We start from the raw sequence: 56,268 nt of genomic DNA, 5'->3' as shown, positions 1-56,268 counted from the left end.
CCATGGCGACCATCCGCCGTCCGGACGTGTTCAAGGTCGGTGTCGCGGGTGCACCCCCGGTCGATTTCGCGGATTACGACACGGCCTATACCGAGCGTTACCTCGGCACGCCGCAGGACGATCCGGAAGGTTACCGCAAGAGCAATGTCCTGACCTATGCCGACACGCTGAAACAGCCCTTGCTGCTCATGCACGGCATTACGGATGACAATGTCTATTTCGAGAACACCATGAAACTGACGCAGGCGCTTCTGCATGCCGGAAAGCCTTACGACCTTCTGCTGCTTCCCGGCACGCACATGCTTCCCGATCCGATCATCCGGGCCCGAGTGGCCGAGCGGCGCGCGCAGTTCCTGAGCACGGTCCTTCAGCCGGGAAAATGATCCCCCAGCCTGCGGACATGAAAAAGGGGCCGGATCCTGTGATCCGGCCCCTTTTCTTTGCAGATCGGGTCAGTAATCAGACAGCAATGCCGTCAAACAGACCCACCCGCGAAAGCTCTGCCATGGTCTGGCGATAGGCCTCGACTTCTGGTGGATAAACGACGCCCCCGATCAGCGACATGCTGTGCAGATGCGCAAACAGGTGGATGTCATCCGTGGACAGTTCGCCGTTCACGGCTTCAGGCGTCTGGATCAGCGGTGCCAGTTCCTTCAGCAGCGCGTTCAGCTGCGTCAGTTCATCGGTTTTTTCTTCCAGCAATGCGCTGAACGACCCGACGGACGGTTCCTTGCGACGGATGAACCCGGCACGCGCGGAGGTCGTCTCGAACTCCGGCAGTGGCGCCGCAGCGGCGCGGGGCAGGAACAGGTGATAGAGCGGCTTGCCCGCCTTGTGCAGCCAGTCCGTGATTTCGGGACGTGCCTTACCCGTCAGGACAGGTTTTCCGATCGCGTCGATATGGGCGACGATGTCCATGCTCTCGGCCATGAACTGTCCGTCTTCCTCAAGGATCGGAACAACCTTGCGTCCTACCATGCGGACCGGACCTTCGACGTCATCATTGAGCAGGATCTGCCGCTCATAGGGGATGTCCTTTAAGCCAAAGATCATCCGCGCCTTGGTGCAGAACGGGCAGTGTTCGTAGATGTAGAGGATATAGGGTGCGCTCATGCTGCCTTCCTGTATGTGATGGGAGTATCGGCCTGAAGACTGCTCTGGAGGGAAAGCCTGTTCAGGCTTCCCCGACGGACGCTGAGAGAAGAAGTGGATCGATATCTATGGCCACCAACGCCTGACGCCATTTTTTGGCGTGGTCGGTTCCGAACACGATCTCGTCAGTGGCAGGCGCCACGAACCAGGAACTGTCACGCAGGATTTCCTGTTCAAGCTGCCCGGGCGCCCAGGCAGCATGTCCGAGGGCCATCATGGCTTGTTTTGGCCCATGTCCGGCGGCAAGTTCGCGCAGAATGTCGAGACTTGCGGTCAGGGTGGTGTGGCCATCGACGTCCAGACTCCCCTCCCCGGCCCAGTCGGCCGAGTGAAGCACAAAGCCACGGGAATGTTCGACCGGACCACCCATGCACACACCAATCCGCCGCTCGGGAGGGCTGGGCTCGATTCCAAGCTGTGCAAACAGATCATCCAGCCCCGGCTGGGACAGGCGCCTGTTGACGATCAGTCCCATCGCGCCGTCCTGCTCTGAATGGGCACAGAGATAGATCACCGTCCTCTCGAAAAACGTTTCCGCCAGAGCAGGCGCAGCCACGAGCAGTTTTCCCGTAAGGCCGCGTTCCGGAAAGGCGGGATCTGTCAGGTTGTCATTCTGTCCGTCGAGTGTTTTCTTCATGCCTGCCAACATGGGTGCATCCCTTCCTGTATTGCAAGCGTTTGCCTTCAGGAGTGTTAATGACATCCAATGTCATTGAACTGGGTATCCCGAGCCGCCCCTGCCGGGTGCGGACTGTCCGTCTGGAGATTGTCATGCCTCTCACCGTCCTCGTCACCGGCGCTACCGCAGGCTTCGGTCACGCCATAGCAACGCGCCTCGTGCGCGAAGGTCACCGCGTCATCGCAACCGGCCGCCGCAAGGAACGTCTGGAAGCCCTCAAGGACGAACTGGGCGAGAGCGTTCTGCCCTATACGCTCGACATGACGGACCGCGAGGCCCTGCGCGCCCTGCCGGCAGCACTGCCCGAGGAGTGGCAGGATATCGACGTCCTCGTGAACAACGCCGGTCTCGCACTCGGCATGGAGCCGGCACAGGATGCCGAGCCCGACAACTGGGAATCGATGATTGCCACAAACGTCTCGGGCGTCGTGGAACTGACCCGCGCACTTCTGCCAAGCATGGTCCAGCGCAATACGGGCTACATCATCGCGCTGGGCAGCACGGCCGGGTCCTATCCCTATACAGGCGGCAACGTCTATGGCGCGACCAAGGCCTTCGTGCATCAGTTCACCCAGAACCTGCGCACGGACCTGCTCGGCACCCGCATCCGCGTGACGAATATCGAACCCGGTCTGTGTGGCGGCAGCGAGTTCAGCAATGTGCGTCTGGGTGACGATGCCAAGGCGGCCGCCGTTTACAAGGATACGACGCCTTTGACGCCTGAGGATATTGCCGGAACCGTTTCCTGGCTCATCGGGCTGCCCTGGCACGTGAACGTCAATTATCTGGAGATGATGCCGGTCTGTCAGGCATCGGGTGGGCTTGCGGTGAACCGTCATGTCGGCTGAAACCGGGCTTCCTTCCCAACTTCGCATTACGGACGGGAAAAACTTCCGTCTGTCCTCCATCGCCACGAACGACAAACTCGGGCGCCAGAAGGATACGTCCCGCACCCGGATCCGCGACTGCGTGGACCGGATGTCCGTCCTGCAGCAGCGGCTGGCAGCCTACGCCACCCACGGCATCCTTGTTGTTCTTCAGGGCATGGACACCGCCGGCAAGGATGGCGCGATCCGCCATGCTTTTTCCGGCCTGAATCCGCAGGGCGTGCATGTCACGTCCTTCAAGGCGCCTGTCGGCATTTCGACGCGTCATGATGATCTGTGGCGCATCCATCTTGCCGTGCCGTCGCGCGGTGAGATCGGCATTTTCAACCGCAGCCATTACGAAGATGTCCTCGTGGAGCGCGTGCATCCGGACATGGTGCGCGCCCGCGGCCTCAATCCCGATCTGCCGGGTTTCTGGGATCACCGTCTGGGCGATCTGCGGCATTTCGAGAGCTATCTGCGTCGGCAGAACATCATCGTTCTCAAGCTGTTCCTGCATATTTCACCCGAGGAGCAGCGACAGCGTCTGCTCAAGCGGCTGGACCATCCGGAAAAACGCTGGAAGTTCAGCCCGTCGGATCTGAAGGAGCGCGAGTTCTGGCCGCATTATACCGCAGCCTATGAAGAGGCCATTCGCGCGACCGCAACGCCGGATGCCCCCTGGATCGTTATTCCGGCAGACCATAAATGGCTTGCCCGCGTGCTCGTGGCCGAGGCCTTGCTGGACACGCTGGAAAGCCTGCACCTCAAGGAGCCGGAACAGAAAATGTCCGATGCGCTCAAGGACGCCCAGCAGGCCCTGCTCAAAGGCGCGGCCAAGACCGTCTGATCCTGATCATGCCGCTTCTTTCCCGTCTCAGGCGTCTCTTTTCTCCATCGGCCGGGCCCTCCGGTCTGGCGGAGATCGCGCGCAGCACGACTGTTCTCGAAACCTGTCCCATCCGACCGGTTTCCGCGCCCCGCGCCTCTGCCCTGAGCCATCCGGAACGTAATCCGTTCCGGGACTGGGAGAGCATGCCGGTCACGGTCCGGCAGTACGCCCTGCGTGACGTCGTTCTGGACCAGTCGCTGATGACGTTGCTGCATGCAGGTTATCCGGTCACTGAAACCGCCTATGTCCAGGATCCGGAAGCTGTACGTAACCTGAAGCTGCGTCCTGCGGATCTCATCCGCTGTGCGCCTTTCAAAGGCATAACCGCAAGCTGTGTCGATCACTGGGCCTCAAACTTCTATCACTGGGTTGCCCATACGGTCCCCACCCTGCATGTCCTGTCCCAGGCAGGCAGGCCGGTCCGCCTTGTCCTACCCGAACATATGCATCCGTGGCAGTTCGAGACGCTGGAGCTTTTTGGCCTGAGCGGTGACGCTCATATCCGTCTGCAGCAGGGACGGCAGTACGCCTTCAAAACCCTCGACTACATCACCTTCGTCAATGGCAGCGCCGATTTCGCTGTCTCGGACCTGTCCCGCGCCGCCTATGCCCGGCTGCGTCAGGCCGCAGGCGCCGCGATGAAACCTACCGGACGGCGCCTCTATATCGAGCGTGGCAGCTCGGCCAACCGGCACGTTCCCAATGAAGCCGAACTGGCGGAAGGGCTGGGAAAACTTGGCTTCGAGCGCGTGCACCCCGAAACGCTGTCGCTCTCCGAACAGATCCGCCTGTTCAGCGACGCCGGGATGGTTATGGGAATGCTGGGAGCCGGCATGGCCAATATCGCCTGGTGCCAGCCGGGAACACTCGTTTATGAGCTCGTTCCGTCCCACCACATCAACCCCTGCTTTGCCGCCATGGCGACACAGGGCGGGCTGAAATACTGGGCGGATGTGTTCGAGACAGGGGCCGTGCAGGAAAATCATACGGACGATGCCGCCATCCCGCTTCCGGTCGGGGAAATTCTGGACCGTGTCCGCGAACTGGTAGCCCTCCTGCCCAACGCCTGAAAAAAACAGAACCCCGCCGGAGACCTGCTCCGGCGGGGTTCTGTTTCTCAGATCCTGAAAGACGGATCAGGAACGGCGCTTGCGGCTCGAACCGTCACTGCGCGGACCATCACCGGCTGCGGGCTTCGGGCGACCATAGCCCGAACCGCCGCGGCCCTTGTAACCACCGCCGGCACCACCGCGCGGACCGCCCTTGAAGCCACCGCCCGAACGGCCACCGCCGCCAAAGCGCTTGCCTTCACCCGGGTTGCGACCACGGGGGCCCATGCCACCGGCAGGGGCTTCAGACGGTTCGATCGTCACTTCGTCAGCTTCTGCACCGGCGAGGCAGGACTTGAAGCGGGCCACGCTCTCATCCGCGATCTGGAAATAGGTCTGTTCCTGATCGATGCGGATGCTGCCGATCTCGCGCTTCTGCACGCCGCCCAGACGGCAGATCAGCGGGATCAGCCACTTCGGATCGGCACGCTCGGTGCGACCAACGCCCATCTTGAACCACTCACCGGACATGGTGTGCTCTTCGCGCGGGGCACGCTCGCCACGCTCCGTACGGCGCGGAGCCTCGACGGACATCGGGCGGATCTGCTCGACCTTCGGCAGACGCGCACGATACAGACCGACCAGTGCCGCTGCGAGCTTGGTGGCGTCGTATTTCTCGACCAGCTGGTTGACCAGCTCGTCGGACATGTCGTCCACGGCGTTCGTCAGGATCGGATCGTGCATCAGGCGCGTCTTGTCCTGCTCGGCAATGGCGTCGGCCGTGGGAACGGCTTCCCATTCGGCCTGAATCTTCGCCATCTGAAGCAGACGCTCGGCCCGGCGACGCTGGTTCAGCGGAACCATCAGCACGCTGGTGCCCTTGCGGCCCGCACGACCCGTACGGCCCGAACGATGCAGCAGGGTCTCGGCAGCCGTCGGGATGCTCGCATGGATCACGAGGCTCAGCGCCGGCACGTCAATGCCGCGTGCTGCAACGTCGGTCGCAACGCAGACACGGGCCTGACCGGAACGCAGGCTCTCGATCGCACGGCTGCGCTCGTTCTGGCCCATCTCGCCGGAAATGGCGACGGATGCGAAACCACGCTCCAGAAGAGCAGCCTGGACCTGGTTGACCATCATACGGGTGTTGCAGAACACCATGGCCGTCGGGCTCTCGTAGAACCGGAGCACGTTGACGAGCGAACGCTCGATTTCCTGCGGCTGCGTAATGACGCAGCGATAGGTGATGTCAGAATGCTGCTTGGCACCTGAGACCGTGTCGATGCGCTCGGCATTCTTCTGGTAACGGCGTGCCAGCGAGGCGATCTCACGGGCAATCGTTGCTGAGAACAGCAGCGTGCGGCGCTCGGCCGGGGCGGCATCGAGAAGCTGCTCCAGCTCCTCGCGGAAGCCCATGTCCAGCATCTCATCAGCTTCGTCGAGCACGACGCAGCGCAGGGCAGACAGGTCAAGCGAGCCACGCGACAGGTGATCGCACAGACGGCCGGGGGTTCCGACCACGATATGGGCGCCGCGGTTCAGCTCACGGGCTTCACTGCGGGCATCGGTGCCGCCAATGCAGCTCGCGATGCGGGCGCCGGTTTCGGCATAAAGCCATTTGAGTTCGGACTGGACCTGAAGCGCCAGCTCACGCGTCGGCGCAATCACAAGCGCCATGGGCTGAGGGGACGGCGGAAGGCGATCGGCGTCTCCGAGCAGGGTCGGAGCGATGGCCAGGCCGAAGGCGACGGTCTTGCCCGACCCCGTCTGCGCGGAAACCAGCAGGTCGCGCTCGTCCAGCCCCGGCTGCAGAACTGCTTCCTGAACAGGAGTCAGCTGTTCGTAGCCACGTGCCTCAAGGGCGCGCTTAAGGGCAGGATGGGTATCGGGAAAAGGCATATTTTATGAACACTCGGCAAACGTCACGCCGACGACAGGATGCGGCGGCTGGAATGCCGCTGCATAAAGACTTCCAGCCGAAAATGCCAGAAAGAACGTATGGAAGGCTTTTTCTTGTTCTTCCCGCTCCGTCCGGCACCCGCAACGCAGTCCCTGCCCTGTTCAGTTCCTCGGCTTGCGCCCGATCACCGCATGCACCGTATCGCGCCATGCCGTGAGGTCCTCGGGCGGCACGACCTCGCCCGTATCCAGTTCGGCCAGCCCGGCGCGGGACATCAGCACACTGGCCAGACGCACCCGATCCGCCGGCTCAAGCGCCTGCCAGATCGCCACGGCCTTCGCCGCATGGAACTGGTCGGAAAACGTCAGGATTAGCGGTGCGCCGGGCTTGAGGACACGCACGGCTTCCGTCAGTACGGCCAGCGGCTGCGTCAGATAGGCCAACCCGTCGCACAACGTCACGGCATCGAAGCTGTCATCGTCGAACGGCAGCATCGTGACTTCATTGAGATCCTGCACGACCCGCTCGCCCAGAACGGGATTGGAATCCAGGGCACTTTTGGAGATCCCGAGCCCGACCACACGCTGGAACGTCGCTTCCTGGGGATAATGGCTGAGCGCGCCTGCCATCAGATCCAGCACCGCTCCACCGACCGGCAAGGCCGTCTGATACAGAGCCGTCACGGCTGTCCGCGCGCCCATATCCATCAGCGAATCCGGCACGCGCTGGGCATAGAAAATCGTGTCGGGCTCGCTGTTGGCGCGCGTGAACGCCGCTGCATGCATTCCTTCAAGCTGTTCCGGGCCGCTCATGTCCACTCCTTCTGATCCAGCAGCCGAAATGAGGGCATGTTCCCCGTGCGTCAACCCGCGGGATGCTTTATGAGAGGCGCCATCATGACCCTCTCCTTCACGAAAATGCACGGTCTGGGCAACGATTTCGTCGTGATCGACGGCCGCCAGAACGATCCCGCCCTTGATACTGCGACGATCCGCCATCTGTGCGACCGGCGCTTCGGAATCGGCTGCGACCAGCTTGTCCTGCTGACAGCCCCGACACTGGCAGGGGCAGACGTGCATGTCCGCTTCTTCAATCCGGACGGTTCGGAAGCCGGGGCCTGCGGCAACGCATCGCGCTGCGTGGCGAAGTTCGTCGGCAACGCTCCGACGCTCCAGACGGCGGCCGGCCTTCTCCCCACGGCACAGGATGGCGATCTCTTCACGGTCGATATGGGCACGCCACGACTGGACTGGCAGGACGTGCCGCTGTCCCGCGCCTGTGACACGCTGCATCTGCCACTGCATGATGCGGCTGCCTGCTCGATGGGCAATCCGCACGCCACGCTGTTCGGTGACGCTTTCCGCGCGGAGGCGCTGGGACCGGACCTCGAACGGGACCCGCTGTTCCCGCAACGCGCCAATATCGGTTTCGCGCAGATCCTCTCCCCAACACATATGCGTTTGCGCGTCTGGGAACGCGGCGCAGGACTGACGCTCGCCTGCGGGTCGGGGGCCTGTGCGGCGGTCGTAAATGCCGTCCGCCGCGGCCTGACGGAACGGACCTGCACGGTCACGATGGATGGCGGAGACCTGCGTATTACATGGCGCGAAGACGAACATGTTCTCATGACAGGCCCCGCTGTCACGGTCTTCCACGGGACGACCGCGTGAGCGCCTCGGTCCTGACATTCGGTTGCCGCCTCAACGCCCATGAGAGCGACGGCATGGCCCATCACGCGCGCGGGCAGGACGACACGATCATCGTCAATACCTGCGCCGTGACGACTACGGCCGAGCGACAGGCCCGGCAGGCCATCCGCCGCGCGCATCGCGAGAATCCGGATGCGAAGATCGTCGTGACGGGCTGCGCTTCCGATATCGCCCCTGATCGCTGGACCGCGCTGCCGGGCGTTGTTCGCGTTGTGCCCAACGAAGACAAGCTCAAGCCCGCCATCTGGGGTGACACCAGCGCGGGCCTGCCGCCATCCCGTCATGCCCGCGCCCTCCTTCAGGTCCAGCAGGGCTGCGATCACCGCTGCACTTTCTGCATCATTCCGTATGGCCGCGGAGACTCCCGCTCTACCCCTGTTGAAGACGCCATTGCGCGCGCCGAAGCGCTTGTCGAAGCCGGGCATCAGGAAATCGTCCTGACCGGTGTGGACATCGCCTCATGGCAGGGGGCCGAGGGCAAGGGACTAGGCGCGTTATGTCGTGAACTGCTGCGCCGCGTGGACGGCGTGCGGCGACTGCGCCTGTCTTCCATCGACCCTGTCATTCTCGATGCACAAACCGGGGACGCAGATTTGTGGTGGCTTCTGGAAAACGAGCCCCGCCTGATGCCGCATCTGCACCTCTCCCTTCAGGCCGGATCGGATCTCATTCTCAAGCGCATGAAGCGCCGCCATGATACGACCGGGGTCGCAGCAACACTGCGCCGCGTCCGGTCCATACGCCCGGAGACAGGCGTTGGTGCCGATCTGATCGCGGGCTTTCCCACGGAAACGGATGCCCTGTTCGAGGAAACCCGAGCCTTTATCGAAGAGCAGCAGATCCCCTTCCTGCATGTCTTCCCTTACAGCGAACGCCCCGGAACGCCCGCCGCCCGCATGCCGGCCGTTCCCAATGCCGAACGTCAGAAACGCGCGGCCTGTCTGCGCGACATCGGCGAAGCAAACCGTGACCGTTTCCTGCAGCGTCTGATCGGTACCGAGTTCGATATTCTGGCCGAGACGCCGGATCGCGGCCATTCGCCGGAATTTGCCGCCGTCCGCCTGACCGGAACCTCGCCTGCGCCAATCCGGGGCAGTTTCGTGCCCGTTCGCGCCACGGGACTGGAAAACGGAACACTCCTGGCCGAAATCCGCAGCTGAAACGCGTTCAGATCTTCCTATGCCCTTGACGTTCGGCCCGACCTGTCCGAACTCCCATGCATGGCTGGATTTTTCTCACGACTCAAACAGGGTCTTTCGCGGTCGAGCTCGCGTCTCGGCGCCGTCTTCACGCATCGCAAGCTGGATGAAACAGCTCTTGAAGAGCTCGAGGACGAGCTGATTGCAGCTGACCTCGGGCCGGTCGTGGCCGAGCGCGTCATCGAGAACTTCCGCAGCACGCGCTTTGGCAAGGACGTCACCAGCGACGAAATCCGCGAGACCCTCGCAACCGAAATCGCCCGCGTTCTCGAACCCGTAGCCATTCCCTTCGAGCCCGACCCGAAGAAGAAACCCCATGTCGTTCTGGTTGTCGGCGTCAACGGTGTCGGCAAGACCACCACGATCGGCAAGATGGCCCGCCATTACACGGAAGAAGGCAAATCCGTGATGCTGGTGGCTGGCGACACGTTCCGTGCCGCTGCCGTCGAACAGCTCGAAGTCTGGGGCAAGCGCGCCAACGTACCCGTCATCGCCGGCAAGCATGGTGCTGATGCTGCGGGTCTGGCCTATGACGGCCTCAAGCGCGCCACGGAAGCCGGAACCGATCTGCTCCTGATCGACACCGCCGGACGCCTGCACAACAAGGGCGCGCTGATGGAGGAGCTTGCCAAGATCATCCGCGTCATGCGGAAGTTCGACGAAACAGCACCCCACTCCGTTCTCTTGGTGCTAGACGCAACGACCGGTCAGAACGCTATCGAACAGGTCCGTGTCTTCCGGGAACTGGTTAATGTGACGGGTCTGATCGTGACCAAGCTGGATGGATCTGCGCGCGGCGGTATTGTCGTGGCGCTGGCGGAACAGTTCAAACTGCCTGTCCACATGGTTGGTGTCGGCGAACAGGCCGAGGACCTGCGCCCGTTCTCGGCTCAGGAATATGCAAAGGGTCTGGTCGGGGGGACCAACGACCTTGCATCCAGACTGATGGAAACCTCATCAGAAGACACACCATCGGAATAAAAGTCGCTCTCCTGCCAGTCTGAAAAATCCTCAGCTGGCAGGAGCATCTTCATCTGAAGACATCCATTCTTCCTGAAGATAGGCGATGCGCTTTTCAATGGATTTGCGCTCACGTCTTGCAACATCTGCGTTCCAAAGCCTGCCCCCGATAGCTGAAGCTTCCGCAACCAGCCACGCCGCACCTGCGGCCAGCCAATCGAGTGCGAGAGTAACGGGCTGCGTGATTTGAGCGATGCAGGTTTCCCAGTCACCGTTTGCGGCCCAGGCTTCATGCAGGGGGTGAACCATAGCGGCCCCGACATAAAACAGGACGATCATGATGCGCTGACCATCGGCATTGGGATCAACCAGTTTCAGCGCCACCAATGGCAGGAGCAACACGCCTGCAACCAGCAGGCTTCCTGGAACATAGGAGAGCAGCAGGCCGATGATGATCCCATGCCACCAGCGAAATCCCGGGGCACGAAGAGACCCCTGCTCTGCCTGCCTAACGGATGCCATGGATATTCCTCATCGACAGAATTCCAGCCAGATACTTGCCATCGCGACCGCAATACCTGTCAGGAGTGAGAAAAATTCTCCGGAATTACGCGCTTCACGATCGGCGGCGGCCTTGCGTTCGGGAGCCTCATCCAGAACACGCATGAGATTGCTGATCTCGGCCTCGGCCTCCTGAGCCTGTCGCTGGTCCAGCCGGAGGCCGGTCGGGTCGTTGACGGTGGCGAGGAACTTTCCCAGATTCCCGTCATCCGCTGCCTTACCCAGACGCGCGCGACGCCGGGTTCGGGAGGTCTTGCTCCGCCACTGGCGCAGTTCTGTCTCCAGCAGAGGCAAAGCCCGTTGCGCCAGAAAACTGAGTGGCGCCTTGTCAAACTTTCTCTGTACGGCGGCAAGCAGAGTGAGATCTGCCAGCCAAGGCGGCAATCCGGCTTTCTGCGACTGCGAGAGGGGAATGATTCCCTGCCGGGAGCAGTTTGATTCGAGGAACGCGCGCATCTGCTCGTCAAGAAAGCCGGCTCGTCCGAGCATCTCGTCAGGCAGATCCTCCACTCCGACATGGCGGTTCAGCCACTGTAGCAGTCCTTCGGGGAGGGAAATCCGTTCTTCCAGACATCTTTTCGAAAGGCAGGGAAGAAAGCTGTTCATGTCGTAGGGGAACCGCCTGACCAGTTCACCTCCTTTGCCGCCCATGCGCCGCGCGGCCACGGACAGCGCCGCTATCTGCTGACCCTGCTGCTTGGGCAGATGCCCCCACATGAAGGCATCCGGGTTTCCCGACATGAAGCTGAGGATATTGCGTACCATCCGTTCATCATCCGGGATGACAGGCTGCACCGTTGCCTGGGCCAGCATCTGCGGGAGGGCCTCGGGCCAGAACCACAAGCCACCCCAGAACATCGGCGCTGCTGGATCAAGAACGGAAATCGCATGCGTAATAACCATTGTCGCCGGATCGACCGCCTTGCTTCCGCCTGCAGGAAGGAACGAGGCACTGGCCTGTTCAATCAGGCTCGCCATGACGGAAAGCTCAAGTTCGCGATGCAGCCAGTCGCTGACAATTTTCCTCTGCAAAAGTCCGGAGAACTCTGCAGGATGGCGTCCGGCATACCAGGCAAGAGCCTGCGGGGTATAAACAGCATTCCCCCCGATCATGAGCGGAACACGCGCCGGTATCTCCGGGCGAACCGTAAAGAGCTTGCTGGGTGCAATCGTGACCAAGTCACGTGGAGAAGGTCGGCTGGCCGGATCATCGGACAGCATCGCCGTCAGAACTGAGCGCAGGCCGACGGGAATATTCTGGCCATCCATGTAGGCTGTAGGCGTTCCGACTTCAAAACGCCGTTTGAGAATATCCATGTCGGACAGGCCTTCCAGAGGAAGTTTTCCGATAGCAAGCGCAAGGATGATGACACCCAGGGAGAAGATGTCATCGTCAATTGTCCCCTCCCCCCGGGCGGACGGGCGGCAGACGGCTGAGGACAGAGGCTCGAAAAGAACAGGCTGTTTTGCAGCTGGCGCGCTGACTCCCAGTGGCCCGAGAACGACCTTGTGCAATCCCTGTCCGACAAACAAATTGTCGGGCCGGATACTGCGGCAGGTCAGTCTTGCCGCTTCCAGATTCTGAAGAAGGGAAGCGAGTGGACGGATAACGCCATCAATCAGCTGGCTTTCCGTCCAAAGACCAAGGAATTCCGCAAGCGATGGGCCAGGAGGATGCGGACAGAGCAGCCACAAAGCCCCTTTGGCATATTCATGGGTATGGATCGGGATCACGCTTTCATGGCGAAAGAACATGATCTCCGAAAGACGGGCAGATGGCGCGAAAGGCGCAAGACCGAGATAAGACGTTCCGGCCGCCGTCGTGTCCTGCGCGCTATAGGTCGCGCAACCGCCCAGATCAGGCTGTTTCCGGTCCAGGCTGATCAGATACCGCTCGGCGATGAGCAGTTCCTGGCTATTCTCTGCCTGCGTGTCGGCCATTGAAATCCCGTTGTTTCCCTATCCGGTCTTTTGTGCCGGACAGGGATTGAGACTTCGTTAATGCAACGACCGATTCCAGAAGCGGAAGATCAGTCTTCGAACGGATCGCGCATCAGGATGGTGTCGTCGCGTTCCGGGCTGGTAGACAGCAGCGTCACCGGGGCTTCGATCAGTTCCTCGATACGGCGGACATACTTGATAGCCTGTGCCGGAAGCTCGGCCCAGGAACGGGCACCTGCGGTCGTTTCCTTCCAGCCCGGCATCGTCTCGTAAACCGGCTTGACGCGGGCCTGTGCACCCGGAGCCGACGGGAAGGTCTCGATTTTCTGGCCGTCCAACTCATAACCGACGCAGATGGAGATTTCGTCCAGACCATCGAGAACGTCGAGCTTCGTCAGGGCAATACCGCTGACACCACCGACGCGAACGGCACGACGGATCAGGACCGCATCGAACCAGCCGCAGCGACGCGGACGACCGGTGACGGTGCCGAACTCATGCCCACGCTCACCAAGAGTGCGGCCAGTCTGATCGTGCAGTTCGGTCGGGAACGGCCCCTCACCCACACGGGTCGTGTAGGCCTTGGCAATCCCGAGTACGAAACCAACAGAAGACGGGCTGACGCCACTGCCCGATGCCGCGACGGCCGCAACCGTGTTGGAGCTCGTGACGAACGGATAAGTGCCGTGATCGACGTCCAGCATGACGGCCTGTGCACCTTCGAACAGGATGCGGCGACCGGCACGACGGGCTTCGTCCAGACAATCCCAGACCTGGCAGGAGAACGGTAGCAGACGCGGCGTGATCTCGGCCAGGAAGTCCTTGAGCTGCTCCTTGGTGAACGTCTCGGCACCCAGACCGGCAAGCAGCGTGTTGTGGTGCAGGAGCAGTTCGTCCAGCTTCCAGTCCAGCGTCTCGGGTTCGGCCAGATCGCAGATGCGAATGGCGCGACGAGCCACCTTGTCTTCATAGGCCGGACCGATGCCACGACCGGTCGTGCCAATTTTGTGGTCGCCACGGGCGGCTTCACGGGCCCGGTCGAGCGCACCATGAACCGGCAGGATCAGCGGCGCGTTCTCGGCGATCCACAGCGTCTCGGGCGTGACAACCAGACCCTGCGCCGTCACGCGGTCGATCTCGGTCATCAGGGCCTTCGGGTCTACGACGACGCCATTACCGATCACACCGATCTTGCCGCGAACCAGACCGGACGGCAGCAGGGACAACTTGTAGACCTGATCGCCCACGACCAGCGTGTGACCGGCATTGTGACCACCCTGAAAGCGGACAACGATATCGGCGCGGCTGGCGAGCCAGTCGACGATCTTGCCTTTACCCTCGTCCCCCCACTGGGTTCCGATCACGGTGACGTTGGACATGAGCTGACTTCCTAGAACTGACGAGACTGGGGAAAAACGAAAAGAAACGGTGGGTCAGAGCGGCTGGGCCGCACCATCCTTCCAGACATGGGTGCAGCGCAGATGCCGTGCCTGAGCGGCCGCGTCTTCGTCGTGCGATAAAGCAGAGACCGTGGCGTAACCGGCTTTGTGCAGCCCGGAGAGACTGACCGCATCAAGATCAACCGGAACGTAACAACGCGGACGGGACGCGGAGACCGGAGCTGCGCGCAGAAGGGCCTGCGGACGAAGCGTCAGGCCACAGGCAGGCTCCTGCCCGGCCAGATAGCGGCCTCCCCGTCCCAGTTCCTCACGCGAACTGGTAGAGAACACCGTCACACATAGTCCGGTATGATAGCGCCACCCACGGAAATCGACGGGATCAATCGTCAGACGCAGATCCGGGCTGCGCTCGCGGATTGCTGCCACGGATGCCGCCAGACGCTCGAAATGACCAACGACATCCTTGGGGTAATCCAGCGAAGCCAGCAGATCCAGCGCACGGTCGGCAGGGCCGGCAGCGCGCAGCATGACCGCCAGCATCCCGGCAATCGGACCACCCAACTCTGCCACGGCGCTGGCATCCTTGCGATCCAGCGCATGCAGCAGCGGTTCACGATCGGCTTCGGAAATGACGCCCTCGATCAGGCCCAGAGCCAGTGCGGGCATGGACAGATCGAAGGACACGCCTTCAATTCCAAGTTCCGCGAGAGCCTTCGCACCAAGCGCAATGACTTCCGCATCAGCCTGCGCGCTGTCGGGACCGATCAGTTCGATCCCGGCCTGCGAGACCTGACGGTCTGCTTCGCGGCCCGGCGTTCCGACAACGATGCAGCTTCCTGAATAGGACAGGCGCAACGGGCGCGGCGCGTCCTGAAGGCGGATGCTCGCAATGCGCGCAATCTGTGTCGTCATGTCCGGACGCAGCGCCATCATGCGATGCGAGTTGGGATCCATCAGGCGGAAGGTCTGGGGTGCGAGGGATTCGCCCGATCCGCCAAGAAGCGACGTTTCGAACTCCAGCAGGGGCGGACGGACGCGCTGATAGCCATGACGGGAAAAGGCCTCCATCACGCTGGCGATGCCGCGGGCTTCCGCTTCGGCTTCACCGGGAAGAAGGTCGGCAAAACCAGACGGCAGAAGCGCGGCGCTCGGGGTCTCGGAATACAGGCTCATGCCGAAAACTCCGCACGGGTCTGCTCATGCGCCCAGTCCAGCCAGGGCAGCAGCGCTTCGATATCGGCCGTCTCGACCGTGGCCCCACCCCAGATCCGCAGCCCGGCCGGGGCATCACGATAGGATGCGAGATCGTAACCCGCGCCTTCCTTCGCCACGAGGCCCGTCAGATGCTTGACGGCCTTGCCCTTTGCTTCGGCTGACAGGCTTTCAAACCAGGGGGGCGTGATTTTCAGACAGATGGACGTGCTGGATCGCGTCTCTTCCTTGGCGGACAGGAAGGACACCCAGTCCGCTGTCGCAATCCACTTCGTCACGGCAGCCAGATTCTGCTGCGAACGAGCTTTTAGAGCCGGAAGACCACCAATCTGTTCAGCCCAGCGCAGACCGTCCAGAGCGTCCTCAACGCAGAGCATGGACGGCGTATTGATCGTATCGCCTTCGAAGATGGCTTCGATCACGCCCTTCTTGTTGGCCAGACGGAAAATCTTGGGCAGCGGACGCGGAGACGGCTGGGCCAGACGGGCGGCCGCACGCGGGCTCAGCGCTACCATGCCATGCGCGGCCTCGCCGCCAAGAGCCTTCTGCCAGGACCATGTCACGATATCGAGCCGGTCCCAGGGCAAATCCATCGCAAAGGCCGCAGAGGTTGCATCGCAGATGACCAGACCCTCGTGCTCGGCCGGAATGGCACTGGCATCCGGGATGCAGACACCCGATGTGGTGCCGTTCCATGTCAGGACGACATCGCGGGTCCAGTCCACTTTCGTCAGATCCGGCAGCTCGCCATAGGGCGCGTCCAGAACCCGCAGATCCTCGATTTTCAGGACGTCGCGCAGATCCTGCGCCCAGGTTCCGGAGAAGCTTTCGAAGGACAGGACGTCGATCCCGCGCTCACCGGCCAGTGCCCACAGGATCATTTCCACAGCGCCCGTATCGGAGGCCGGGACAATGCCGACGCGCCAGTCCGACGGAATGCCGAGCAGGTCTTTTGAGCGCGTGATGACCTCTTTAAGGCGCGCGCGACCTTCCGGCGCACGGTGCGAACGGCCCAGCAGCGCCTGGTCCAGACCGGAGAGTGACCATCCGGGACGCTTGGCGCAGGGACCTGAGGAAAAGAACGGGCGGGAGGGTTTGACAGTCGGCTTGGACATGCTCGTTCCGGGCTGATCGGTCCTGAGGCCATTCCGGCAGGAAATGACCGCTCATGGTGCGAGAGAGGGGACTCGAACCCCTATGCCTTTCGGCGGTCGATTTTGAGCCGACTGCGTCTACCGTTCCGCCACTCTCGCGCGGGCGGCCCGAACCCTAATGCATTCCCGGCAAAAGTGCCAGAGTGCAAAATCCGGGCCTTAAAATGCAGGCTTTAAAGCCCCAGCATCAGAAGCAGGTTCTGGATCGCAGCGCCCGAGGCCCCCTTGCCCAGATTGTCCAGCCGCGCGGTCAGAACGACCTGCTCGCCATTATGATGAACGCGCAGTTCCATGTCGTCCGTATTGGCGAGGGTGTCAGCCTCAAGCCGGGTTTCGGCCGGGACAACGCGCACATGGGCGCATCCTTCGTAAGCGTCCTGCAGCACGGCTTCGAGTTCCGCGGCAGAGGGCTGCCCCGGCAGATCCTTCAGGTGCAGCGGGATGGAGACGATCATGCCCTGCGGGAAATGCCCGACCGACGGCACGAACAGCGGCTGGCGCGTCAGGCCCGAATAGTGCCGGATTTCAGGCAAATGCTTGTGCTTGAGGTTCAGCCCATACAGGAAGAAAGCCGGCCCGCCGTTCTTTTCATGCTCCTCGATCGCAACCCGTCCTGCCCCGCTATAGCCGGAGACGGCGTTGATCGAGACGGGGTGATCGGCCGGAAGCAGCCCTGCCCGCACCAGCGGCCGCATCAGGGCAATGGCCCCCGTCGGGTAACAGCCGGGATTGGCGACAAACCGCGCGCTTTTGATGGCAGCTTCCTGTTCCGCGTCCATTTCCGGGAAACCATAGACCCAGCCATCGGCAATCCGGTGCGCCGTGCTGGCATCCAGAATCCTGACATCCAGCCCCTCCGCCAGCGCGACCGTTTCCCGGGCGGCATCATCCGGAAGGCACAGAATGGCGACATCGGCCTGCTCAAGCATGGAGCGGCGCGCTGCCGTATCCTTGCGCAGAGCCGGGTCGATGGACAGGATTTCCAGACCATAAGACACGGGAAGTGCCTCGATCCGCTGGCGGATGCCCAGACCTGTCGTGCCTGCTTCCCCATCAATGAAAATGCGTGCCATGCGCCATCCACCCTGTCTGCAAATCCGTTCCGCCCCGGCAGGTGCCTGAAACGTCCGGCAGTCGTTTTACGTCGGGAATGTCATGCTGTCACCCGCTGCCCCCCTTCCCGGCGCTTTCATCCATGAAGCCACGCGGGTATGAACCTTGCAGCACGATAACAGCAGGATGTTTCCATGACCCAGTCTTCCCCCCGGCAGATCGACCGCCTGCTGGATGTCATGAAGCGCCTGCGCGACCCCGAGAGTGGCTGTCCCTGGGACGTGGAACAGACCCCGGCCACGATTGCCCCGTTCGCAATCGAGGAGGCCTATGAAGTCATGGACGCCATCGCCCGTGACGACCGCGAGGCCATTCCGGACGAACTGGGCGACCTGCTGCTTCAGGTCGTCTTTCAGGCCCAGATGGCCTCGGAAGCCGGGCATTTCGACTTCGAGACCGTCGCAGGCACGATCGCCGACAAGCTTGTGCGCCGTCACCCTCATGTTTTCGGCGATGCTGCGCTGGATGACGACACATGGGAGCGGGAAAAGGAAGCCGAGCGCCAGCGCAAGGCGGAATATGGCACGCTGGCGGGTGTCGCCCTGCCCCTTCCTGCCCTGATGCGCGCCGCCAAGCTGACACGCCGCGCGGCCCGCGTGGGCTTCGACTGGGACGATGCCACCGGCATTCTCGACAAGGTCCATGAAGAGATCGACGAACTGAAAGCCGAAATTGGCGGAGACCATGACCGGATCGAGGACGAACTGGGCGATGTTCTCTTCACGGTCGCAAGCCTTGCCCGCAAACTGGATATCGACCCTGAAGCCGCCCTGCGCCGCAGCAACGACAAGTTCACCCGTCGCTTTGAGGCCATGGAAGCCATGCTCGCCCAGAAGGGACAGACCATGGCCGAACAGGACCTTCCGACGATGGAAGCCCTCTGGCAGGCCGCAAAGAAGCTGCCCGGCATGAAATGAGGCCTCGGATTTTCGGTGCGAGCGTCTATTCTGAATGTAACAGGCGCTCAATCCTCAATGTAACAGCCGCGCGGTTCATGGCCTTATACAATCCGTATCACTCGGTTACATGGTCCCTTATCCTTTATTAACCTTCTGCTCCGAAAATGACTTCGTTCCTATCCCACGGAGTCTTTTTCTCATGACAAGCATTTCCTCCATCGGCTCTTCCGCTATGAGCAGCCTCTACAGCTCCGGCAGCGCGTCGTCTTCCAGTTCGTCCTCGTCGTCGAGCGGAACGTCCTCCACGCAGGAAACCACCACGACCAAGACGAATGCCGATGGCTCCACGACGACCATCGTCGAAGACGCCCAGGGCAACATCATTTCGGAAACAACATCCGGCGGTTCTTCGAACTCCGGTTCCAGCAGCGATACGAGCCATCTGCTCAGCGTTTCCGCATGATTTCAGGCCGCGGGCAGCCGGTCATGTTCAATGCTGCCCAACTGCAGTCCTGCACTTTTATTTTAAAGAAACCCCGTTCTGACGCTGCGCTTTAGATCCTTCAGATCCATTCCGAAGGAAAAACATCCATGGCGTCGTCTCCCGCCCGGCCGTTATTGCAGACCCTGACCGGTATTGGCCTCGCCATACTGGGACTGGCCCTCTTCCTGCCGGGGCTGCGGCTCATCGCACTGGGTGGTTCATTCTATTATGCCGTGGCCGGTCTGCTCATGATCCTGTCCGGTATCATGCTGACCATGGGACGGCGTTCCGGTCTGGCACTCTATGCCGCCCTTCTGGCCTATACCCTGATCTGGGCGCTATGGCGTGTCGGGCTTGATGGCTGGCGGCTCATTCCGCCCCTCGCTCTTCCCACCGGCATCGGTCTGTGGGTGTTCGGCCCCTGGGTCGGCGGACGGATGATGGACAGCCGGAGCCATGTCCGGGTCAATGGAACCGTGCTGGGTGGCATGGGAAGCTGTCTGGCGCTGTTCGTCTTCATGTTCGCCTGCGGCTGGTACATCACGGGCCAGCGCTACCAGCAGTTCAATCCCTTCCCGGGCTCAACGGGAGCCAGCCTGTCCGGAGGTGACCAGATGGCCGCCAATGACTGGCAATTCCATGGCGGCACACCGGCCGGAGACCGTTTTGCAGCCCCGACGCAGATCAACGCACAGAACGCCCATAACCTGAAGGTCGCCTGGGTTTATCACAGCGGGGACCTGCCACGACCCGGCGAGAACTCCCGTGGCCGCGAGTTCAGCTTCGAAGCCACACCCATCAAGATCGGCAACCGTCTGTTCTTCTGCACGCCGCACCGTGACGTCGTGGCGCTGGATGCCACGACCGGCAAGGAGGTCTGGCACTACCGGCCGGGCGGAGAATTCGACGCGAATATCTATCAGGCCTGCCGCGGCGTTTCCTATGCCGATATTCCGGGAGCAACGGACTGCACCCATCGCATCATCTCAACGGATTCCGGCTCCCCGCCGACACTTTTCGCGCTTGATGCCGAGACCGGGCAGCTCTGTCACAGCTTCGGACATGATGGGAAGATCGACCTCCGCGACGGCATGGGCACCATTCCGCCGGGCTTCCATTTCATCACGTCCCCGCCGATGGTCCTGCACAACCGGATCGTCACGAGCGGCTGGGTCTATGATGACCAGTCCGTTGATGAACCCTCCGGTGTCATCCGCGCCTTCGATGCCACGACCGGACAGCTCGCCTGGGCCTGGGACATGGGGCGCGTTCCGGCCAATAGTCCGCTCGGTCCCAATGAGACCTTCACACGCGGAACTCCGAACGGCTGGGGCGTCTATACGGCTGATGCCGGGCTGAACATGGTCTATGTGCCGCTCGGCATTGCCACGCCGGACTATTATGGCGTCAAACGCCGCCCGTTCGATGAGAAATACGACACGTCTCTTGTTGCGCTGGACCTGACGACCGGCGAAGAGCGGTGGCATTTTCAGGCCGTGCATCATGACCTGTGGGATTTCGATCTTCCCGTCGGCCCGTCTCTGGTCGATCTGCCGGATGCCAGCGGTATGCTCACCCCGGCCCTCGTTCAGACCACGAAGCAGGGCGAACTGTTTGTTCTGAATCGGCGGACGGGCCAGCCGTTCTACCGCGTGCAGGAAAAACCTGTTCCGGGCGGCGATATTCCTAACGAACGCTATTCCCCGACCCAGCCCTATTCAGTGGACATGCCGAACCTGCGTCGCCCCGATTTGACAGAAGACGATCTGTGGGGCGCCACACCGTTCGACCAGCTCGCCTGCCGGATTGCCTTTCATTCCATGCGCTTCAAGGGCCTTTACACACCGCCCAGCGAGCAGGGCACGATCGGCTTCCCCGCCTTCGATGGCGTGGCGGACTGGTATGGCGGAACGATCGATCCGACGCATGGCGTCCTGTATATCAATACGACCTTCATTCCCTTCCTCATGACGCTCGTGCCGCATGACAGGGCCGTGCAGGAAGGTCTGTTCAAACCCTGGCATGGCTGGAACCAGCCCTATCCGGAGCCCGTTTTCACCAACAACCCACAGCATGGCCTGCCCTATGCCGCCGTCATCAAGCCCTGGCTTGGACTGTTTGGGGCTCCATGCCTTGCGCCGCCATGGGGCAAGATGCAGGCAATCGATCTTGTTCATCGCCGGCTGATTTGGGAGCGCGCACTCGGCACCACGAAGAATGTCGGACCGACGAACATGCTGCGGATGCCCGTCGGCCTTCCCACCAGCATTTTCTCTATGGGCGGCAGCGTGACGACGCCCAATGGGCTCGTTTTCATGGGCGCGCTGGCAGACCAGAGCTTCCATGTGCTGGATGGTCATGACGGGCATACCCTGTTCAGAACCGAACTTGATGCCGGCGGCAACGCCACGCCCATGACCTATATGGGCGAGGACGGCAGGCAGTATGTCGTGCTGGCCGTGGGCGGACATGGCGGGTTGAAAACGCGGAACAGCGACGAGGTCGTGGCCTTCGCGTTGCCGAAATAAGCCCGAAAAGGCATTTTTCATCCAAAAAGATGCGCCGGGCCTGCGGGTCCGGCGTTTTCATGTGGGCTGAACCTGCTAGAGAGCATCCCCATGACGGATGATCTCGCCCCATTCGACTTCGAACTCCCGCGCGACCACATCGCGACAGAGCCTGCCCGCCCGCGTGACAGTGCAACGCTGCTGCATGTCCGCCCCGGTCTGCCGCCTGATCCGCATGTGATCCGCGACCTGCCGGATTTCCTGCGTGAAGGCGATCTGCTGATTGCCAACAACACGGCGGTCATCCGCGCCCAGCTTGCGGCCACACGCGGCGAGGCAAAGATCGGCCTGACGCTCGACCGTATTCTGGCGGACGGAAGCTGGCATGCCCTGGCGCGCAATTCCCGCAAGCTGAAGCCGCAGGACATCCTGCATTTTGGTGACGATCCGGTCACGGCGACCGTGATCGAGAACGAAGGTGACGGCGCGGTCAGCATCCGCTTCTCGGTTGAGGGAGACGAGTTCGACGCCTTTCTCGAACGGGTTGGCGCGCTGGCTCTGCCCCCTTATATCGAGCGTCCTTTCGGCCCGACGAAGCAGGACGATGCGGATTACCGCACCATTTTTTCGCAGTATCGCGGTGCCGTGGCCGCCCCCACGGCCGGCCTGCATTTCACGCCTGAAGTGCTCGCAGCACTGGATGCAAAGGGCATCCAGCGCCGGACGCTGACGCTGCATGTCGGTGCGGGCACATTCCTGCCTGTCCGCTCCACCATCGCCGAACACAAGATGCACGCGGAATGGGGCGAGATCGACGTGGAAACCGCCGCTGCCATCAACGAGACCCGTGCGCGTGGCGGACGGATCGTGGCCGTTGGCACCACGTCCCTGCGCCTGCTGGAAAGCGCGGCCCGTGAGGACGGGACCGTTGCCCCATGGCGTGGCGAGACCTCCATTTTCATCAAACCCGGATACCGCTTCAAGGCGGTGGACGTGCTGATGACCAACTTCCATCTGCCGCGTTCGACGCTGTTCATGCTCGTCTGCGCGTTCAGCGGCACCGAGACCATGCGTGAGGCCTATGCCTACGCCATCGCCAACGGATTGCGGTTCTATTCGTATGGCGATGCCTGCCTGCTGGAGCGCGCGCCATGAGCGACCACCCGACCGATCACGCCACCAAAATGACCTGGGTGCCCGAAGCAAGCTGCGGCATGGCGCGCGCCGGACATCTGCACACCCGCCACGGCACGGTGCCGACCCCGACCTTCATGCCGGTTGGCACAGTGGGTACGGTCAAGGGCATGACGATGGATGCCGTGCGCTCCACGGGTGCTGGCATCGTTCTGGGCAACACCTACCATCTCATGCTGCGCCCCACGGCGGACCGCGTGCAGAAGCTGGGCGGCCTGCACAGAATGATGGACTGGCCCGGCCCGATCCTGACCGATTCCGGCGGGTTTCAGGTCATGTCCCTTGGTGCGCTGCGCAAGCTCGACGAAGACGGTGTGACGTTCCGTTCGCATATCGACGGCAGCAAGCATCGCCTGACGCCGGAGATCTCAACCGACATCCAGTTCAAGCTCGACGCGACCATCACCATGGCGTTCGACGAATGCCCGGCGCTGCCCGCCACGCCGGAAGTGCTGCGCAAATCCATGGAAATGTCGATGCGCTGGGCCGCCCGCTCCCGCGAGGCTTTCGTAGCGCGCGAAGGATACGGACAGTTCGGGATCGTACAGGGCGGGACCGAGCGGGACTTACGCGAATACTCCACCAAGGCGCTGACCGATATCGGCTTTGAAGGCTATGCGATCGGCGGCCTGGCCGTGGGCGAAGGTCAGGAACTGATGTTTTCAACGCTGGACTTCACCACGCCGATGCTTCCGCAGGACAAGGCACGGTATCTGATGGGTGTCGGCACGCCGGACGATCTGCTGGGCGCGGTCATGCGCGGCGTGGACATGTTCGACTGCGTGATGCCTTCCCGCGCCGGTCGCACAGCCCGCGCCTATACCGAGCGCGGCACGATCAACCTGCGCAACGCCCGTTTCGCCGACGATACCCGCACGCTGACGCCCCATGACGACACCCCCGTCGCCGGGCGCTACAGCCGCGCCTATCTGCACCATCTTTTCCGCGCCAACGAAATGCTCGGCCCGATGCTGCTGACCTGGCACAACCTGGCCTATTACCAACGCCTCATGCGCCAGATCCGCGCCGCCATCGTGGACGGCACGCTCGATACTCTGGCCGTGAAACTGCGCGAAGACTGGGCCAAGGGCGACTGGACCGAAGACGAATGGCCAATGCCGGATCTGGCCCTGTAATCCGGGGCTTTGCCCCAGACCCCACAAAGGGACGCGGTCCCTTTGATCCCGATTCATGAATTGGGGTGAAGGGGTCAAGCCCCCTTCCGGGTGCAGGGCAGAGCCCTGCGTCACTCCAGAAAGACCCTTCCATGCGCCATGTCGTCCCCGCTCTGGTTCTGAGCACCGCTCTCGCAACGGGAACAGCCTGCGCCGCACCGGAGGAAATCCGCGTTCTGATCGTCGCCAATTTCGAAGTCGGACAGGATACAGGCGACACACCCGGCGAATATCAGGACTGGGTGGAGCGGCTGCATCTGGACGAAACCGTTCCCATCCGCGGCGTACCGGACCAGCTCCGCCGCAATGCGGATGGCGTGTATGGCATTGTCCTGCGACATGGGGATATGGACCTGCACGCACTGGCGCTCGACCCGCGCTTTGACCTGCACCACACCTACTGGCTGTTTACCGGCATTTCCGGCGTCAATCCGAACATGGCGTCGGTCGGCAGCGTCGCCTGGGCACAATGGGTTGTGGACGCGGACGCCCTGCGGGAAATCGACGACCGGACCATTCCGCAAGGATGGCCTTACGGGCTCTATGCGATCGGTGCGAGCCGCCCGGACACCCTGCCCGACAATCCGAACCATTATGGCTCGGTGACGGATGTGGCGCAGTTGACCAAGGCTTACCCGCTCAATCGGGGGCTGGCGCGCTGGGCGTTTGCCCTAAGCCACAACGTGACGCTTGCGGATGATCCGGTTATTGCCGAACGTCGCAAAGCGTGGGCCGGCTATCCGCAGGCCCAGAAACCGCCGATGGTCCTGATGGGCGAGACGCTGGGAACGGAACGCTACTGGCATGGCGCGGAACGCAACCGCTGGGCCGAGAACTGGGTTGCGATGTGGACGAAGGGTCAGGGGCATTTCGTCATGACCAATGAGGAAAGCCAGCACTACCAGTACGACATGCGGATGCTGGCGCGGCTGGGTTATGTTGATCCGGAGCGGATCATGGTCCTGCGCTCAGGCAGCAATTTCGACATGCCGCCACCCGGCGTTTCGGTCACGGCTTCCATGGGAGACGAAGGACCGGGACAGGCCGTCGCCTATGACAACAACGAGCGCGCCGGAGAACCCGTCGTTCGTGAACTTGCGGCGCACTGGGGCCGCTACCGCGACCATATCCCTGAGCGTTAAGCCAAACTGTCACAACATTCCCGTGCCTGCCTGCGTTAACCTCGCAGAAGGAGCAGACACAGCATGCACAATCTCATCACGCTGACGGCTCAGGGACTGGTGGGCGAAGGGCGGCTTCAGCTTGAGGAGCTGGCGCTCGCATTCGTTCTGTCCTCCCTTGTAGGGCTGGAACGTGAGATCCGGCAGAAAAGCGCTGGTCTGCGGACGCATACGCTGGTCGGGGTTTCCGCCGCCCTGTTCATGCTGATTTCCAAATACGGCTTCATGGACGTCATTGATGCCGGGCGGATCGTGCTGGATCCGTCCCGTGTGGCCGCGCAGATCGTCTCGGGGATCGGCTTCATCGGGGGCGGCGTGATTTTCATGCGCCGCGATGCCGTGCGGGGTCTGACAACGGCCGCAGCCATCTGGTTCACGGCGGCTCTGGGAATGGCCTGCGGTGCAGGGCTGCCTATTCTTGCCATTGCCACGACAGCCGCCCATTTCATCGTCATGGTGCTGTTTCCAAAACTGCTGAAACAGCTTCCACGCTCGGGAGAACAGTCAACCGAGCTGACGATTTCCTATGAAGACAGCCGCGGTCTGCTGAGGACCATTCTGGTGAGCTGCACGGAACTGCGCTTTGCCATTGATGGCGTGCGCCTCGAAGAAGAAAGCCGGAATGCTGAACAAATTCTGGATGAGGCGGACCGTGAAGGGACAGCTCCCGCCTCACCACGTCCGCGCCTCGTGACGCTGACCATGCTGGTTCATGGCAATCGGCCCGTCTCCCATCTTATTACGGGACTGGGCGCGATTGATGGTGTTCATGAAGTCAGGAAGATCGATCCTGACCATGACTGAACACCACCGTATTTACCGGGCCGTCGGCAGCGCCTTTTCATACCGGTCCCAGTGCGTCGCCAGTTCCCTCACGACCACACTGCCTACCGTATAAGCGGCATCGACCGACGCCTGGAATCCCGAGAAACCGGTCTCATGCGCTTCGTCCGACAGAAGCTGCGCGGCGCTCTGGCCCGGTGGCTGCATGTCGAAATTGCTAGCCGTCCGCAGAATCAGCGCGCGCTTCGGGTCAACGCGTCCCGCCTTCCCCTGCAGCGCCAGAGCCTGACAGAACGCGACGTCCTCTTCCGCCGTCGTCGCCATAACGCCCTGCCCGTCTGTCCAGTATTTCACCCAGCGCTCGGCCCACTGGTTCATTTTCGCCCCGACCCAGAAGGTCTCGCCCGAAATCGTGTCGCCAAACTGGACGGAAGGCGGCTTCTGCGCTGCAGCAAAACCGGTATAGCGCAGGCGGGAGGCCTTCAGCCCGTCATTATCCGGCAGGGCAATGTCCTTCGTCAGGCCATAGGCCCACTGCACCAGCGCTGGATCGAGCGTGTATTCCATGTCCCCCATGCCGGAATGCAAGGCGGGGCGAGGCTTTTCATCCGGCGTGCTGCCCTGCACGGGCGTGAAGCCATCCGGCCAGGAGGCCGGAATTTCACGCGGGTCCACCAGATGGGACAGGCCACCATTAATGACGCGGGGTGCCCAGACGGCCGAGCCGATCGTGCCGAAATTCGGATCGATCCCACCGATCCCGGCCAGCACGAAATAGGCATGGCGCAGATCAAAACGCGGATCGAGCACGAGGGCGGTGATGGCAGATGCCATGTGCTCCGGTCCCTCCCCGCTCGCGATCCCCAGAACATGCAGGTCCGGATTGTAATGCATCACGTCATGATCGGTGCCGGGTGCCGGGATCGTCTTTTGCAGTGGCAGTTTTTCGATCCAGTTCTGGTATTCACCCGCCGTATCCCCCGTATCCTTGCCAATCTCGAAGGTGGTGACGACAACCACGCGCACCGGGATCGGCGCGTGAGCCGAGGCCGAACCAAGGGCACAGAGGGACAGAAGCGCGGCCCCGAAAACAGTTGAGACAGATTTCACTGGTAAAGTCCCTCATGTGTGACAGTGGCTTCAAATGTGCCGAACCGTTGTTCGAGCGCCCATTGCAGACGGGCTTTCTCGCTGGATTTCAGGAAAGTGGTGCAGGAGGCAGATGCGACGGGCAAAGTCCGGCAGGCGGACACGAACTGCCCCGGCTGATGATCGGTCCACAGGCTTTCGCCCGGCACGAAGGCATATTCCAGTCCGGTGCGGGACAGGGTTTTCAGATCGGCATAGGACAGGTTGTAGGTCTGGGCCGCACGGACGTATTCCTGCGTCAGATCCCCACGCGAGACTCCCTCGTCGTCCGTGGACAGCGCCATCGGCACACCAGCCCGGCGATAGAGCGGGAATGGATGAGCCGCGCCTTTGATGCCAAGAATCTCATCATTGCTGGTCAGATTGACTTCCACCATCACATGGAGCCGCGCCATTTCGGCCAGAAGTGAGGCCGGATCGTCCTCAAGTGCCACATCGACGCCATGCCCGATCCGGCTGGCTCCTGCCACGTCAATGGCTGCGCGGATGTGGTGACGCAGACCATCCGTAGGGACGAGACCGGTCGTCAGTTCGCCAGCGTGCAGGCTCAGCTTCACGCTTGGATAAACACCGTTCAGGAAATGGAACATTCGCATGTGCAGGTCATAATCGCGCATGGCGGTTGGATCGTCTTCGGGGGCTACGATGTTCAGTCCGACAAAGCGCGGATCGGCTTTCACGGTCGCATATCCGGCATCCAACTGCGCATAGACCGCCTGCGGCGGTAATGTGCGCAGGGTCTGGAACAGATAGCGCACCGTCACCGCACATCCCGGATGCGCCTGCGGGGTTCCGCATTTCAGGACATTCTTCGCCTGCGCTTCCATCTGGTCCGTCTCGGCGCGGGCTTTCTGCACCAGTGCTGGAACTTCCGGCATAAGCGCCTGATGGGCGGTGGGCAGGTCGTCGCCCTTCAGAGGATGATGGAATCCGGCCCCGATCATCGGGCCAATGCCGGGCGAGATCATCAGTTCCAGATAAGTCACATGGTCTCGGGCCGCACGGTCGCGCGCTTCGGCCAGCATGTCTCCGGCATGCGCATCTTCAATGGCACCGAAACGAGCGAAGGTGGCAAAGAAATGGTCATGTCCGGAAGCATCGCCGGAAGAGGGCACGAAATCCCGCATGGACAGCGCATCGATCAGGACATTCTCCGCATCCGCATGATGCGACAGTTCGGCGGCCGGAACTTCCTCATCTCCCGGATGCGTGCAGGCGTGGTCGAGAATGCGTTTTTCCTTCAGCGACACGCACAGATTGTCTCTGGCCGCCCAGTCCAGCATGTTTTCGGCGTAGATCGCGCCGACCAGATGATTGTGCAGATCCGCGCCTTTCGGGAAGGCGCGCAGAAACATGTTCAGCCGGACGGGATCATTCTGGACATGATTATACACTTCAGAAATGGATGGTGTGGCAGCATGGGCGCCGGAAACTGACAGAAGAGTTGCAGCACCCAAAACAAGACAGGGCAAACTGCGAAGGAAGGAATGTCGCATGGCCAGACGATGCCGCCCTGCTCCGGGCGTGGCAAGCCATTTTCATATCGTGACAAATCCTGTCTATCTGAGCGCCTGAAACCACTGGAAAAGCTGGCCCGTTCCGGACCCTGATGGCATAACCCGACCCTGCCAGCACCCATTCACCGGAGAGGACTGCCCCTTTCATGTCCGCTTCTGCCAGATCCGACACAGCGATTGAAAACCGGATTGCGGACCATGCCCGCCATCTGGGTTTTGATGCGGTCGGGTTCTGCAAGGCTGAACTTGGGCCGGATGTGGCAGAGGGCCTGCGGGAGTTTGTCGCGCAGGGCCATCACGGCACGATGGAGTGGATGGAAACGCGTCTCGACGAACGCGCCCATCCACAAGCCCTGTGGCCCGAAGTCCAGAGTGTGATTTCGCTCGGTCTGTCCTATGCCCCTGCCGAAGGACCGACGACCGATCCTGAATGCGGCAATATTTCCGTCTATGCCCGCAACCGCGACTATCACGACGTCATCAAGGGGATGCTCAAGCATCTGGCGCAGTTCGTCGTGAAGCTGGGCGGACCGGACACGCAGGTGAAGGTTTTCGTCGATACAGCTCCCGTCTCGGAACGCGCACTGGCGGAGAAAGCGCATCTTGGCTGGACGGGCAAGCACACCTGTCTCGTCTCGCGTGAACACGGGTCATGGCTGCTGCTGGGCGAAATCTATACCACGCTAGAGTTGACTTCATCCGACCCCATGGGCGGAAGCTGTGGTTCCTGCACGCGCTGCCTGACCGCCTGCCCCACAGAGGCCTTCACCGGCCCGGGAAAGATGGATGCGCGGCGCTGCATCTCGTATCTGACGATCGAGCATAAAGGCCCGATCCCGCATGAGCTGCGGCCGAAAATCGGCAATCATATCTATGGCTGCGATGATTGTCTGGCCGTCTGTCCGTGGAACCGGTTTGCGGAAAGCGCGCACCACATCAAACTTCAGGCTCGGCCGGAACTGATTGCCCCAAAACTCGATGAACTGGTCCGGCTGGATGATGCGACGTTCCGGACGTTTTTTTCCGGCTCACCGGTCAAGCGGATCGGCCGCAACCACTTCGTGCGCAATGTCCTGATCGCGATCGGCAATTCCGCTGATCTGTCGCTTGTTCCTGCGGCGCGGAACCTGCTGACAGACCCTGACCCGGATGTTTCCGAAACAGCGCAATGGGCCATAAATCGGCTTGAGGGCCTGTCCGCATGAGCGATCTGATCAAGCGCAGCCTGTCCCTGTCAGGCCATCGCACATCGGTTGCGCTGGAACCCGAATTCTGGGCGGTTCTGGACACAATGGCCGCAACGCGCCAGCAGAGCTTCGCTTCTCTAGTGGCGTCTCTGGATGCCACGCGGGACCCCGAGCGCCCCCTGGCTTCGGCCCTGCGGGTCGCGGCCCTGATGCATCTTCAGAAAAGCATCCAAGCTTCGGATTAATTTGCGGCACCATTGGCGGGCAGGCCGAGCCAGTCCGGGTGTTTGCGCTCGATCCAGCGCAGGACACGTCCCTGAATGCGACGGAAGAACGGAATGTCCTGTGAGAGCAGCATTACGCCGATTGGCAACATCCACAGCCCTAGCACCGGAAGGATCGACAGAACGCCACCCAGCATGAACAGGACGCCGGCCGGAATCCGCACCCATTTCCGGTCCGGTTCCCGCAACCAGTTCAGCACTTTCTGCAGCCGCTCTGGCAGGCGCTGGATCAGCAGATCCATCAGTTCATCATCGGTACGGGGTGTGGAAGCAGAAGGCGTGATTTGCGAGGGCATGAAAATATCCGTCATGAAAACTGTCTGATGAACCTGCGATACAAAAGCATGAAACAGTCATCAGTTTGCAATTCCCATACTTTATCACATGCGATGCTGCATGATTTGCGTATCAGGAGGCCTGTCTGTCCGATCTGTCATTTGCCGCTGTTGGCGGGCGTGCTAGATTGAAGACATGGCTATCTGGGGCAAGATGTTCGGTGGTGTCGCGGGCTTCGCGGTTGGTGGTCCTTTCGGAGCACTGATGGGCGCAGCGCTGGGGCATGCCGCCGATAACGGATCACTTCTCAATCCGTCCACAGGTGGATGGAGCGAACGCTTTCCAGCGCGCGGCAGACCCGATCCCAACAGCGCGGCCTTTTTTGGCGCAGCAAAAATCGCCGCGGCCCTTGGCAAGCGTGACCAGCTTTATGCCATCGGACTCGTCGCCCTGTGCGCGAAAATGGCGAAGATCGACGGACCGGTAAACCGGCAGGAAATCAACGCTTTCAAGACCTGCTTTCAGTTTCCGCCCGACAACGTCAAGGAAGTCGGCATGCTGTTCGATCGCGCCCGCGACCGGACGGACGATTTCGAGATGTATGCCCGCGAAATGGGTAAGGCCTATGCCGATAATACGGCACCGCTTGAAAACCTCATGACGGCGCTATTCCGCATTGCCCGCGCCGATGCCGGGCCAAGCCGCGAACTGCACCCGAAGGAAACCGACTTCCTCAAGCGCGTACACCGGGCTTTCGGTCTGCCACCGGGTGCCTGGGACCGGGCGGAAAGCGGGAACAGCCGCGCTGCCAGTACGGGTGAGCCCGATGCCTATCGCATTCTGGGTATCGCCCGCAGCGCGACTGATACGGAGATCCGTATCCGCTGGCGCACGCTGATCCGTGAACATCATCCAGACGTTCTGGCACAGAAACCCATGTCGGAAGCCGAGCGCCGCCGCGCGCAGGACCGGGTTGCCCGTATCAATGCCGCCTGGGACCGCATCAAGCGCGACCGGCAGCTTTGACCTCACACAGTCCTGCGGAAACTTTCTGACATCCGGAAGCGTAGAACAGTCTCAACCGGCAAGAGAGATATGCCATGGGACTGATTCTTCTTGTGATCCTGATCCTCCTGCTGATCGGTGCGCTGCCGTCCTGGCCGTACAGTTCAAACTGGGGCTACTACCCGTCCGGCGGCCTTGGCCTGATTGTGGTCATCGTCGTGATCCTTGTCCTGATGGGACAGATCTGAGCCACCACCCACAGATGTTTTCATAAAAAAACACCGCGCCCCTCACAGGACGCGGTGTTTTTTTATGTGCCGGTAAAGTGTGATCAGGCCGGAATGGCGGCCTTCACACCCTTCTCACGGATCACCTTGCGCAGTGCGATGACCTTCTGGTCCAGCTCCGATGTATCCAGATCGCGCCAGCCATCAAATGCCGGCAGCTTCAGCGCGCTTTCAAAGTCGTCAGCCTTGGCCAGCTTCTTCTCGGCCTCGCCATAGGTCGGCTCGGACGACTCATAGGTTTCGCCCTTCTCATTGCGGCCCCGGAGCATTTCCAGATAGGACGCAATTCCGAATGCAATCCGGGACAGGTCCCGCTTGCCTTCGATCGCCCGGCGTACGGTTTCCGTCCAGAACACCTGAACCTTGGAGCAGCCGTCGCTAGCAATCCGCAGAGTCTGATCGGACATCGCCTTGTTGGAAAAGCGGCTGATGACGCTGTCCCGGTAACCCTCAAGCGTCATGCCCGGCGGGGCTTTCAGCGTCGGGATAACGTCCTTGTTGAGGTAGTTTTTCAGATTCCCCAGCAGGTCCTTATCCTCGATCGCTTCATCCACGTTCTCGTAACCGACCAGAATACCCGGGAAGCAGAGCGTGATGTGTCCGGCATTGAGCATCCGGATCTTCACGTGCTCCCAGTCCGTCACGTCGTCCACAAGTTGCACGCCAGCCTTTTCCAGCGGCGGGCGTCCATTGGCGAACTGGTCTTCCAGCACCCATTGATGGAAATCCTCGGCCACCAGCGGCAGATCATCGTCCAGCCCGCTGGCTGCGTTCAGTTTCTTCGCAATTTCAGGAGAGACAGTCGGCGTGATGCGATCAACCATCCCATTCGGGAAGGTCGCGTTTTCCTCGATCCATTTCGCCAGTTCCGGATCGCGGGCCTTCGCGTAGCCCAGGAAAGCCTTGCGGGCGACATTGCCGTTATGGCGCAGGTTGTCGCAGGACATGACCGTAAACGCCTTGCCACCGGCATCCCGGCGGCGACGCAGAGCCTCGACGACGTAACCGAAAACAGTGGAAGGCTTTTCCGGGTTCTGAAGGTCGGCCTTTACTGCCGCATTTTCCAGATCAAACGCGCCGGTCGTCTCGTTGATGTTGTAGCCGCCTTCCGTAATCGTCATGGAAACGATGCGGATGGCCGGATCGGCCAGATGCTTCAGCACGGCCTCCGGATCAGCCGGAGCCAGCAAGTAGTCGCGCAGCGCCCCCATGACGCGCACCGTGCTCTTACCGGACGGTGCTGTCTCGGTCAGGGAATACAGGCAGTCCTGCGCCTTGAATTCCTCGGCCTTTTTCTTCGAGCGGTCACTACCTGTCAGGCCGACACCAACGATCGCCCAGTCCGGCGCATGCTCAAGGATCTGCTCGACATAGAATGCTTCATGCGCCCGGAAAAAGTTGCCCACACCGAAATGCACGATCCCCGGCTTGATCCCGTCGATGTCATAGGGGGGGAGTCTGGACATTGGAAGGAAGAGAGTTGAGGGTTTCGCGCGTAATCATGGAATTCTCCGTGGTTTCGGGCCGGTCTCTGACGGGGACCGACAAGGCCGGGCATGTGCCATCATAGCCCCGGAACAACGTAAAAGGCGAATGACGGTTTCAACAGCGACCTGTCCGCGCCCCTGATGATGGCCTTGGAACGGTCGTGTCAAAGCCCTTTTACAGCGCTGGCATCCTCACGCATGATGACGCCTACGGCCCGCCCCAGATCCTCGCGGAACAAGGACATTACAAAGCGCATTTCCGGCCGGGTCTGCTCTTCCAGACGAGGCAGAAGGTCCAGGATCTCTTCGTCTTCCGATTTCCGTTCATGCTGGTTCTGCTTCGTGCGCAACTGCTCTTCACAACTATGTGCCAGCGCACGAAGGGCATGGCTCAGCCCTTTATAGAGCGGCAGCAAGCCCGTATTTCCAGCCGCACGTCCCGTTGCGATGGCGCGTGCCACCAGCATCGTGTCATTCAGCAGGCGCCGCATGAGCCGTGGCAAGGCGGCCAGAACCGGGTCGCGCTTTTCCAGTTCTTTCAGACGCTCACGCCGGGCTTCGGTCACGGCGTCTTCAAGCTCGGTCAGCAGCGCCACGCAATCATCGTTCTGGCGTTCGATCGCCGCCCACCCGGTGTCCTGGTCAAGCGCGCTTTTGAGAAGCTGGTCCATGCGCCGCAGCAGTCGCGCAGCGGTATGAAAAGCCTGTTTACGCGCACTGCTATGCAGGATGAAGAACGACACCACGATCGAAACCGCCACACCGACCACGATGGCCAGGAGCCGCGTAATCATGGGCAGAAACGGACTGCCCTGGCTGGGAAACAGATACACGATCATCAGCGTGATGCACGCAAAACGCAGCGTCGGCTGAATGGCTGTGAGGAAAACCAGCGGTGCCAGCATGAGCCAGAACGGAACCCAGCGCAGGCCCGTCGTGATTTCCAGCACAACGGCGCATACGCCTGCCAGCGCGCCGATCAGCGTACCGCTGATCTGGTCCCGCGCCGTTGTCATGGTCTGGCTGATGCTGGACTGCGTGACGATCAGGGCTGTCACCAGCACCCAGATCGTTTCCTGCAGATGCATGAGGGAACCGACGATCCACGCCACCACCACCGACACCAGAACGCGGATGGTCTGGCGTGTCGCGGGGCGCATCACTTCGCGCCATCTGCTGTTTCGGGGCGGCACGGACAGCCACTTCCGGCTCAGACGTGTCAGAAAGTTCATGGCAGGTTTCAGCGCAAGGACGCGACGTCAGTTCCCAAGGAAGGGCACCGGCACCCAGCGCAACCCGTCATCATCCTGAACCAGCAGCAGAACTTCCGTTTTCTTGCGATCATGCAGGCGCTGCACGGCCTTGGCGAAATCGTCCGGCGTGTTGATCTGGTCCTGCCCGACCTGCGTGATCACGTTCCCTTCCGCGATCCCGCGTGATGCAGCGGGGCTTCCGGCCTCGACACGCGAGACGAGAACACCGCGCTGATCGTCGGTCAGGGCATATTGCGTCCGCGCATCGGCGTCGATCGAACTGACCGTTACCCCAAGCTCGCCCAGTGCTGCATGGCGGTGCTCCGGCTGGTGCGTGTCTGAAGGAGGCATGTCCGGCGCCGTGGGGGACTGGCCCAGCGTGATGGGCAGCGTCTTGAGCGCACCCTTGTGCCACACCGTCAGCTGCGCCTGCGCTCCCGGCAGGATGGATGCGATGATGCGTGGCATTGTCTGGCCGGTCACATCCTGATCGCCGACACGGGTGATGATGTCGCCGACCTCAAGTCCCGCCTTCGCGGCAGGGCCTTTAGGATCGATTTCTGAAATCAGGGTGCCCTTGCCGTTGGAACCGTCCGCCTTATGGAAATCGAGCGTCTCGGCGATGTCATTCGTTACGTCCTGGAACTTCAGCCCCATCCAGCCGCGGGAGACATGTCCCGTGCGCCGAAGCTGGTCGATGATCCCGCGCGCATCATCGGCCGGAATGGCAAATCCGATGCCGATGGAATCGCCGCCCGCGCCGCCATAAATAAGCGTGTTGATGCCGATAACTTCGCCAGACAGGTTGAAAAGCGGGCCACCCGAGTTACCGCGATTGATGGCAGCATCTGTCTGGATGTAATCGTCATACAGACCGTGTTCGACATTGCGTCCGCGCGAGGAAATGATGCCCGCCGTCACGGTCCCGTTCAGCCCGAACGGATTACCGATCGCCAGAACCCAGTCCCCGATCCGTGCCTTGTCGCTCCGTCCAAGCGGGACCGTTGGAAGTGGATGTTTCGGCTTGACCTCCAGCACGGCCAGATCAACCTGGCTGTCCCGGCCCACGATCCGCGCCGGCATTTCCGTTCCGTCCTGCAGCGTGACGCTGACCTGGTCCGCGTCTTCGATCACGTGGTTATTCGTCACGATGATGCCGGACGCATCAATAATGAAGCCCGAACCCAGAGCCTGCTGACGGCGCGGCGGCTGGTTTGGCGTGGGTTTGTGCTTCAGATAATCATGGAAAAACTTTTCCAGCGGTGAACCCGGCTGGAACGGTGGCACCTGTGGGCCATCCGGATTACTGGAATCGGGCCCCTTGTCGTCATTTTTCGCAGGCTTGAGCACGGCCGAAGTGGAGACATTGACCACGGACGGCAGCAGCCTGTTCGCCAGATCCGCAAAGCTCGACGGCACCGAGCGTGGCGTAGGCGTCGGCACCGAAGATGGCTGGCTCGAAACAGGCGGTACAGCCTGTGCAAAGGCCGGGACGGTACTCACACCCCATCCCGCTGCCAGGGTGACAGCCAGACCGGAAACAGCAAGACAGGCCGTGCGACGGGCGCTGGAACGGACGAACAGGTTTTTCATACCCGCACGCTAACGCAGAACGTGGCCCTTCGTCACCATCCCGCCGTTCAGGATGCGTTTTCGGGCCGGCCATGCTAGGATCAGAGTCCTTTCCGACATGACATTTTCCCTGATGAGAACCCGGCATGACTGACACCACGCCCCCGAATGACATGCCGCCCGGCCCTGCAGAGGCCTCCTCCAGTGCCGAAACCCGCATTACCGACATCCTGAAATCCGAGCAGGACGGTCAGGGCTCGAACGTCCTGTCTTTCGCGGCATTGGAGAGTGTGTCGGTTCGCAACGGTCATGCGCATGTCTCTCTGGCGACGTCACGCGACAACGCTTCGCGCGTGGAGCCCCTGCGTCCGCGCGTCGAAGCCGCCATTGCGAGCCTGCCGGGCATCACGGGCGCTACCCTGTCCTTCACGTCCCACCGTCCCGCCACGCCAGCCGCAGCCAACGCGCCATCTCAGGGCGGGGGGCACCGTCCTTTCAATCTGGGCGACAAACGCCGCAATGCGGCCAGCAGACACGCGCCTGAGACACTGCTGCCCGGTGTTAAAGCTGTCATTGCCGTGGCATCGGGCAAGGGCGGTGTCGGCAAGTCCACCACGGCCGTCAATCTGGCGGTCGGTCTCGCAAGAGAAGGTCTGAAAACCGGGCTTCTGGATGCGGATATCTACGGCCCGTCCCTGCCCCGGATGCTGGGACGCAACACACGCCCCGAGGTTGTGGATGGCACGATCCTGCCGATCGAAGCCTGGGGCCTGAAAAGCATGTCCATAGGTTATCTGGTGGACGAGAACCAGGCCATGATCTGGCGTGGTCCCATGGTCATGGGGGCGCTGACGCAGTTTCTGGGTGAAGTCGAGTGGGGCGAACTCGACGTACTCGTGATCGACATGCCGCCTGGCACCGGAGATGCCCAGCTGACGCTGGCCCAGAAGCTCGGCCCCAAGCTGGCGGCCGGTGGCGCGGTCATCGTCTCCACCCCTCAGGATATCGCATTACTGGATGCACGGCGGGGCGTGGCCATGTTCGAGCGGATGGAGACCCCGATCCTCGGCGTTGTCGAGAACATGTCCTATTTCTGTTGCCCCAACTGCAACCACCGCACGGAACTGTTCGGCCATGGCGGAGCCAAGGCCGAAGCGGAAAAGATGGGTGTCCCCTTCCTGGCGGAAATCCCGCTGCTGGCCGATATCCGTGCCAGCGGGGATGAAGGCACCCCCATCATCCTCTCCGCCCCGGACAGCGAAGCCGCCCATGCCTATACGAGGTTTGCACAGGCCGTCGCACGCTCTCTGTCTTCCGAACACAGCCCGAAAGAGCCGTCATGATCCGCATTCTCTTTATTGGCGCCTGCCTGACACTGGCAGGCTGCGCCCACACCGTCACGCATCGCGGCCTTTCTGAAGACGGTTACGGCTTTACGCAGGATTCGCAGCATCTTCCGCCACCGGCAGATCTGACTACGCCCATACCTCACTAAAATCCTGCGCAAGGCAGAGAATCGTTCTCGGCATCTTGACCTGACAGGCCCCGGCATGGAAAAAGCCGCACTGCTGATGCCGGGTTAGCACAGTGGTAGTGCAGCGGTTTTGTAAACCGAAGGCCGGGGGTTCAAATCCCTCACCCGGCACCAGCTTTTTCCAGAAAACATCATGGCCCTGACTATCAGGCGCAGATTTTCTTTCCCATCCGTTCGGCACATATCAGCGCTTTTGAGGAAGGATGGGGAAAATGCTGCTCAAACCGGGGCTTGCACGCAAAATCTTCCAAAAATGTCTGCCCTCTGCGGGTGAAAAGGCCCTCCGGGATCAGTAATGCACAAGTATTGCATCCGGAGACGGTGGAATGTGGGTATTCCAAGAAATTTCTTGACACCCTTGCAGCACAATCAGCAAAAGCGCCAACACGTTCTGCCAATTTTTCCCAATTAAATCATCCAGTTAGACCACCAGAAGCCATCGCTCATGCGAATCGGGCGATGCCGCGCGGGCAATGCAACCCTGTGGATAACTCTGTTCGTAAAAAGTTCTGAGGCAGATGTGACGAAATTCACACGGAATCGCTCTGAATCTCTCACAACGGCTGGATAAATAAATAAAGACAGGAAATCCTGCCTTTACCTATCGTTTACAGAACTGAATATTTTACGAGACCGGCCAGAAAAAATGAATTGCAAGAGACGTCAGAACAAGAACAATCGCCACGACACCCAACACCAATAAACTCGGTGACTTTACAGGTTCATCTTCAATGGGATTGGCGGCCTGTGCTTCCCGCGCCTTGAGCATCAGACGCTCAAGGTCACTTCCGGCTGATCCAGGGTCGGATTCAGGATGCGCCATCCAGAACCGCCGTCATCTCGGACCACTCGCGTTTGGTCAGTCCGGAATTTTCCTGCGTTACGGTCTCTCCGGCCAGACGCCGACGCACCACCTTCAGCATCCCGGCGGACAGCGTAAAGGCGCCGAGACGATATTCTTCAAAAGCAGTTGCCGTGGCCGGAACCCAAGCCTTGAGGATTTCGATCATCTTCTCTGCATAGACGCGGATTTCATACTGCGCGTGCGGATCGGCCCGCAGGGCAAGGAAGTGCATCAGATTGTGCAGATCGATCTTCCAGTACCACTGGGTATAGGTGTTCAGTGTCAGGTTCATCCGCGCCAGTTCGCGGGCCAGACCTGTTCCTTCCGGGTTCAGAAGGCTTTCGTAATCGTCATAGCACTGGCTGGCATCGCGACGCAGGATCTCCAGAACCTGATGCGCCGTTTCAGGATCAAGCGCCTCACTCCGCCCCTGCCGGTTCGAACTGCTCTGTGCGGCAACCTGATCCAGCGCCGGCAGATAGAATTCCCGGTCCAGAATGGAATAGCGCGCGGAATATTCGTTCACACTCGCCATGCGATGACGGATCCACTGACGCGCCACGAACACGGGCAGCTTCACATGGAACTTGATCTCGCACATCTCGAACGGTGTCGAATGACGGTGACGCATCAGATAGCGGATCAACCCCGCATCTTCGGACACTTTCTTCGTCCCGCGGCCATAGGACACCCGGGCCGCCTGCACGACCGCACCATCGTCGCCCATATAGTCGACAACGCGCAGGAATCCATGATCCAGCACCTCGAAAGGTGTGAAAAGCAGGTTTTCCATCGCCGCCACGGTCGGACGGGAGGTCAGCTGGGGTTCGCTGCGCTGCGCTTCGATCTCAGCGCGTTGTTCGGATGTCAGTGCCATGGCGGCGGCTTTAGCATGTGATTTCCCGGCGCGTCATCCGCATGAATCCGGTTGACACGATTCCTGCGGCTTATTTTTTTTCCAGCCCGCTTTTCCCTTGCGACGGGACACGCGCACTCCTATGTTCAGCAGTGCAAGGGGTTCGTCCCCGGCTATGGCGATAAACGGTAAGTGAAATAAGTGTTGTGGACCCGGGGGCAGTGCCCGGCGTCTCCACCATGAACAACCCCTCGCAAAAGGGGTCTGTGGGGACGAAACAGGCTCGACACGCATGGTAAAGACTTACCTTTTGCCCGGCATTGTACCACCGTCATCGGGCTAAACTTACAAGTGCCAACGATAACTCAGAGGTGCTCGCTGTCGCTGCATAAGCGATAAGCGCGGTTCGGGAGGGCACCGGGCAACAGAAGCCCTCCCACCTCATCATGTCTCCGACATTCACAGCAAAGACGGCTTGCCATCCGCGCCCGTCTGTCGCATCCCTGATGCAAGTTGACCGAAACATCAGGCTTGCGACCATGAGCGACGACGATCACAACGGCCAGGACGGCTTCGAGCACGACCTTCCCGAGAGCCCCCTCCCCTATGACGACTGGGTGGAAGACGCCTATCGCGAAGTCATGCTGCGTGCGATCGAGCATGTCGCTGCCGAAGGTCTGCCCGGTGCCCATCATTTCTATCTGACGTTCCGCACGAACCGCCCGGATGTCATCATCCCTGCCCGTCTGCGTGCGCAGTATCCGGAAGAGATGACCATTGTCCTGCAGCACCAGTTCTGGGATCTGGCACTGGACCGTGACAAGGGCGTGATCTCCGTGGGTCTGTCTTTCGGCGGGGTGGGCAGCATTCTCTGCATCCCCGTGAACGCCATCACGGCCTTTGCCGACCCCCATATCCGCATGGCCCTGCGCTTCAGCCACACGCCGCTCGAAGACGATGAAGACATCGAGATCCCTGAAGGTGCCGTGGAACCCGATGACATTGACCCGGCCCACCATCCGGATGTCCAGCCTGAAGCAGCTGTCAGCGAGGATGGAAAGAAGGACGCGGAAGTCGTCAGCCTGGCCGCGTTCCGCAAGCGCCCCCAGAACTGAGATCCGTCCTCGGGGGATTTTGCAAAACGGATTGGCCAGACCGGATTTTTCCGGCCTATACTGACTGCAATGTCGCTCTCATGAGGGATCCCCATGCGCTTTACCGTCGATCGCCTTGATCACATCGTACTGACCGTCCGGGACAGAACCCTGTCTGCATCCTGGTATCAGCGCGTGCTGGGCATGGATATCGAGGAATACGGTCGTAACAACCGTGTGGCGCTGAGCTTCGGTGGGCAGAAAATCAATCTGCGCCCTGAGGGCTCGGAAGGCTGGGAGACGGCTGGCGACGCAGCGCCCGGAACGTCCGATTTGTGCTTCACGACAGCCATTGCCAGCGAACAGATCGTCCGTCATCTGGAAAAATGTGGTGTGGCCATTGTCGAGGGGCCTGTAGCCCGTCTGGGTGCGCTCGGGCCGATCACATCGGTCTATTGCCGGGACCCCGATGGCAACCTGATTGAACTTGCATCCTATAACGGCTGAAAAGCGGCGGGGCAGAAGCTCCGCCGCAGCAGTTCCGTCACCAGTTCTTGGAAATCAGCCAGAACTCTTCGGAGGTCAGCGTGATGGCGTTGCAGTCTTTCGTCTCGGCAGCAGCCTTGGCAAGGGCATGAATACGTTCGATCATGATCGTCTTGCGCTGATGCGCTTCGGACGTTTCCTTCACGGTCGACAAGGTCTGCAGAGCGGATTCGGATGCTTTGGCGACGCGTGCGGCGTCAATGGCGGCATAAGACATGAACTGTCTCCCTGAATATAAAAACCGGGCGGAAGCCTACCCTACGCCTGCCGGGATACCAACTCCGCTGCACCCGGTTCTGCTCTAGGCCGGAATGACCGCCACCGCCGCCTCATAGGCGTCCAGCACCTCGTCGGTCGGCCCATCCATCCGGACTTCCCCGCTCTCCATCCAGATGATGCGCGTGCACCATTCTCGCAGAATCGATAGCGCATGGGATGTCACGATCAGGATTTCTGCGGCATCGACCATACCTTCCAGTCGTGCTTTTGCCTTGTCCTGAAACTTCTGGTCGCCCGCCATGAACCATTCGTCCATCAGCAGGATGCGGGGACGTGGCACCGTGGCCAGTGCGAAGCCCAGCCGGACGGACATGCCTGAGGAATAAAGCCGCACGGGAAGGTCAAAAAACGCCCCCAGATCGGAAAATGTCTCCACGTCCTTTTCCAGTTCCTGCGTCGCAGCCTTCGTCATTCCCATCCGGCAGGCAAAGAGCTGAATATTCTCCCGTCCTGTCAGTTCGCCGTTCATACCCGCATTGGGATCGATGAGAGCATGGGTATCACCCTCGATATCCAGCGTGCCCTCTCCCGTTTCATAGATCCCGGCCAGAACGCGCAGCAACGTCGATTTGCCGGCGCCGTTATGTCCGACCAGGCCAACCCTTTCCCCTTCCGAGATCGAGAAGCTGACGTTGGACAGGGCCTGCACTTCCACGACATCGGATGAATTGCCACTCACCCGCATCCGGCCTCCCACAGCTCCGGTCTTGGCCGTCACCGTACTTTTGGCACGGGCCAGAAGCGTCTTTTTCAGGGAACGTGAGCTGCCATGAAGGACAGGAAAAGACAGGGAGATATCTTCAAGACGGATATGGGCCATGACGTCAGATCCAGAAAACCAGGCGCGCGCGCGTCCGGATGAAAGAGCGTATAGCGACGACCCAGAAGATGGCGCTTGTGGCCAGCGCAATGCCCCATAATTCCAGAGCGGGAAGATGTCCCAGCAGGGGTTCGCGCACGATTTCCAGAAGAGGGTAGAAGGGATTGTACAACAGAAGGGAGGCTTTCGCTCCGAGCTGCTGCGGCATCCAGATGATCGGGGTCACGTAGAACACGATCTGCAGAAGCGCTCCGATAATCGGAGAAATGTCTCTGAAACGCGCGCAGAGCGATCCGAACAGCATGCACGCCGCAAGTCCGTCCAGCGCCCACAGCAGAAGTGCCGGAATGGCCAGAAGAGCGTTCACGCCCGGCCAGAGATGGTAGATGACGAAGACACCTAGCGGCACGACGATGTTATGCGCAAAAACAATCGCGTTCCGCACCACAACGCGCACTGCATAGAGCAGGAGTGGCAGCTGGACAGACCGTACCATGTCTTCGGCATCAAGAAAGCAGGTGCAGGATTCCTGGATCAGACTTGAAAGCCCCGCCGCCCAAAGAGTGAGGGACAGCGACAGGAACGGCAGATAGGTCGCAAGCTGCATATGGAACAGCCGGCTGTAGAGCACGCCCATGGAAGCGACCATCAGCGCCGATGTGATCGTCAGCCAGAACGGACCAAGCGCGGATCCCCGATAGCGGAGACGGATATCAAGCCATCCAAGCCGTACGCCCAGCCGCCACAGACGCTGCGTTTCCTTCCAGTCAGCCCAGGCCCGTGCAGCAGGACTCCCGCGGGGAGTGTCACGACTGGTCTGCCGGCGCGGCGCTTCGTCCCGTGCGACATCTGAAGCTGGAGAAGGTACACTCATATCGTCCGCCTACCCGATCCCCCCTGCTCCGGCAAGAAGGCGTGACAGTGAAGTTCATATTCGGGAAATGAATCTTCGCTACGCTGCTTGGCGTGAACAATTCTTCGTCAGAAAATCTGCCCTCCGGAGCCCTTTTTCCTAGTTTCGCCGTAATCCCCGTGTATGCTTGGTCTATTGAGACAAGTTTTATCCTCAGGTGCCCAGACCCGATGCCCAGACCCGTCTTTCCGACCCAGTCCACCGCCCGCACACTGTCCATCATTCGTGCGGGTGCTGCGCTCGGTCTGATCGGACTGCTCGCGGCCTGCGCTGGCACCAATGCCGATATGGGGTCTTCCTCGGAACTTCCGGTCTCGCAGGAAGCGGCCAATTACCGGGCCCATGCGAAGTCGTACTACGCCCCTCCCGGACCGCCCGGCGATCCGTGGGGGCCATATATTCAGGAAGCTTCCAGCCGCTTTGATGTGCCTGAAGCGTGGATCCGGGCCGTTATGCAACAGGAGTCCGGCGGACACCTTTTCGACCATAACGGCAATTTCATCACTTCGGTTCCCGGCGCCATGGGTCTGCTCCAGCTCATGCCGCCGACTTATGATGACATGCGCCAGCAGTATGGGCTGGGTGAGGATCCTTTCGATCCGCATGACAACATCCTCGCAGGCACAGCCTATCTGCGTCAGATGTACGATATTTACGGTTCTCCGGGATTCCTTGCGGCCTATAACGATGGCCCGGGCAGCCTGGACCGTTATCTCCGCCGCGGACGTGCCCTGCCCCGCGAAACGCGTCGCTATGTCGCGGCTATCGGGCCCCATATTGCGGGCATCACGCCGCATAACCGCTCTGCCGCCGATCTTCTGGTGGCGCAGCACGACCCGAATGCGCAGGTCATGCTGGCCCAGAACACACCGTCTGCTGACATAGCACCGATCACCGCACCCTCAGAGCGACAGGCCGTCAGTGCAGCCTGGAGCCATCGGGAAGCAGCCGACACGTCTTCCGACGACTCAGCCGAGCCTGATACGTCTGCAAGCACGATCGCAATTCCCGCACAGGCTGATACAGCCCCCGTTCAGGTTGCCTCTGCTGCCAGTTCCGAGGCCCCGACCAGCATCAGCGCAGCCTGGGCTGCCCGAGGCTATGCGCAGACACCTGTTCGCCCTGCAGTTCGGGAAGCTTCGGTTCCTGCGGACGATGTAGCCGATAACCGCGTGACGGCTCAGGAAATCCCGATCGGACATCACCTGCAGCCCCAGCCGATCATGGCGGTCATGCCGGCAACACGGCCGCAGTATCACATGTCCCTTCCGGCAACGTCCTCGTCGTCCCGTAGCACCGCGGCAACGGGAAACTGGGCTATTCAGGTCGGCGCCTTTGCCAATGCAAGGCAGGCAGGCATCGCAACCTCCGCAGCCCACAGCAAGGGGGGCATCATGGTCGCTTCCGCCCGATCACAGGTGGAAAGCGTCAGAAATGGCCGTTCGAATCTGTATCGCGCCCGTCTGACAGGACTGACGCATGAAAATGCAGTTGCAGCATGCCGCCGTCTGTCGCACGGTTCTCCGTGTGTCGTGGTTCCGCCCGGCGCACACTGACTGCTTTATTTCCGGGCCTGTTTCAGGCCCACTTTTTTAGACAGGGATACAAACCCCGATGCGCCGCTTCCTTGCAACGACCGCTTTCTGCGCCGTCGCCCTTTCCGGCGCCCTGACGATCTCTCCGGCGCATGCTGCACTTGAAACCGGCACTCATGCCCCGGATTTTTCGGCCCCTGCCAGCCTTGGGGGGCATGAGTTCACCTATCATCTGGCCGATGCTCTCAAGACCGGCCCGGTCGTGCTGTATTTCTATCCGGCAGCCTTCACCAAGGGCTGCACGATTGAAGCCCACGAATTTGCGGATGCCATCCCGGAGTTCAAGGCGCAGGGTGCCACCGTTATCGGTGTGTCCATGGATCCGATCGACAAGCTGGACCGCTTTTCGGTCAGCGAATGCCGCAGCACCTTTGCCGTCGCAGCCGATCCTACCGGCAAGATCACCCGCAGCTACGCCGCCAAAATGCCCCTGCTTCACATGGCAAGCCGTACGTCCTACGTCATCGCTCAGGACGGCCATATCGCCATGAGCTATGCCTCGATGTCTCCTGACGAACACGTCTCGCGCGCCTTGGCCGCAGTAAAGGCCCTGAAGAAGACTCCGTGAGCACACGTCCCCGGTCCACAAGTCCGGATCTATTCGGACAGCATCATGTTGGCGATTCAAACCCGCTGAAACTGGCTGGCGACGTCACCAGCACCGCGATCTATGGTGGTCCGCAGGACTGTTACCGTTACACCCTGCGCCGCGTCTGGGACGACAGCCGCCCCATGATCATGTGGCTGATGATGAATCCGTCCGTGGCGACCGAGTTCGGCGATGACCGGACGGTCGCCAAATGCCAGCGTTATGCACGCGCCTGGGGCTATGGCGGCATATTCGTCGGCAACAGCTTTGCCTATCGCTGCACGGATCAGAAACGGCTGCTTGAGGTCACTGATCCCGTAGGGCCGGAAAACGATGCCCATCTGCTGGATATGGCCCGGCGGGCCGATCTGGTTGTCCTGGCTTACGGGTCCCCACAGGCCAAGGGGCTGCGTGCCCGCGGGACTGAAGTCGCCCGGATGCTTGCGCATCACGGCATCAAGGTCACGGCGCTACGCCTGAGCAAGAGCGGACGCCCGGAGCATCCGCTCTATCTGCCCTCCGCCCTGACACCGCAGCCACTCGATCCGGACCTGCTGGACTGAGCAAAGCTGCGGGCAGTAGCAGCCAGTGCCGTCAGTTCGCAGACTTGTCCTGCTCATGAATCTGCCAGATCAGCACCACATGCTGGTCATGGTTGGGATAGGTCGCCTGTGGCTGGAACGAAGCCCCGACATTCTTGCTTTTATACAGAGCCTGAATAGCCTGCTGATCAGCAGAAAGCTGTTCGTTCGACACAGGACCACCGGCGCGGAGCTTCGTTGCCGCTTCCAGTTCTGCGGTTGTGACCTTCCTGTTTCCCTGAAACTCCACCTTGTCCAGCACCAGAGCGGTGGGCTGTGCCGCAGCACCGGCAGCCTGTTCTTCAAGGATCAGCTTGACGGAAATTCCCTTGTCGGAAATCTTCATCTGCTCTCCAAGGCTTGCCCCGACATTCCGGGAGGAATACAGGGCCCCGACCCGTTTCTGCGCGGCAGCCAGATCATTGCGCGTGACAGTATCACCGGCATGATAACCGAAAGCCTGAAGAATATCGGCAGTCGGGACCTGATGATTGCCCTGAACAGCCACAGTCATCAACTTTAGCGGAACAGTAGGCGCCGGGATGGCGGCGGAAGCGTACCCGGTGGTAATCATTCCTGAGAAAGTTGCTGCGGCGAGCGAAACGCCAAGGAAACTCGGGGCTAACAGGGAGCGAAGGAACATCTGGCAATCTCCTGTAATGAAAAAAATGAGAAAATCTCTGATTTTTACGCTGCAGGACTTCCCGGCTTTGGCAAATCACGCCCAGAGCCACGTCGGAGGAACATCTTCCGGCGCCATGCGTTCAGTATTTCCAAACTCTGGCGCGCCTTCTCGTTTCGATAACGGCGCCATGGGTTCGTCTGCGCGTACGAAATACGTACCGATACCTGCAGTATCCCTGGGGCCTGACGCTTCCGGGAGGCTGGACGACCGCCAGTTTCCGTTTCCTCAATTCCACTGAAAGGCCATGCCCGCTTCATGACTGTACTCGCTTCTTTCGCCCGGACTTCTCCCCGAATCCGTTCCGAACACCTGCGGTCTGCCCTGATGGGGCTCTTTTCCGTTTCCGTATTGGCCGTCACTGCTGAAAGCGCGCAGGCCCAGTCCGCGCCTGATCCCAATAGTGCCCGCAACCGTGTTTCCCGGGAGGCTGCGCTGTCTACTCCGGCTCCCCAGAACAGCGAAACACCGGCCAATGGTGGCAGCAACACGCCCATCATGCAGAACACCGTTTCCGGATTCGGCCAGACGGCAGGTGATCCGGGCCCTTACTTCTCCGCCCCCATGGGCTCGCAGCACTTCCTCGGCGACTGGGGTGGCGCGCAGCCCTGGCTGCTCAAGCATGGTATCCATCTGATGGCCGCCATCAACGAGGAATTCGCCGGGAACTTCACTGGCGGCAAGCAGCGCGCCTATTCCGACGCCGGACAGGTTGGTATCGAACTGGATATCGACTGGGACAAGCTCGCAGGAATCCGGAACTTCTGGACCCATGCCCTGGTCGTGAACGGTCACGGTCAGAGCGTTTCACGCAATTTCGGCGACTCCATTGCAGGCGTGCAGCAGATCTACGGTGCCCGAGGCAACGTGGTGGCCCACATGGTCGCGATGTATGGAGAGATGTCCTTCGTTCATAACCGCATCGATGTCAGCGCGGGCTGGATTCCGGTCGGCAGCTTCTTTGCCGCCTCCCCGCTGTTCTGTGACTTCATGAACGTCGCCATGTGCGGCAATCCCGCCCCGAACAAATACACTGAAGGCAACCGTGACTGGCCGTCAGGCAATCTGGGTGCGGTGGTCCGCGTGATGCCGACCATGGACACCTACATCATGGCAGGCCTCTTCGCTGTCAGCCCGCATTCCTATAACGGCGGCATCTCGGGCTGGTCCTGGGCGCAGTCGGGCCTTGGTAAATTCTCCACCCCGGTTGAAATCGGCTGGACTCCGCGCTTTGGCCACAACCAGCTCCAGGGCCACTACGTCCTCGGTTACTCCTACGACAACTCGCGTTATGCGAACTTGTATGAGGATATTCACGGCAATTCATGGCAGGCCACGGGTCAGCCCCGTCGCTACGAAGCCGGCCGTAACAGTGCCTGGCTCATGATCGACCAGATGCTGATGCGCAATGGCCCCGGCAACACGAACGGCCTGATCGCCCTGGCCGGTGCGATGTACAGCGATGGCCAGACCGTTGCGATGCGCGATCACGAATGGGCCGGTCTGGTCGATACCGGCTCCGCATGGGGCCGTCCGCTCGATACGGTCGGTGCGATGTATCAGCATTTCGATATGAGCCATACGGCGGCCCTGCAGCAGGAATCGTCCCTCGCTCTCGGCCTGCCCTATCAGGACAACCAGTGGGGCGCGGTCTATGGTCCGCAGAGCCATGAGAACGTGTACGAACTGTTCTATTCCGCCCATATCGCCCGCGCGATGGCGCTCCAGCCGGACTTCCAGTACATCCAGCGCCCGAGTGCTACGACGACGTTCCATGACGCAGCCGTGCTCGGCGTTCAGTTTACCGTCGTTCTCTAAAGCACACGAAACAGACCGGCTTTTTTCGAAGCGGGGTCCGGCTGGGTCCCGCTTTTTCGTATCCGGTTACACTTGGCCATCACAATTTAATTGCGAATAAATCGCATTATCGTAAAACAGCGCGACTGTTCCATTGTTCCGAGGTTTTCGTGCGCGCATCGTTTTCTGCACCTGTTTCAAAGCCCCTGCGGGCTGCGCGCCTGTCCTGTCTTCTTCTGGCAGGAACAGCCTTTTCCGCCCTTGCCGCCGATCCCATCCCTGCGCCCGCAACTTCGATTCCGGCTCCATCGAAGACTAAGGCAACGGAGCCTGCCAAAAAGCCCGTTACGGCAGCCCAGCAGGTCTCCCGGGATGAGGAAATCATCGTCCGTGCCCGGCGGCGGGATCAGATGGAGGTCAGCAGCGGCGGGCAGCTTGGAGCACTGGGCAACAAGAAGGGGCTGGACGTTCCGTTCAACATTCGCAGCTATAATTCCAGCCTGATCCTCAACCAGCAGTCCCAGACGCTGGGTGAAGTGCTGGAAAACGATCCGTCTGTCCGCACGACCTTCGGCTATGGCAATTTCTCGGAAATGTTTGTCATCCGCGGGTTTGCCGTGGATGGCGACGACGTTTCGATCAACGGCCTGTATGGCATCACCCCTCGCCAGCTCGTCTCGCCCGAACTGTATGATCAGGTGCAGGTTCTCAACGGCGCCAGCGCATTCCTCAACGGCGCAGCACCAAGCGGGTCAGCCATTGGCGGCAATATCAACCTGCTGTTCAAGCATGCGACGAACGCCCCCCTCACCCGCATCACGGGCGACTACACCAGCAGCGCCATGGGCGGTGGCAGCATCGATGTTGGCCGTCGTTTTGGCGAGGACAAGGCCTTTGGTGTGCGCCTGAACGTGGCAGGCAAGAGCGGCGAGGATGCCGTGACGGATGAATACCGTCATTCCACGACACTGGGCGCGGATTTCGACTGGCATGACCGCGACAACCGCACCCGAATCACCATGGATATCGATTACGAAAACCAGGGCGTGAATGGCGGACGACCGGCAATCTTCCTGGGCAGCGATGTCACATCCGTTCCGCGCCCTGCTGCGCCCTCGCACAATTTTGGGCAACGCTGGGCCTATAATGACCTGAACTATGTCTTCGGCATGCTGAACGTCGAGCATGACCTGACGAAAAACATCACGCTCTATGGCGCCTTCGGAGCCCTGACCAGCAACGAGAAGGGCAACTACTCCAACCCGACCGTCACCGATGCCACAACTGGTGCCGGGACTGCCGGGGCCATGTATGTGCCGTACGATCAGACCAATGAAAGCACCCGTGCGGGTGTCCGCGCCCATTTCCGCACCGGCCCCGTCCGCCACGAAATCAATGCCGGCGGCTCCGGTCTGTGGGAAGACAGCGCCGCCGCCTATGCGATGGCCCTCACGCCCGGCGCGACCAACATCTACAATACGCCGCAGTTCGCATCCCCGGCCGAGACCTTCACCGGCGGTGTCGTCAACGACCCGCAGACGATCAATCGCACGCGCCTGTACAGCCTGTTCTTCTCGGACACGATGTCGTTCTTCCATGACCGCGTGGCCCTGACGGGCGGCTTCCGGTACCAGAACATGCGCATCAACGGCTATAATTACAGCACGACCGGCCAGGGCGCGATGAACAGTCACTACGATCAGGACGCCATCACGCCGGTCGTCGGTCTGGTCATCCACCCGACACGCCGGACCTCGCTGTATTTCAACCGGATCGAAGGGCTCTCGCAGGGACCAACCGCAACAGGCAACGTCGTCAATCTCGGCGAGATCTTCCCGCCCTACAAATCTACCCAGTATGAAGTCGGCGCCAAATACGATACGGGCCGTTTCAGCGCCGCTCTCGCCGTCTATGAAATTTCACAGCCGAATGCCTACTCGGTGGCTGTTGGCGATTCAGGCAAATATGCCTTCCGCGAAGACGGGCTGCAGCGCAACCGTGGCATCGAACTGAGCGTGAATGGGGAGATCCTGCCGGGCCTGCGCTTCAACGGCGGCGGCACGGTGATTCAGGCGGATCTGCGTCATACGGCAGGTGGCCTTCAGGACGGCAACACGGCTATCGGCGTGCCGAATTATACGATCAACGGCAATCTCGAATACGATCTGCCGTTCCTCAAGGGTGCCACGGTCGTGGGCCGCGTGGTCAACACGGGCAAGCAGTGGGTCAACACCGCCAATACACTGCATATTCCGGTCTGGACACGCTTTGATCTTGCGGGCCGCTATACGTTCGTGACGCATCACACGCCGGTCACGCTGCGCTTTGGCGTCGATAATCTGGCCAACACACGCTACTGGTCCTCGGCCTTCAACGGTTATCTGATGCAGGGTATGCCCCGCACCTTCAAGTTCTCCTTCACGACGGATCTGTAATCCGCCTCAGACCGCTGAAAACGAAAAACGCGCCCTCCCCTGCAGGAGCGGCGCGTTTTTCATGTCCGGTCTTCCGGTCAGAAGCGATCAGAACGTAATACCTGTCTCGAAATCCAGAAGCAGCGGGTTCTTGTAGCGGTTCGTGCCGCCCGTGCTCCAGATATACTGCGCACCCGGACGGATCACGAGCCAGGGCGTCGGGCGCCAGCCATAGTTCAGCTCAAGCGCATGCTCGCCGGACGGCTTGTTGATGCCTTCGGCCCCGGCCGCCTGCATCTGGCGCGCCCAGATCGTCAGCTTCGGGTTCACCCACAGCATCTTCATACCGATGCTGATCGTATCATTCGGACGGTCACGGAACGTGCCCTTGCGGGTAATGCCCCAGGTGATGAAATACGGTGCAACGGATGTGCGCGGATCACCCCAGGTGAAGGACGTGAACAGCGTCGTACCACGGTTCGGATCGCCCTGGTCACGCTGAAGCATCCGGTCAAACTGGAACCAGCCACCGAACCGTCCACGCACCTTCTGACTAGGTGCGGAAAGCAGATACTGCGCCGGAACGGAGAACATGCTGAGCTTGGAATAAACGTCACTGACTTCGGACGTATCCCAGTAGCCGCCGATCTTGACATTGGTCTGGAGCGGACCGCTGTAATCGTCCTTGCCGCCCTGATGCCAGCCAAGCTGAAACGGCAGATAGGTGCCGGTCGCATCATGGAGGTTCAGCTTCCAGCCGTTATGCGTGTTCGAGATCACCGGATCGACCGAATATGCACCAAACTGCACCAGATAATGATCGTTGCCAGCCGGGTAGAATTTCACCCACGCACCCGGATGAGCCGTCGGATACCAGCCATAACCCGAGTTCATCGCAATGGACTGCGGCATACCGCAGATCGCGTTGGATTCGAACTGGCAGTACTGGCTCATGCCCCAGTAGATGGAGGACTGCTCGAAATCGTTTTCGGTGTTGATCTCACCGACCTCGGTCGTGACGTATTTGTTCCAGGGCATTTCCCAGGACAGACGCGTCAGACGGACGGTCTCACCAGAGCCGAAAATCTGCTGCGGGCTGTCCATCGCCGGAAGCGTGGCACCGATACCCAGACCCTGACGTGCCGTGATCAGCGTATGGAACATACCCAGATTCAGGCCGGTCAGCTTCTTGAGGTTGAAATCGACATTGATGCCGAACTCATCCGCATAACGCACGGCCTTGGTCTTGCCGCCCATCGGATTGCCGGCACTGTCCTCAAGATAATGCCCGCCGATATTGATGCCCTTGTCGGTCAGCCAGGTACGCCAGCCGCCCCAGTCACCGGTCATGGTGCTCTGGGTCAGCCAGTCATGAAACGATGCCGGGAAGAAACGGTTTTCCGTCGTATCGGACGTGTTTGCCGCATTCTGCACACCGGTTTTCGTAGGCGCCGGTTTGACGAGCAGCGGTACGGGCGTGATGGATTTCGTCTGGGTCTGCGGCGTGCCCATGGTCGCAGTGCTGGTGGCGGCCGCGGCTTTCTGATGACCGTCCACGACTTCAGCAGGTGTCGTCTGTGCATGTCCGACGGCAGTGATGCCGGGAAGTGCCGCTGTCAGGGCGCAGGCCGCCAGCAACGTTTTCGTCCAGTCCTGTCCGAGCTTCCCCATCTTCCAAACCGTCTCCCAGTGGCACTATGGCAGCCGCCGATCTTCAGTCAGCGGCGGGCCAATGTCATACAGACCGGAATCGGTCCAGAATAGAGGGATGAAGATGTCTGTTTTCATAATATGTCTTCGGCAACACACTTCATGAAAACCGACGACAGTTTTTATCGGGAGATTTCTCCCGGATTACAAAAGTTTAACGCTACAGTATTTTCAGCTCATTTCGCGATCACACTTGCGTGTTCCCGGTCCCAGCGGCGCGTCAGAGGCTCCAGACACGCCAGAACAACCACAACTCCGGTCGCGACCTCACATAACGTTCTAAAAAGACCGGCATAGAGGACAGCCCCTCCCCCTCCAGCCGCGACGTCTGGTGACAGCGCTGCCTGATTGGCAATGAGACTGCCCACATACATGGCGATCCCCCACATCAGATAGAGCGCCCCCATCATGAAGCCACTCAGCCGTGCTGGCGAATAACAGGCGACAACCGCCAGCCCCAATCCGATTGTCAGGAGCTCCCCCAGAGACAGGCAGGCATATCCCACGACCATGACCCACGGCGATACCAGTCCATCCGAATAGGCAGCCGCCAGCCACCACACACCAAATGCGATCGCTACCATTACGTAACCGATAAGCATCTTCCGGGCATGGGAGGTCTGTTTCTGCTGCGCCCCGGTCCGATTGTACAGAAAAGCCAGAACCGGGCTGAGGATCATAATCCAGACGGAATTGAGAACTTGGAACTGCCCCGCCGACATGTGGAAGAGCGTGATACCGCCGATCCGGTAGTCACCGGACACGCCGCGCAGTGCAAACAGGGTCAGGGACGTCATCATCTGCTGGTAGAACACGAGATAAATCGTGCCCTGAAGGCCCAGCAGATAAGTCAGCCGCAATCCGGGACGCTCTGCCTGAGGCGCCTTTACATAAAGAGCAACCCAGATCGCTGCCAGCCCCCCGCCTGCTGCAATCACGCAGAGTCGTGCCAACGTATCACTGCCCAGAATCCAGGCATTGAAGACCGTCAGAAGGACGAGACCAGCCCCGACCAAACCAAACCGCGACAGTGGAACAGGCTGTTTTTCAGTCGCGGGTGTGGACGTTTCAAGCCAGCTGGAGCGCAACGTGTAATAAACCAGCCCGATCCCCAGTCCGACCGCACAGGTCGCAAAAGCCACCGGCGCGCCGTAGTGAATCTGAAGCCAGGGCGTCAGCATCATGGAGACAGCCGACCCGACATTGACGGACATGTAGTAAAGCGTGAAAGCTGCATCGAGGGCAGCATCATCGCCCTTGTAGATCCGGCGGACCAGATTGCCGGCATTGGGTTTGAACAGCCCGTTTCCTGTGGAAATCAGGGCCATCGCCACCAGAAGCAGCGTATGGGACTGCAATGCGGCGGCCAGAAAAGCATAGCCACAGGTCAGCAGCAGCGCCCCCATGACCGTCGTCCGCCGCGCGCCCAGAACACGGTCGCCGATAAAGCCACCGATCAGAGGCGTAATGTAAGTTAGCGCCCCGAAGGCACCCATCATCAGATTGGCGGCAGAGTCCGTCATCCGAAGCTGTTCGACCATGAACAGCGTCAGGACGGCCTGCATGCCGTAATATCCGAACCGCTCCCACAGCTCGATGGCCAGAACAACCGTAAAAGCCTTGCGGCGCAGCCCCGGAGCCGAAGCCCCGGCCGGAGAAAAAGAGGAAGCGGTCATGCAGAACCCGTCAGAAACCAGAAGACGGGCCGTATCTTAGGGCAAATGCCACTCTCCGGCGAGGATCAGTGCGTGCGTACTGATGATGCCGAGAGCCATCACGAAGATCAGCGCCACGATGCCGCCAATGATGTCACTCCACGGCCATTCCGGCAGTCTCGACCGGACGCGACGCACCATCCCCATGTCTTCAGCTCTCCTGCTGGCTGAAGAAGGCCTCCAGCTCGGGGGAGACAGTACCGATATGAACCTGCAACGTCACCAGCAGATCACCGGCCGGATGCTTTTTATCCGCACCGATGCCCCGACCGGACAGACGCAGGACCTTGCCGCTGTCGGAATGCCTCGGAATCTTGACCGAGACATCACCTTTTGGCGTCGGAACCGCGATCTTGCCGCCCAGAATGGCGGTCTTGAGATCTACGTCCTGCGTCATCCGCAGGTTCCGTCCTTCACGAACATAACGGCTGTCAGGCGTGACCGTGATTGTCAGGAGCGCGTCCCCCGGCACACCCGGCTGACCATCCATTCCCGGGCGTCCGGGTGAGCCCTTGCCACGCACGCGCAGGGTCTGGCCATCTTCCACACCGGGTGGAATACGGACCTCCGTATGACCGCCCTCACCCAGCGCCAGATCAAGTGATGTTCCCAGAACGGCCTGCTGGAACGAGATCGTCACCGCATACCGGCGGTCAGACCCCTTCGAGGCACGCCGTCCGGCCGAACCGCCCGGCTGGAAATCGCCGCTGAAGCCGCCGCCAAACATGTCAGAAAAGAAAGACCCCAAGTCTTCCTGACTGAAGCCGCCCTGAAAGCCCTGCGCGCCACCACGCGGGCCGCCCGGACCATACCCGCCGCCGCCAAAGCCACCGCCAAACGGACCACGTTCCTGACCGTCGGCATCGATCTCGCCACGATCGAAACGCGCGCGCTTTTCCTTGTCGCCGACGATATTATAGGCCTGTCCGACCGCCTTGAACCGCTCCTCGGCCTTCTTGTCGTCCGGGTTGTGGTCCGGATGGTACTGCTTGGCCAGTTTCCGATACGCGCTGCGGATTTCCTTGTCCGTTGCCGTTTTCGAAACGCCCAGTACCGAATATGGGTCGCTCATCTCATCTCCCCGTCTTCTTCAGGTCCCTCATCCAGCAGGGAAATCAGGACCGCAATGACTTCATCCTGCGGGAACCCGGCCCGCACACCGTCTGAGATCAGAGCCTGCAGTTTTGGTCGAAGATAATCCTCTGCGGGATGTCCGTCGTCTGCCATTTCTGATCCTCCGTTATTCCCAGATGTGTGATCGCACGGGGCTGGGGTCAATGTTTCAGAACAAACTCTGCAATATCAGACACTACTGCACCATCCAGCGGCAGTGATCCATCCGCAGCCGGAGCCACACCCAGATCCGCAAGAGGATGGATCACATTGGGCAGCAGAACGACCTGCGCCTTCGGATCAGCCGCCTTCAGCAGGGACAGATCTCCAGTCGCGCTGACCTGACGGTCCGCCGCCCCCTGAATGATCAGGACCGGACCGTGATACGCTCTGAGCAGAGTCGCAGGATTATGATGAAAAAGATCGATCATGAAGTCCTGAACGGCTGGATGAAACAATTGACGCAGACCGGGATGAAGCGTCTGGACATCCACATGATGCCCGGCTTCGAGCGCATTGATCGCCCCGTCAATCTGCGGCAGCACGGTCTGTGCGGAAGGCATGGCATGAAGCTGGCCCCGCAGGACTTCGCCCAGAGGCCGACCGGGAGTGGACAGAAGGATCAGTCCACAGACATCGGTCTCTGCCTGCACAGCCGCCAAGGCGACAAGTCCACCCTCGCTATGTCCTGCAAGCCAGACACAGCGTACACCAGCTTTTCCCCGAATGACGGAAATCCAGTTCCGCACATCGGTGGCATAGTCCGCAATTGTGACGCGATTACCGTCCGCTACGGCCTGTTTGCTGCCGAACATGCCGCGCTTGTCGATCCGGACGGAAGAAATGCCGCGTTTCGCCAGCCCATCCGCAATTTGCCGCAGTGTCGCAGGCTTCGGACCGAGAGCCGAGTTGCCGTTCCGATCCGTCGGCCCGGATCCCGGAATCATTATGACAACGGGCGCACCAGCTCCCGCATTCACAAAGGTCCCTGCCAGCGGCGCCAGAGGACCGGGCGCTTCAATGGCCGAACTCTCAGCAGCAAACGCATGGGACGACAGTCCACAGAGACCTGACAGGAGCAAGAGGAAACGAAACACTGCCGGCTTCATTCTGCGTCTCCTGTTCAGGTGTCCAGCGCTTCCGTTTTACCGGGTGAAAG

Annotated in this window: 54 protein-coding genes, 2 tRNA genes, 1 other RNA gene and 1 pseudogene (1 of these 58 only partly in view); 29 read left to right on the top strand and 29 right to left on the bottom strand. The window is 60.8% G+C overall.

Annotated elements, in window-relative coordinates; translation table 11 throughout:
• Positions 1–383: the 3' portion of a S9 family peptidase gene (locus GRO01_RS12950; RefSeq protein ID WP_062507177.1), read on the top strand. It extends 1,825 nt beyond the left edge of the window; the window shows 383 of its 2,208 coding nt (coding positions 1,826–2,208); its start codon lies beyond the left edge, outside the window; it ends in the stop codon at positions 381–383.
• Positions 384–459: 76 nt separating this feature from the next.
• Here the strand turns inward: GRO01_RS12950 and grxB are convergent, their stop codons facing one another.
• Both grxB and GRO01_RS12940 read right to left on the bottom strand, forming a co-directional pair.
• Complete coding sequence (gene grxB, locus GRO01_RS12945) at positions 460–1,113, bottom strand: glutaredoxin 2 (RefSeq protein ID WP_062507163.1); 654 nt, start codon at positions 1,111–1,113, stop codon at positions 460–462.
• Between the two features lie 61 nt (positions 1,114–1,174).
• Positions 1,175–1,789, bottom strand: coding sequence for a YqgE/AlgH family protein (locus GRO01_RS12940; RefSeq protein ID WP_062507175.1), 615 nt, complete (start codon positions 1,787–1,789; stop codon positions 1,175–1,177).
• A gap of 134 nt (positions 1,790–1,923) precedes the next feature.
• Here GRO01_RS12940 and GRO01_RS12935 point away from each other — a divergent pair, with 134 nt between their 5' ends.
• From GRO01_RS12935 to GRO01_RS12925, 3 genes are read left to right on the top strand one after another with little or no spacing between them, the layout of a single operon-like run.
• Positions 1,924–2,679, top strand: a complete 756-nt coding sequence (locus tag GRO01_RS12935) for an SDR family NAD(P)-dependent oxidoreductase (RefSeq protein ID WP_062507173.1) — start codon at positions 1,924–1,926, stop codon at positions 2,677–2,679.
• A complete protein-coding gene (locus tag GRO01_RS12930; RefSeq protein ID WP_062507160.1) occupies positions 2,669–3,547 on the top strand; it encodes a polyphosphate kinase 2 family protein in 879 nt (292 codons plus the stop codon). The genes GRO01_RS12935 and GRO01_RS12930 overlap by 11 nt, the downstream gene beginning before the upstream one ends.
• A gap of 8 nt (positions 3,548–3,555) precedes the next feature.
• Positions 3,556–4,659, top strand: a complete 1,104-nt coding sequence (locus tag GRO01_RS12925; RefSeq protein WP_062507158.1) for a glycosyltransferase family 61 protein — start codon at positions 3,556–3,558, stop codon at positions 4,657–4,659.
• Between the two features lie 66 nt (positions 4,660–4,725).
• Here GRO01_RS12925 and GRO01_RS12920 read toward each other — a convergent pair whose 3' ends face one another.
• A complete protein-coding gene (locus tag GRO01_RS12920) occupies positions 4,726–6,537 on the bottom strand; it encodes a DEAD/DEAH box helicase (protein ID WP_141307065.1) in 1,812 nt (603 codons plus the stop codon).
• Positions 6,538–6,699: 162 nt separating this feature from the next.
• Positions 6,700–7,350, bottom strand: coding sequence for a class I SAM-dependent methyltransferase (locus tag GRO01_RS12915; protein WP_174787460.1), 651 nt, complete (start codon positions 7,348–7,350; stop codon positions 6,700–6,702).
• 84 nt (positions 7,351–7,434) lie between these two features.
• Between GRO01_RS12915 and dapF the strand changes: the two genes are divergently transcribed.
• From dapF to ftsY, 3 genes are read left to right on the top strand one after another with little or no spacing between them, the layout of a single operon-like run.
• Complete coding sequence (dapF, locus tag GRO01_RS12910) at positions 7,435–8,208, top strand: diaminopimelate epimerase (RefSeq protein WP_062507171.1); 774 nt, start codon at positions 7,435–7,437, stop codon at positions 8,206–8,208.
• The gene (locus GRO01_RS12905) at positions 8,205–9,407 is read left to right on the top strand and encodes a MiaB/RimO family radical SAM methylthiotransferase (protein WP_083541190.1); all 1,203 of its coding nucleotides are present in this window, start codon (positions 8,205–8,207) and stop codon (positions 9,405–9,407) included. The genes dapF and GRO01_RS12905 overlap by 4 nt, the downstream gene beginning before the upstream one ends.
• 60 nt (positions 9,408–9,467) lie before the next feature.
• Positions 9,468–10,427 (top strand): signal recognition particle-docking protein FtsY, encoded by a 960-nt coding sequence (gene ftsY / locus GRO01_RS12900; protein ID WP_062507152.1) that lies wholly within the window; start codon positions 9,468–9,470, stop codon positions 10,425–10,427.
• A 30-nt stretch (positions 10,428–10,457) separates the two neighbouring features.
• On the opposite strand, the gene GRO01_RS12895 is transcribed toward ftsY, so the two are convergent.
• The 7 genes from GRO01_RS12895 to argC form a co-directional block, all read right to left on the bottom strand.
• Positions 10,458–10,928, bottom strand: coding sequence for a hypothetical protein (locus tag GRO01_RS12895; protein WP_062507149.1), 471 nt, complete (start codon positions 10,926–10,928; stop codon positions 10,458–10,460).
• Positions 10,929–10,937: 9 nt separating this feature from the next.
• Positions 10,938–12,908, bottom strand: a complete 1,971-nt coding sequence (locus tag GRO01_RS12890; protein ID WP_062507147.1) for a serine/threonine-protein kinase — start codon at positions 12,906–12,908, stop codon at positions 10,938–10,940.
• A gap of 89 nt (positions 12,909–12,997) precedes the next feature.
• Positions 12,998–14,287, bottom strand: coding sequence for an adenylosuccinate synthase (locus GRO01_RS12885; RefSeq protein ID WP_062507145.1), 1,290 nt, complete (start codon positions 14,285–14,287; stop codon positions 12,998–13,000).
• A 54-nt stretch (positions 14,288–14,341) separates the two neighbouring features.
• The gene (locus GRO01_RS12880; RefSeq protein WP_062507143.1) at positions 14,342–15,481 is read right to left on the bottom strand and encodes an ATP phosphoribosyltransferase regulatory subunit; all 1,140 of its coding nucleotides are present in this window, start codon (positions 15,479–15,481) and stop codon (positions 14,342–14,344) included.
• Positions 15,478–16,635 carry a phosphoserine transaminase gene (locus tag GRO01_RS12875; RefSeq protein ID WP_062507141.1) on the bottom strand — a complete coding sequence of 386 codons (1,158 nt, stop codon included), beginning with the start codon at positions 16,633–16,635 and terminating at the stop codon, positions 15,478–15,480. The genes GRO01_RS12880 and GRO01_RS12875 overlap by 4 nt, the downstream gene beginning before the upstream one ends.
• Positions 16,636–16,689: 54 nt before the next feature.
• Positions 16,690–16,773, bottom strand: a tRNA-Leu gene (locus GRO01_RS12870).
• Between the two features lie 74 nt (positions 16,774–16,847).
• On the bottom strand, positions 16,848–17,747 hold the full coding sequence (gene argC, locus GRO01_RS12865) for an N-acetyl-gamma-glutamyl-phosphate reductase (RefSeq protein ID WP_062507139.1): 900 nt from the start codon (positions 17,745–17,747) through the stop codon (positions 16,848–16,850).
• A gap of 174 nt (positions 17,748–17,921) precedes the next feature.
• On the opposite strand from argC, the gene mazG reads away from it, so the two are divergent.
• The 7 genes from mazG (at position 17,922) to GRO01_RS12830 (ending at position 26,031) form a co-directional block, all read left to right on the top strand.
• The gene (gene mazG / locus GRO01_RS12860; protein WP_062507137.1) at positions 17,922–18,704 is read left to right on the top strand and encodes a nucleoside triphosphate pyrophosphohydrolase; all 783 of its coding nucleotides are present in this window, start codon (positions 17,922–17,924) and stop codon (positions 18,702–18,704) included.
• A gap of 181 nt (positions 18,705–18,885) precedes the next feature.
• Positions 18,886–19,149 (top strand): hypothetical protein, encoded by a 264-nt coding sequence (locus tag GRO01_RS12855; RefSeq protein ID WP_062507135.1) that lies wholly within the window; start codon positions 18,886–18,888, stop codon positions 19,147–19,149.
• A 128-nt stretch (positions 19,150–19,277) separates the two neighbouring features.
• Positions 19,278–21,698, top strand: coding sequence for a glucose/quinate/shikimate family membrane-bound PQQ-dependent dehydrogenase (locus GRO01_RS12850; protein ID WP_062507134.1), 2,421 nt, complete (start codon positions 19,278–19,280; stop codon positions 21,696–21,698).
• A 90-nt stretch (positions 21,699–21,788) separates the two neighbouring features.
• On the top strand, positions 21,789–22,832 hold the full coding sequence (gene queA, locus GRO01_RS12845; protein WP_062507132.1) for a tRNA preQ1(34) S-adenosylmethionine ribosyltransferase-isomerase QueA: 1,044 nt from the start codon (positions 21,789–21,791) through the stop codon (positions 22,830–22,832).
• Between the two features lie 29 nt (positions 22,833–22,861).
• Positions 22,862–24,007 carry a tRNA guanosine(34) transglycosylase Tgt gene (gene tgt / locus GRO01_RS12840; RefSeq protein WP_141307069.1) on the top strand — a complete coding sequence of 382 codons (1,146 nt, stop codon included), beginning with the start codon at positions 22,862–22,864 and terminating at the stop codon, positions 24,005–24,007.
• Positions 24,008–24,138: 131 nt separating this feature from the next.
• Entirely contained in the window at positions 24,139–25,188 is a 1,050-nt protein-coding gene (locus GRO01_RS12835) for a purine-nucleoside phosphorylase (protein ID WP_062507128.1), read from the top strand.
• Between the two features lie 63 nt (positions 25,189–25,251).
• Complete coding sequence (locus GRO01_RS12830; protein WP_062507126.1) at positions 25,252–26,031, top strand: MgtC/SapB family protein; 780 nt, start codon at positions 25,252–25,254, stop codon at positions 26,029–26,031.
• Between the two features lie 12 nt (positions 26,032–26,043).
• Here GRO01_RS12830 and GRO01_RS12825 read toward each other — a convergent pair whose 3' ends face one another.
• The gene (locus GRO01_RS12825) at positions 26,044–27,120 is read right to left on the bottom strand and encodes a purine nucleoside permease (protein WP_062507124.1); all 1,077 of its coding nucleotides are present in this window, start codon (positions 27,118–27,120) and stop codon (positions 26,044–26,046) included.
• Positions 27,117–28,655, bottom strand: a complete 1,539-nt coding sequence (locus GRO01_RS12820; RefSeq protein ID WP_062507121.1) for an adenosine deaminase family protein — start codon at positions 28,653–28,655, stop codon at positions 27,117–27,119. Before GRO01_RS12820 ends, GRO01_RS12825 begins: the two co-directional genes overlap by 4 nt.
• A 167-nt stretch (positions 28,656–28,822) precedes the next feature.
• Between GRO01_RS12820 and queG the strand changes: the two genes are divergently transcribed.
• Both queG and GRO01_RS12810 read left to right on the top strand, forming a co-directional pair.
• The gene (queG, locus tag GRO01_RS12815) at positions 28,823–29,881 is read left to right on the top strand and encodes a tRNA epoxyqueuosine(34) reductase QueG (RefSeq protein ID WP_062507119.1); all 1,059 of its coding nucleotides are present in this window, start codon (positions 28,823–28,825) and stop codon (positions 29,879–29,881) included.
• Positions 29,878–30,108 carry a ribbon-helix-helix domain-containing protein gene (locus GRO01_RS12810; protein ID WP_062507117.1) on the top strand — a complete coding sequence of 77 codons (231 nt, stop codon included), beginning with the start codon at positions 29,878–29,880 and terminating at the stop codon, positions 30,106–30,108. Before queG ends, GRO01_RS12810 begins: the two co-directional genes overlap by 4 nt.
• Here the strand turns inward: GRO01_RS12810 and GRO01_RS12805 are convergent.
• Positions 30,105–30,443 carry a hypothetical protein gene (locus tag GRO01_RS12805; protein ID WP_141307063.1) on the bottom strand — a complete coding sequence of 113 codons (339 nt, stop codon included), beginning with the start codon at positions 30,441–30,443 and terminating at the stop codon, positions 30,105–30,107. The genes GRO01_RS12810 and GRO01_RS12805 overlap by 4 nt on opposite strands.
• 175 nt (positions 30,444–30,618) lie before the next feature.
• On the opposite strand from GRO01_RS12805, the gene GRO01_RS12800 reads away from it, so the two are divergent.
• A complete protein-coding gene (locus GRO01_RS12800; RefSeq protein ID WP_062507113.1) occupies positions 30,619–31,449 on the top strand; it encodes a TerB family tellurite resistance protein in 831 nt (276 codons plus the stop codon).
• Positions 31,450–31,523: 74 nt separating this feature from the next.
• The gene (locus GRO01_RS12795; RefSeq protein WP_083541187.1) at positions 31,524–31,676 is read left to right on the top strand and encodes a DUF3309 family protein; all 153 of its coding nucleotides are present in this window, start codon (positions 31,524–31,526) and stop codon (positions 31,674–31,676) included.
• An 83-nt stretch (positions 31,677–31,759) separates the two neighbouring features.
• On the opposite strand, the pseudogene GRO01_RS12790 reads toward GRO01_RS12795, so the two are convergent.
• The 3 genes and pseudogenes from GRO01_RS12790 to GRO01_RS12780 all read right to left on the bottom strand — a co-directional run bounded on the left by GRO01_RS12790 (position 31,760) and on the right by GRO01_RS12780 (position 36,048).
• Positions 31,760–33,218, bottom strand: a pseudogene (locus tag GRO01_RS12790) (mannitol dehydrogenase family protein).
• Between the two features lie 148 nt (positions 33,219–33,366).
• Positions 33,367–34,434 (bottom strand): FUSC family protein, encoded by a 1,068-nt coding sequence (locus GRO01_RS12785; RefSeq protein ID WP_141307061.1) that lies wholly within the window; start codon positions 34,432–34,434, stop codon positions 33,367–33,369.
• Between the two features lie 27 nt (positions 34,435–34,461).
• Positions 34,462–36,048 (bottom strand): Do family serine endopeptidase, encoded by a 1,587-nt coding sequence (locus GRO01_RS12780; protein ID WP_062507109.1) that lies wholly within the window; start codon positions 36,046–36,048, stop codon positions 34,462–34,464.
• 125 nt (positions 36,049–36,173) lie between these two features.
• On the opposite strand from GRO01_RS12780, the gene GRO01_RS12775 reads away from it, so the two are divergent.
• From GRO01_RS12775 to GRO01_RS12770, 3 genes are all read left to right on the top strand, one after another.
• Positions 36,174–37,370, top strand: a complete 1,197-nt coding sequence (locus tag GRO01_RS12775) for an Mrp/NBP35 family ATP-binding protein (RefSeq protein WP_141307059.1) — start codon at positions 36,174–36,176, stop codon at positions 37,368–37,370.
• Positions 37,367–37,522 carry a hypothetical protein gene (locus GRO01_RS13355; RefSeq protein ID WP_167494598.1) on the top strand — a complete coding sequence of 52 codons (156 nt, stop codon included), beginning with the start codon at positions 37,367–37,369 and terminating at the stop codon, positions 37,520–37,522. The genes GRO01_RS12775 and GRO01_RS13355 overlap by 4 nt, the downstream gene beginning before the upstream one ends.
• Positions 37,523–37,600: 78 nt before the next feature.
• Positions 37,601–37,675 (top strand) — tRNA-Thr (locus GRO01_RS12770).
• Positions 37,676–38,186: 511 nt separating this feature from the next.
• Here the strand turns inward: GRO01_RS12770 and GRO01_RS12765 are convergent.
• Together GRO01_RS12765 and thyX are read right to left on the bottom strand one after the other, a co-directional pair.
• The gene (locus GRO01_RS12765) at positions 38,187–38,384 is read right to left on the bottom strand and encodes a hypothetical protein (RefSeq protein ID WP_062507108.1); all 198 of its coding nucleotides are present in this window, start codon (positions 38,382–38,384) and stop codon (positions 38,187–38,189) included.
• Positions 38,371–39,282, bottom strand: coding sequence for an FAD-dependent thymidylate synthase (gene thyX, locus GRO01_RS12760; RefSeq protein ID WP_062507107.1), 912 nt, complete (start codon positions 39,280–39,282; stop codon positions 38,371–38,373). The genes GRO01_RS12765 and thyX overlap by 14 nt, the downstream gene beginning before the upstream one ends.
• 93 nt (positions 39,283–39,375) lie before the next feature.
• Between thyX and ssrA the strand changes: the two genes are divergently transcribed.
• The 3 genes from ssrA (at position 39,376) to GRO01_RS12745 (ending at position 40,862) form a co-directional block, all read left to right on the top strand.
• Positions 39,376–39,700: a transfer-messenger RNA gene (gene ssrA / locus GRO01_RS12755) on the top strand.
• A gap of 100 nt (positions 39,701–39,800) precedes the next feature.
• Positions 39,801–40,376 carry an SspB family protein gene (locus GRO01_RS12750; protein ID WP_062507106.1) on the top strand — a complete coding sequence of 192 codons (576 nt, stop codon included), beginning with the start codon at positions 39,801–39,803 and terminating at the stop codon, positions 40,374–40,376.
• A gap of 93 nt (positions 40,377–40,469) precedes the next feature.
• Positions 40,470–40,862, top strand: coding sequence for a VOC family protein (locus GRO01_RS12745; protein ID WP_062507104.1), 393 nt, complete (start codon positions 40,470–40,472; stop codon positions 40,860–40,862).
• Between the two features lie 37 nt (positions 40,863–40,899).
• On the opposite strand, the gene GRO01_RS12740 is transcribed toward GRO01_RS12745, so the two are convergent.
• From GRO01_RS12740 to GRO01_RS12730, 3 genes are all read right to left on the bottom strand, one after another.
• Positions 40,900–41,118 carry a hypothetical protein gene (locus tag GRO01_RS12740; protein ID WP_011252962.1) on the bottom strand — a complete coding sequence of 73 codons (219 nt, stop codon included), beginning with the start codon at positions 41,116–41,118 and terminating at the stop codon, positions 40,900–40,902.
• An 84-nt stretch (positions 41,119–41,202) separates the two neighbouring features.
• Entirely contained in the window at positions 41,203–42,000 is a 798-nt protein-coding gene (locus GRO01_RS12735; RefSeq protein ID WP_062507103.1) for an ABC transporter ATP-binding protein, read from the bottom strand.
• 4 nt (positions 42,001–42,004) lie between these two features.
• Positions 42,005–42,874 (bottom strand): ABC transporter permease, encoded by an 870-nt coding sequence (locus tag GRO01_RS12730; protein WP_062507101.1) that lies wholly within the window; start codon positions 42,872–42,874, stop codon positions 42,005–42,007.
• 209 nt (positions 42,875–43,083) lie between these two features.
• On the opposite strand from GRO01_RS12730, the gene GRO01_RS12725 reads away from it, so the two are divergent.
• The 3 genes from GRO01_RS12725 to GRO01_RS12715 are packed head-to-tail and all read left to right on the top strand — an operon-like array spanning position 43,084 to position 45,660.
• Positions 43,084–44,469, top strand: a complete 1,386-nt coding sequence (locus tag GRO01_RS12725) for a lytic transglycosylase domain-containing protein (protein ID WP_062507099.1) — start codon at positions 43,084–43,086, stop codon at positions 44,467–44,469.
• Between the two features lie 58 nt (positions 44,470–44,527).
• Positions 44,528–45,076 (top strand): peroxiredoxin, encoded by a 549-nt coding sequence (locus GRO01_RS12720; RefSeq protein WP_062507097.1) that lies wholly within the window; start codon positions 44,528–44,530, stop codon positions 45,074–45,076.
• On the top strand, positions 45,073–45,660 hold the full coding sequence (locus tag GRO01_RS12715; RefSeq protein ID WP_062507095.1) for a DUF1643 domain-containing protein: 588 nt from the start codon (positions 45,073–45,075) through the stop codon (positions 45,658–45,660). The genes GRO01_RS12720 and GRO01_RS12715 overlap by 4 nt, the downstream gene beginning before the upstream one ends.
• Positions 45,661–45,691: 31 nt before the next feature.
• Here GRO01_RS12715 and GRO01_RS12710 read toward each other — a convergent pair whose 3' ends face one another.
• Positions 45,692–46,321 (bottom strand): FtsQ-type POTRA domain-containing protein, encoded by a 630-nt coding sequence (locus GRO01_RS12710; RefSeq protein WP_141307057.1) that lies wholly within the window; start codon positions 46,319–46,321, stop codon positions 45,692–45,694.
• Between the two features lie 297 nt (positions 46,322–46,618).
• Between GRO01_RS12710 and GRO01_RS12705 the strand changes: the two genes are divergently transcribed.
• Positions 46,619–48,178 carry a carbohydrate porin gene (locus tag GRO01_RS12705; RefSeq protein WP_062507091.1) on the top strand — a complete coding sequence of 520 codons (1,560 nt, stop codon included), beginning with the start codon at positions 46,619–46,621 and terminating at the stop codon, positions 48,176–48,178.
• 149 nt (positions 48,179–48,327) lie between these two features.
• Positions 48,328–50,592 (top strand): TonB-dependent receptor, encoded by a 2,265-nt coding sequence (locus GRO01_RS12700; RefSeq protein WP_062507090.1) that lies wholly within the window; start codon positions 48,328–48,330, stop codon positions 50,590–50,592.
• A gap of 87 nt (positions 50,593–50,679) precedes the next feature.
• Here GRO01_RS12700 and GRO01_RS12695 read toward each other — a convergent pair whose 3' ends face one another.
• The 6 genes from GRO01_RS12695 to GRO01_RS12680 all read right to left on the bottom strand — a co-directional run bounded on the left by GRO01_RS12695 (position 50,680) and on the right by GRO01_RS12680 (position 56,218).
• A complete protein-coding gene (locus GRO01_RS12695; RefSeq protein WP_062507088.1) occupies positions 50,680–52,242 on the bottom strand; it encodes a carbohydrate porin in 1,563 nt (520 codons plus the stop codon).
• A gap of 215 nt (positions 52,243–52,457) precedes the next feature.
• The gene (locus GRO01_RS12690; protein ID WP_062507086.1) at positions 52,458–53,957 is read right to left on the bottom strand and encodes a peptide MFS transporter; all 1,500 of its coding nucleotides are present in this window, start codon (positions 53,955–53,957) and stop codon (positions 52,458–52,460) included.
• A 36-nt stretch (positions 53,958–53,993) separates the two neighbouring features.
• Positions 53,994–54,143: a hypothetical protein gene (locus GRO01_RS13350; RefSeq protein ID WP_167494597.1), complete on the bottom strand. Its 150-nt coding sequence runs from the start codon at positions 54,141–54,143 to the stop codon at positions 53,994–53,996.
• Between the two features lie 4 nt (positions 54,144–54,147).
• Positions 54,148–55,068 (bottom strand): DnaJ C-terminal domain-containing protein, encoded by a 921-nt coding sequence (locus tag GRO01_RS12685; protein ID WP_062507084.1) that lies wholly within the window; start codon positions 55,066–55,068, stop codon positions 54,148–54,150.
• Positions 55,065–55,223, bottom strand: coding sequence for a hypothetical protein (locus GRO01_RS13345; protein WP_167494596.1), 159 nt, complete (start codon positions 55,221–55,223; stop codon positions 55,065–55,067). The genes GRO01_RS12685 and GRO01_RS13345 overlap by 4 nt, the downstream gene beginning before the upstream one ends.
• Before the next feature lie 47 nt (positions 55,224–55,270).
• Entirely contained in the window at positions 55,271–56,218 is a 948-nt protein-coding gene (locus tag GRO01_RS12680; RefSeq protein WP_062507082.1) for an alpha/beta hydrolase, read from the bottom strand.
• Positions 56,219–56,268: the final 50 nt, after the last annotated feature.

It is taken from the genome of Gluconobacter roseus NBRC 3990 (assembly GCF_006538885.1).
Classification (GTDB): Bacteria; Pseudomonadota; Alphaproteobacteria; order Acetobacterales; family Acetobacteraceae; genus Gluconobacter; species Gluconobacter roseus.
The sequence above is the reverse complement of the archived record's forward strand: the minus strand, read 5'-3'. Positions and strand labels throughout refer to the sequence as shown.

Excerpts from the sequence above, each read along its gene's own strand:
- grxB (WP_062507163.1), bottom strand. The coding sequence starts at position 1,113 with ATGAGCGCACCCTATATCCTCTACATCTACGAACACTGCCCGTTCTGC.
- GRO01_RS12940 (WP_062507175.1), bottom strand. The coding sequence starts at position 1,789 with ATGAAGAAAACACTCGACGGACAGAATGACAACCTGACAGATCCCGCC.
- GRO01_RS12935 (WP_062507173.1), top strand. The coding sequence starts at position 1,924 with ATGCCTCTCACCGTCCTCGTCACCGGCGCTACCGCAGGCTTCGGTCAC.
- GRO01_RS12930 (WP_062507160.1), top strand. The coding sequence starts at position 2,669 with ATGTCGGCTGAAACCGGGCTTCCTTCCCAACTTCGCATTACGGACGGG.
- GRO01_RS12925 (WP_062507158.1), top strand. The coding sequence starts at position 3,556 with ATGCCGCTTCTTTCCCGTCTCAGGCGTCTCTTTTCTCCATCGGCCGGG.
- GRO01_RS12920 (WP_141307065.1), bottom strand. The coding sequence starts at position 6,537 with ATGCCTTTTCCCGATACCCATCCTGCCCTTAAGCGCGCCCTTGAGGCA.
- GRO01_RS12915 (WP_174787460.1), bottom strand. The coding sequence starts at position 7,350 with ATGAGCGGCCCGGAACAGCTTGAAGGAATGCATGCAGCGGCGTTCACG.
- dapF (WP_062507171.1), top strand. The coding sequence starts at position 7,435 with ATGACCCTCTCCTTCACGAAAATGCACGGTCTGGGCAACGATTTCGTC.
- ftsY (WP_062507152.1), top strand. The coding sequence starts at position 9,468 with ATGGCTGGATTTTTCTCACGACTCAAACAGGGTCTTTCGCGGTCGAGC.
- GRO01_RS12895 (WP_062507149.1), bottom strand. The coding sequence starts at position 10,928 with ATGGCATCCGTTAGGCAGGCAGAGCAGGGGTCTCTTCGTGCCCCGGGA.
- GRO01_RS12890 (WP_062507147.1), bottom strand. The coding sequence starts at position 12,908 with ATGGCCGACACGCAGGCAGAGAATAGCCAGGAACTGCTCATCGCCGAG.
- GRO01_RS12885 (WP_062507145.1), bottom strand. The coding sequence starts at position 14,287 with ATGTCCAACGTCACCGTGATCGGAACCCAGTGGGGGGACGAGGGTAAA.
- GRO01_RS12880 (WP_062507143.1), bottom strand. The coding sequence starts at position 15,481 with ATGAGCCTGTATTCCGAGACCCCGAGCGCCGCGCTTCTGCCGTCTGGT.
- GRO01_RS12875 (WP_062507141.1), bottom strand. The coding sequence starts at position 16,635 with ATGTCCAAGCCGACTGTCAAACCCTCCCGCCCGTTCTTTTCCTCAGGT.
- argC (WP_062507139.1), bottom strand. The coding sequence starts at position 17,747 with ATGGCACGCATTTTCATTGATGGGGAAGCAGGCACGACAGGTCTGGGC.
- mazG (WP_062507137.1), top strand. The coding sequence starts at position 17,922 with ATGACCCAGTCTTCCCCCCGGCAGATCGACCGCCTGCTGGATGTCATG.
- GRO01_RS12855 (WP_062507135.1), top strand. The coding sequence starts at position 18,886 with ATGACAAGCATTTCCTCCATCGGCTCTTCCGCTATGAGCAGCCTCTAC.
- GRO01_RS12850 (WP_062507134.1), top strand. The coding sequence starts at position 19,278 with ATGGCGTCGTCTCCCGCCCGGCCGTTATTGCAGACCCTGACCGGTATT.
- queA (WP_062507132.1), top strand. The coding sequence starts at position 21,789 with ATGACGGATGATCTCGCCCCATTCGACTTCGAACTCCCGCGCGACCAC.
- tgt (WP_141307069.1), top strand. The coding sequence starts at position 22,862 with ATGACCTGGGTGCCCGAAGCAAGCTGCGGCATGGCGCGCGCCGGACAT.
- GRO01_RS12835 (WP_062507128.1), top strand. The coding sequence starts at position 24,139 with ATGCGCCATGTCGTCCCCGCTCTGGTTCTGAGCACCGCTCTCGCAACG.
- GRO01_RS12830 (WP_062507126.1), top strand. The coding sequence starts at position 25,252 with ATGCACAATCTCATCACGCTGACGGCTCAGGGACTGGTGGGCGAAGGG.
- GRO01_RS12820 (WP_062507121.1), bottom strand. The coding sequence starts at position 28,655 with ATGCGACATTCCTTCCTTCGCAGTTTGCCCTGTCTTGTTTTGGGTGCT.
- queG (WP_062507119.1), top strand. The coding sequence starts at position 28,823 with ATGTCCGCTTCTGCCAGATCCGACACAGCGATTGAAAACCGGATTGCG.
- GRO01_RS12810 (WP_062507117.1), top strand. The coding sequence starts at position 29,878 with ATGAGCGATCTGATCAAGCGCAGCCTGTCCCTGTCAGGCCATCGCACA.
- GRO01_RS12805 (WP_141307063.1), bottom strand. The coding sequence starts at position 30,443 with ATGCCCTCGCAAATCACGCCTTCTGCTTCCACACCCCGTACCGATGAT.
- GRO01_RS12800 (WP_062507113.1), top strand. The coding sequence starts at position 30,619 with ATGGCTATCTGGGGCAAGATGTTCGGTGGTGTCGCGGGCTTCGCGGTT.
- GRO01_RS12795 (WP_083541187.1), top strand. The coding sequence starts at position 31,524 with ATGGGACTGATTCTTCTTGTGATCCTGATCCTCCTGCTGATCGGTGCG.
- GRO01_RS12785 (WP_141307061.1), bottom strand. The coding sequence starts at position 34,434 with ATGAACTTTCTGACACGTCTGAGCCGGAAGTGGCTGTCCGTGCCGCCC.
- GRO01_RS12780 (WP_062507109.1), bottom strand. The coding sequence starts at position 36,048 with ATGAAAAACCTGTTCGTCCGTTCCAGCGCCCGTCGCACGGCCTGTCTT.
- GRO01_RS12775 (WP_141307059.1), top strand. The coding sequence starts at position 36,174 with ATGACTGACACCACGCCCCCGAATGACATGCCGCCCGGCCCTGCAGAG.
- GRO01_RS13355 (WP_167494598.1), top strand. The coding sequence starts at position 37,367 with ATGATCCGCATTCTCTTTATTGGCGCCTGCCTGACACTGGCAGGCTGC.
- GRO01_RS12765 (WP_062507108.1), bottom strand. The coding sequence starts at position 38,384 with ATGGCGCATCCTGAATCCGACCCTGGATCAGCCGGAAGTGACCTTGAG.
- thyX (WP_062507107.1), bottom strand. The coding sequence starts at position 39,282 with ATGGCACTGACATCCGAACAACGCGCTGAGATCGAAGCGCAGCGCAGC.
- GRO01_RS12750 (WP_062507106.1), top strand. The coding sequence starts at position 39,801 with ATGAGCGACGACGATCACAACGGCCAGGACGGCTTCGAGCACGACCTT.
- GRO01_RS12745 (WP_062507104.1), top strand. The coding sequence starts at position 40,470 with ATGCGCTTTACCGTCGATCGCCTTGATCACATCGTACTGACCGTCCGG.
- GRO01_RS12740 (WP_011252962.1), bottom strand. The coding sequence starts at position 41,118 with ATGTCTTATGCCGCCATTGACGCCGCACGCGTCGCCAAAGCATCCGAA.
- GRO01_RS12735 (WP_062507103.1), bottom strand. The coding sequence starts at position 42,000 with ATGGCCCATATCCGTCTTGAAGATATCTCCCTGTCTTTTCCTGTCCTT.
- GRO01_RS12730 (WP_062507101.1), bottom strand. The coding sequence starts at position 42,874 with ATGAGTGTACCTTCTCCAGCTTCAGATGTCGCACGGGACGAAGCGCCG.
- GRO01_RS12725 (WP_062507099.1), top strand. The coding sequence starts at position 43,084 with ATGCCCAGACCCGTCTTTCCGACCCAGTCCACCGCCCGCACACTGTCC.
- GRO01_RS12720 (WP_062507097.1), top strand. The coding sequence starts at position 44,528 with ATGCGCCGCTTCCTTGCAACGACCGCTTTCTGCGCCGTCGCCCTTTCC.
- GRO01_RS12710 (WP_141307057.1), bottom strand. The coding sequence starts at position 46,321 with ATGTTCCTTCGCTCCCTGTTAGCCCCGAGTTTCCTTGGCGTTTCGCTC.
- GRO01_RS12705 (WP_062507091.1), top strand. The coding sequence starts at position 46,619 with ATGACTGTACTCGCTTCTTTCGCCCGGACTTCTCCCCGAATCCGTTCC.
- GRO01_RS12695 (WP_062507088.1), bottom strand. The coding sequence starts at position 52,242 with ATGGGGAAGCTCGGACAGGACTGGACGAAAACGTTGCTGGCGGCCTGC.
- GRO01_RS12690 (WP_062507086.1), bottom strand. The coding sequence starts at position 53,957 with ATGACCGCTTCCTCTTTTTCTCCGGCCGGGGCTTCGGCTCCGGGGCTG.
- GRO01_RS13350 (WP_167494597.1), bottom strand. The coding sequence starts at position 54,143 with ATGGGGATGGTGCGTCGCGTCCGGTCGAGACTGCCGGAATGGCCGTGG.
- GRO01_RS12685 (WP_062507084.1), bottom strand. The coding sequence starts at position 55,068 with ATGAGCGACCCATATTCGGTACTGGGCGTTTCGAAAACGGCAACGGAC.
- GRO01_RS13345 (WP_167494596.1), bottom strand. The coding sequence starts at position 55,223 with ATGGCAGACGACGGACATCCCGCAGAGGATTATCTTCGACCAAAACTG.
- GRO01_RS12680 (WP_062507082.1), bottom strand. The coding sequence starts at position 56,218 with ATGAAGCCGGCAGTGTTTCGTTTCCTCTTGCTCCTGTCAGGTCTCTGT.